This window comes from Paraburkholderia piptadeniae, from assembly GCF_900007165.1.
Classification (GTDB): Bacteria; Pseudomonadota; Gammaproteobacteria; order Burkholderiales; family Burkholderiaceae; genus Paraburkholderia; species Paraburkholderia piptadeniae.
Genome location: NZ_CYGY02000053.1, coordinates 1 through 54,878, shown reverse-complemented (window position 1 = coordinate 54,878; position 54,878 = coordinate 1). Strand labels below are relative to the sequence as shown.

The 54,878-nt window shown below is 61.6% G+C and carries 60 protein-coding genes and 1 pseudogene (1 of these 61 running past the window's edge); 29 read left to right on the top strand and 32 right to left on the bottom strand.

Annotated elements, in window-relative coordinates; translation table 11 throughout:
* On the top strand, positions 1-58 hold the final stretch of the coding sequence (gene ehuA / locus BN2476_RS27365) for an ectoine/hydroxyectoine ABC transporter ATP-binding protein EhuA (protein ID WP_328590400.1). The gene continues 830 nt to the left of window position 1, outside the view; only the last 58 of its 888 coding nucleotides appear in the window; its start codon lies beyond the left edge, outside the window; its stop codon occupies positions 56-58.
* 57 nt (positions 59-115) lie between these two features.
* Here the strand turns inward: ehuA and BN2476_RS27360 are convergent, their stop codons facing one another.
* From BN2476_RS27360 to BN2476_RS27340, 5 genes are all read right to left on the bottom strand, one after another.
* Positions 116-1,564: an MFS transporter gene (locus tag BN2476_RS27360; RefSeq protein ID WP_268957955.1), complete on the bottom strand. Its 1,449-nt coding sequence runs from the start codon at positions 1,562-1,564 to the stop codon at positions 116-118.
* A gap of 107 nt (positions 1,565-1,671) precedes the next feature.
* Complete coding sequence (locus tag BN2476_RS27355) at positions 1,672-2,436, bottom strand: phosphocholine cytidylyltransferase family protein (protein WP_087737342.1); 765 nt, start codon at positions 2,434-2,436, stop codon at positions 1,672-1,674.
* 21 nt (positions 2,437-2,457) lie between these two features.
* On the bottom strand, positions 2,458-3,462 hold the full coding sequence (locus tag BN2476_RS27350) for a flippase-like domain-containing protein (protein ID WP_087737341.1): 1,005 nt from the start codon (positions 3,460-3,462) through the stop codon (positions 2,458-2,460).
* A complete protein-coding gene (locus BN2476_RS27345) occupies positions 3,459-4,316 on the bottom strand; it encodes a HalD/BesD family halogenase (RefSeq protein WP_087737340.1) in 858 nt (285 codons plus the stop codon). Before BN2476_RS27345 ends, BN2476_RS27350 begins: the two co-directional genes overlap by 4 nt.
* On the bottom strand, positions 4,313-5,002 hold the full coding sequence (locus BN2476_RS27340) for a CDP-alcohol phosphatidyltransferase family protein (RefSeq protein WP_087737339.1): 690 nt from the start codon (positions 5,000-5,002) through the stop codon (positions 4,313-4,315). The genes BN2476_RS27345 and BN2476_RS27340 overlap by 4 nt, the downstream gene beginning before the upstream one ends.
* A gap of 309 nt (positions 5,003-5,311) precedes the next feature.
* On the opposite strand from BN2476_RS27340, the gene BN2476_RS27335 reads away from it, so the two are divergent.
* A complete protein-coding gene (locus BN2476_RS27335) occupies positions 5,312-5,749 on the top strand; it encodes a hypothetical protein (protein ID WP_087737358.1) in 438 nt (145 codons plus the stop codon).
* A 448-nt stretch (positions 5,750-6,197) separates the two neighbouring features.
* Here the strand turns inward: BN2476_RS27335 and BN2476_RS27330 are convergent, their stop codons facing one another.
* From BN2476_RS27330 to BN2476_RS45740, 6 genes and pseudogenes are all read right to left on the bottom strand, one after another.
* Positions 6,198-6,689, bottom strand: a complete 492-nt coding sequence (locus tag BN2476_RS27330) for an OmpA family protein (RefSeq protein ID WP_087737338.1) — start codon at positions 6,687-6,689, stop codon at positions 6,198-6,200.
* Positions 6,686-7,375, bottom strand: a complete 690-nt coding sequence (locus BN2476_RS27325; protein WP_087737337.1) for a M35 family metalloendopeptidase — start codon at positions 7,373-7,375, stop codon at positions 6,686-6,688. Before BN2476_RS27325 ends, BN2476_RS27330 begins: the two co-directional genes overlap by 4 nt.
* Positions 7,376-7,891, bottom strand: a complete 516-nt coding sequence (locus tag BN2476_RS27320; protein ID WP_087737336.1) for a PAAR domain-containing protein — start codon at positions 7,889-7,891, stop codon at positions 7,376-7,378.
* Between the two features lie 10 nt (positions 7,892-7,901).
* The gene (locus BN2476_RS48515; RefSeq protein WP_235850985.1) at positions 7,902-8,204 is read right to left on the bottom strand and encodes a hypothetical protein; all 303 of its coding nucleotides are present in this window, start codon (positions 8,202-8,204) and stop codon (positions 7,902-7,904) included.
* 41 nt (positions 8,205-8,245) lie between these two features.
* Positions 8,246-8,341, bottom strand: a pseudogene (locus BN2476_RS48510) (PAAR domain-containing protein); the annotation flags it as partial.
* Positions 8,342-8,429: 88 nt separating this feature from the next.
* Entirely contained in the window at positions 8,430-8,831 is a 402-nt protein-coding gene (locus tag BN2476_RS45740) for a hypothetical protein (RefSeq protein WP_143811054.1), read from the bottom strand.
* Between the two features lie 614 nt (positions 8,832-9,445).
* Between BN2476_RS45740 and BN2476_RS27305 the strand changes: the two genes are divergently transcribed.
* Positions 9,446-9,880: an HIT family protein gene (locus tag BN2476_RS27305; protein ID WP_087737333.1), complete on the top strand. Its 435-nt coding sequence runs from the start codon at positions 9,446-9,448 to the stop codon at positions 9,878-9,880.
* A gap of 27 nt (positions 9,881-9,907) precedes the next feature.
* Here BN2476_RS27305 and BN2476_RS27300 read toward each other — a convergent pair whose 3' ends face one another.
* Positions 9,908-10,411: a hypothetical protein gene (locus tag BN2476_RS27300; protein WP_087737332.1), complete on the bottom strand. Its 504-nt coding sequence runs from the start codon at positions 10,409-10,411 to the stop codon at positions 9,908-9,910.
* Between the two features lie 685 nt (positions 10,412-11,096).
* Between BN2476_RS27300 and BN2476_RS27295 the strand changes: the two genes are divergently transcribed.
* The 4 genes from BN2476_RS27295 to BN2476_RS27280 all read left to right on the top strand — a co-directional run bounded on the left by BN2476_RS27295 (position 11,097) and on the right by BN2476_RS27280 (position 14,140).
* Positions 11,097-12,251, top strand: a complete 1,155-nt coding sequence (locus tag BN2476_RS27295; protein WP_087737331.1) for a porin — start codon at positions 11,097-11,099, stop codon at positions 12,249-12,251.
* A 265-nt stretch (positions 12,252-12,516) separates the two neighbouring features.
* Positions 12,517-12,939, top strand: coding sequence for a YfiM family lipoprotein (locus BN2476_RS27290; protein WP_087737330.1), 423 nt, complete (start codon positions 12,517-12,519; stop codon positions 12,937-12,939).
* A gap of 224 nt (positions 12,940-13,163) precedes the next feature.
* The gene (locus tag BN2476_RS27285; RefSeq protein WP_087737357.1) at positions 13,164-13,502 is read left to right on the top strand and encodes a sugar ABC transporter ATPase; all 339 of its coding nucleotides are present in this window, start codon (positions 13,164-13,166) and stop codon (positions 13,500-13,502) included.
* 128 nt (positions 13,503-13,630) lie between these two features.
* The gene (locus tag BN2476_RS27280; protein ID WP_087737356.1) at positions 13,631-14,140 is read left to right on the top strand and encodes a metal-dependent hydrolase; all 510 of its coding nucleotides are present in this window, start codon (positions 13,631-13,633) and stop codon (positions 14,138-14,140) included.
* Positions 14,141-14,183: 43 nt separating this feature from the next.
* Here BN2476_RS27280 and BN2476_RS27275 read toward each other — a convergent pair whose 3' ends face one another.
* Positions 14,184-15,356: an NAD(P)/FAD-dependent oxidoreductase gene (locus BN2476_RS27275; RefSeq protein ID WP_087737355.1), complete on the bottom strand. Its 1,173-nt coding sequence runs from the start codon at positions 15,354-15,356 to the stop codon at positions 14,184-14,186.
* 131 nt (positions 15,357-15,487) lie between these two features.
* Complete coding sequence (gene amaB / locus BN2476_RS27270; protein ID WP_087737329.1) at positions 15,488-16,987, bottom strand: L-piperidine-6-carboxylate dehydrogenase; 1,500 nt, start codon at positions 16,985-16,987, stop codon at positions 15,488-15,490.
* A gap of 336 nt (positions 16,988-17,323) precedes the next feature.
* Here amaB and BN2476_RS27265 point away from each other — a divergent pair, with 336 nt between their 5' ends.
* Complete coding sequence (locus BN2476_RS27265; RefSeq protein ID WP_087737328.1) at positions 17,324-17,956, top strand: helix-turn-helix domain-containing protein; 633 nt, start codon at positions 17,324-17,326, stop codon at positions 17,954-17,956.
* Between the two features lie 29 nt (positions 17,957-17,985).
* Here BN2476_RS27265 and BN2476_RS27260 read toward each other — a convergent pair whose 3' ends face one another.
* Both BN2476_RS27260 and pcaQ read right to left on the bottom strand, forming a co-directional pair.
* Entirely contained in the window at positions 17,986-19,113 is a 1,128-nt protein-coding gene (locus BN2476_RS27260; protein WP_087737354.1) for a 4-hydroxyphenylpyruvate dioxygenase family protein, read from the bottom strand.
* Positions 19,114-19,244: 131 nt separating this feature from the next.
* On the bottom strand, positions 19,245-20,303 hold the full coding sequence (gene pcaQ / locus BN2476_RS27255; protein WP_087737327.1) for a pca operon transcription factor PcaQ: 1,059 nt from the start codon (positions 20,301-20,303) through the stop codon (positions 19,245-19,247).
* A 108-nt stretch (positions 20,304-20,411) separates the two neighbouring features.
* Between pcaQ and pcaH the strand changes: the two genes are divergently transcribed.
* Complete coding sequence (gene pcaH, locus BN2476_RS27250) at positions 20,412-21,116, top strand: protocatechuate 3,4-dioxygenase subunit beta (protein WP_087737326.1); 705 nt, start codon at positions 20,412-20,414, stop codon at positions 21,114-21,116.
* A gap of 3 nt (positions 21,117-21,119) precedes the next feature.
* Positions 21,120-21,710, top strand: coding sequence for a protocatechuate 3,4-dioxygenase subunit alpha (pcaG, locus tag BN2476_RS27245; RefSeq protein ID WP_087737325.1), 591 nt, complete (start codon positions 21,120-21,122; stop codon positions 21,708-21,710).
* Between the two features lie 208 nt (positions 21,711-21,918).
* Here the strand turns inward: pcaG and BN2476_RS27240 are convergent, their stop codons facing one another.
* The 3 genes from BN2476_RS27240 to BN2476_RS27230 form a co-directional block, all read right to left on the bottom strand.
* Positions 21,919-22,173 (bottom strand): H-NS family nucleoid-associated regulatory protein, encoded by a 255-nt coding sequence (locus BN2476_RS27240; RefSeq protein ID WP_087737324.1) that lies wholly within the window; start codon positions 22,171-22,173, stop codon positions 21,919-21,921.
* Positions 22,174-22,513: 340 nt separating this feature from the next.
* A complete protein-coding gene (locus BN2476_RS27235; RefSeq protein WP_087737323.1) occupies positions 22,514-24,166 on the bottom strand; it encodes an acyl-CoA synthetase in 1,653 nt (550 codons plus the stop codon).
* A gap of 334 nt (positions 24,167-24,500) precedes the next feature.
* Positions 24,501-24,809: a hypothetical protein gene (locus BN2476_RS27230; protein WP_087737353.1), complete on the bottom strand. Its 309-nt coding sequence runs from the start codon at positions 24,807-24,809 to the stop codon at positions 24,501-24,503.
* A gap of 427 nt (positions 24,810-25,236) precedes the next feature.
* Here BN2476_RS27230 and BN2476_RS27225 point away from each other — a divergent pair, with 427 nt between their 5' ends.
* From BN2476_RS27225 to BN2476_RS27215, 3 genes are all read left to right on the top strand, one after another.
* Positions 25,237-26,136 carry a DUF72 domain-containing protein gene (locus tag BN2476_RS27225; protein ID WP_087737352.1) on the top strand — a complete coding sequence of 300 codons (900 nt, stop codon included), beginning with the start codon at positions 25,237-25,239 and terminating at the stop codon, positions 26,134-26,136.
* Positions 26,137-26,324: 188 nt separating this feature from the next.
* Positions 26,325-27,788 carry a metallophosphoesterase family protein gene (locus BN2476_RS27220; protein ID WP_087737322.1) on the top strand — a complete coding sequence of 488 codons (1,464 nt, stop codon included), beginning with the start codon at positions 26,325-26,327 and terminating at the stop codon, positions 27,786-27,788.
* 19 nt (positions 27,789-27,807) lie between these two features.
* A complete protein-coding gene (locus tag BN2476_RS27215) occupies positions 27,808-28,629 on the top strand; it encodes a hypothetical protein (protein WP_087737321.1) in 822 nt (273 codons plus the stop codon).
* An 8-nt stretch (positions 28,630-28,637) separates the two neighbouring features.
* Here the strand turns inward: BN2476_RS27215 and BN2476_RS27210 are convergent, their stop codons facing one another.
* From BN2476_RS27210 to BN2476_RS27195, 4 genes are all read right to left on the bottom strand, one after another.
* Positions 28,638-31,121 carry a penicillin-binding protein 1A gene (locus tag BN2476_RS27210; RefSeq protein WP_438942904.1) on the bottom strand — a complete coding sequence of 828 codons (2,484 nt, stop codon included), beginning with the start codon at positions 31,119-31,121 and terminating at the stop codon, positions 28,638-28,640.
* Between the two features lie 166 nt (positions 31,122-31,287).
* The gene (mctP, locus tag BN2476_RS27205; protein ID WP_087737319.1) at positions 31,288-32,763 is read right to left on the bottom strand and encodes a monocarboxylate uptake permease MctP; all 1,476 of its coding nucleotides are present in this window, start codon (positions 32,761-32,763) and stop codon (positions 31,288-31,290) included.
* The gene (locus tag BN2476_RS27200; protein ID WP_087737318.1) at positions 32,760-32,957 is read right to left on the bottom strand and encodes a DUF3311 domain-containing protein; all 198 of its coding nucleotides are present in this window, start codon (positions 32,955-32,957) and stop codon (positions 32,760-32,762) included. Before BN2476_RS27200 ends, mctP begins: the two co-directional genes overlap by 4 nt.
* A gap of 201 nt (positions 32,958-33,158) precedes the next feature.
* Complete coding sequence (locus tag BN2476_RS27195; RefSeq protein WP_087737317.1) at positions 33,159-34,049, bottom strand: LysR family transcriptional regulator; 891 nt, start codon at positions 34,047-34,049, stop codon at positions 33,159-33,161.
* Between the two features lie 156 nt (positions 34,050-34,205).
* Here BN2476_RS27195 and BN2476_RS27190 point away from each other — a divergent pair, with 156 nt between their 5' ends.
* The 8 genes from BN2476_RS27190 to BN2476_RS27155 all read left to right on the top strand — a co-directional run bounded on the left by BN2476_RS27190 (position 34,206) and on the right by BN2476_RS27155 (position 40,886).
* Positions 34,206-34,931, top strand: coding sequence for a pirin family protein (locus BN2476_RS27190; protein WP_087737316.1), 726 nt, complete (start codon positions 34,206-34,208; stop codon positions 34,929-34,931).
* A 45-nt stretch (positions 34,932-34,976) separates the two neighbouring features.
* Positions 34,977-35,387, top strand: coding sequence for a DoxX family protein (locus BN2476_RS27185; protein WP_087737315.1), 411 nt, complete (start codon positions 34,977-34,979; stop codon positions 35,385-35,387).
* A gap of 324 nt (positions 35,388-35,711) precedes the next feature.
* Positions 35,712-36,848 carry a porin gene (locus BN2476_RS27180; RefSeq protein ID WP_087737314.1) on the top strand — a complete coding sequence of 379 codons (1,137 nt, stop codon included), beginning with the start codon at positions 35,712-35,714 and terminating at the stop codon, positions 36,846-36,848.
* A 177-nt stretch (positions 36,849-37,025) separates the two neighbouring features.
* Positions 37,026-37,160, top strand: coding sequence for a hypothetical protein (locus BN2476_RS49365; RefSeq protein WP_087737313.1), 135 nt, complete (start codon positions 37,026-37,028; stop codon positions 37,158-37,160).
* A gap of 207 nt (positions 37,161-37,367) precedes the next feature.
* Complete coding sequence (locus BN2476_RS27170) at positions 37,368-38,399, top strand: fatty acid desaturase (protein WP_087737312.1); 1,032 nt, start codon at positions 37,368-37,370, stop codon at positions 38,397-38,399.
* 32 nt (positions 38,400-38,431) lie between these two features.
* Positions 38,432-38,779: a MocE family 2Fe-2S type ferredoxin gene (locus tag BN2476_RS27165; protein WP_087737311.1), complete on the top strand. Its 348-nt coding sequence runs from the start codon at positions 38,432-38,434 to the stop codon at positions 38,777-38,779.
* A complete protein-coding gene (locus BN2476_RS27160) occupies positions 38,776-40,023 on the top strand; it encodes an NAD(P)/FAD-dependent oxidoreductase (protein WP_087737310.1) in 1,248 nt (415 codons plus the stop codon). Before BN2476_RS27165 ends, BN2476_RS27160 begins: the two co-directional genes overlap by 4 nt.
* On the top strand, positions 40,020-40,886 hold the full coding sequence (locus BN2476_RS27155; protein ID WP_087737309.1) for a sugar phosphate isomerase/epimerase family protein: 867 nt from the start codon (positions 40,020-40,022) through the stop codon (positions 40,884-40,886). Before BN2476_RS27160 ends, BN2476_RS27155 begins: the two co-directional genes overlap by 4 nt.
* On the opposite strand, the gene BN2476_RS27150 is transcribed toward BN2476_RS27155, so the two are convergent.
* Complete coding sequence (locus BN2476_RS27150) at positions 40,876-41,913, bottom strand: LacI family DNA-binding transcriptional regulator (RefSeq protein ID WP_087737351.1); 1,038 nt, start codon at positions 41,911-41,913, stop codon at positions 40,876-40,878. The genes BN2476_RS27155 and BN2476_RS27150 overlap by 11 nt on opposite strands.
* Positions 41,914-42,040: 127 nt before the next feature.
* Here BN2476_RS27150 and BN2476_RS27145 point away from each other — a divergent pair, with 127 nt between their 5' ends.
* On the top strand, positions 42,041-42,862 hold the full coding sequence (locus BN2476_RS27145; protein ID WP_087737308.1) for an SDR family oxidoreductase: 822 nt from the start codon (positions 42,041-42,043) through the stop codon (positions 42,860-42,862).
* Positions 42,863-42,926: 64 nt separating this feature from the next.
* On the opposite strand, the gene BN2476_RS27140 is transcribed toward BN2476_RS27145, so the two are convergent.
* Positions 42,927-43,844 (bottom strand): LysR family transcriptional regulator, encoded by a 918-nt coding sequence (locus tag BN2476_RS27140; protein ID WP_087737307.1) that lies wholly within the window; start codon positions 43,842-43,844, stop codon positions 42,927-42,929.
* Between the two features lie 795 nt (positions 43,845-44,639).
* Between BN2476_RS27140 and BN2476_RS27135 the strand changes: the two genes are divergently transcribed.
* The 3 genes from BN2476_RS27135 to BN2476_RS27125 all read left to right on the top strand — a co-directional run bounded on the left by BN2476_RS27135 (position 44,640) and on the right by BN2476_RS27125 (position 46,804).
* Positions 44,640-44,840 (top strand): hypothetical protein, encoded by a 201-nt coding sequence (locus BN2476_RS27135; RefSeq protein WP_087737350.1) that lies wholly within the window; start codon positions 44,640-44,642, stop codon positions 44,838-44,840.
* Positions 44,841-44,983: 143 nt separating this feature from the next.
* The gene (locus tag BN2476_RS27130; protein ID WP_235850984.1) at positions 44,984-45,496 is read left to right on the top strand and encodes a phasin family protein; all 513 of its coding nucleotides are present in this window, start codon (positions 44,984-44,986) and stop codon (positions 45,494-45,496) included.
* A gap of 240 nt (positions 45,497-45,736) precedes the next feature.
* Complete coding sequence (locus BN2476_RS27125; RefSeq protein WP_087737305.1) at positions 45,737-46,804, top strand: hypothetical protein; 1,068 nt, start codon at positions 45,737-45,739, stop codon at positions 46,802-46,804.
* A gap of 91 nt (positions 46,805-46,895) precedes the next feature.
* Here BN2476_RS27125 and BN2476_RS27120 read toward each other — a convergent pair whose 3' ends face one another.
* Positions 46,896-47,198, bottom strand: coding sequence for a DUF4148 domain-containing protein (locus BN2476_RS27120; RefSeq protein ID WP_087737349.1), 303 nt, complete (start codon positions 47,196-47,198; stop codon positions 46,896-46,898).
* Positions 47,199-47,301: 103 nt separating this feature from the next.
* The gene (locus BN2476_RS27115; RefSeq protein WP_087737304.1) at positions 47,302-47,994 is read right to left on the bottom strand and encodes a TetR/AcrR family transcriptional regulator; all 693 of its coding nucleotides are present in this window, start codon (positions 47,992-47,994) and stop codon (positions 47,302-47,304) included.
* A 71-nt stretch (positions 47,995-48,065) separates the two neighbouring features.
* Between BN2476_RS27115 and BN2476_RS27110 the strand changes: the two genes are divergently transcribed.
* On the top strand, positions 48,066-48,695 hold the full coding sequence (locus tag BN2476_RS27110) for a glutathione binding-like protein (protein WP_087737303.1): 630 nt from the start codon (positions 48,066-48,068) through the stop codon (positions 48,693-48,695).
* Positions 48,696-48,717: 22 nt separating this feature from the next.
* Positions 48,718-49,068 (top strand): VOC family protein, encoded by a 351-nt coding sequence (locus BN2476_RS27105; RefSeq protein WP_087737302.1) that lies wholly within the window; start codon positions 48,718-48,720, stop codon positions 49,066-49,068.
* A 51-nt stretch (positions 49,069-49,119) separates the two neighbouring features.
* Here the strand turns inward: BN2476_RS27105 and BN2476_RS27100 are convergent, their stop codons facing one another.
* Together BN2476_RS27100 and BN2476_RS27095 are read right to left on the bottom strand one after the other, a co-directional pair.
* Entirely contained in the window at positions 49,120-50,007 is an 888-nt protein-coding gene (locus BN2476_RS27100; RefSeq protein ID WP_087737301.1) for a ketopantoate reductase family protein, read from the bottom strand.
* A 94-nt stretch (positions 50,008-50,101) separates the two neighbouring features.
* Positions 50,102-50,992, bottom strand: a complete 891-nt coding sequence (locus tag BN2476_RS27095) for an alpha/beta fold hydrolase (protein ID WP_087737348.1) — start codon at positions 50,990-50,992, stop codon at positions 50,102-50,104.
* A gap of 254 nt (positions 50,993-51,246) precedes the next feature.
* Here BN2476_RS27095 and BN2476_RS27090 point away from each other — a divergent pair, with 254 nt between their 5' ends.
* Positions 51,247-52,605, top strand: a complete 1,359-nt coding sequence (locus tag BN2476_RS27090; RefSeq protein WP_087737300.1) for an MFS transporter — start codon at positions 51,247-51,249, stop codon at positions 52,603-52,605.
* On the opposite strand, the gene BN2476_RS27085 is transcribed toward BN2476_RS27090, so the two are convergent.
* From BN2476_RS27085 to BN2476_RS27075, 3 genes are all read right to left on the bottom strand, one after another.
* Positions 52,602-52,862: an H-NS family nucleoid-associated regulatory protein gene (locus BN2476_RS27085; RefSeq protein ID WP_087737299.1), complete on the bottom strand. Its 261-nt coding sequence runs from the start codon at positions 52,860-52,862 to the stop codon at positions 52,602-52,604. The two genes, BN2476_RS27090 and BN2476_RS27085, sit on opposite strands and share 4 nt — an antisense overlap.
* A gap of 69 nt (positions 52,863-52,931) precedes the next feature.
* Positions 52,932-53,162 (bottom strand): hypothetical protein, encoded by a 231-nt coding sequence (locus BN2476_RS27080; RefSeq protein WP_087737298.1) that lies wholly within the window; start codon positions 53,160-53,162, stop codon positions 52,932-52,934.
* A gap of 256 nt (positions 53,163-53,418) precedes the next feature.
* Positions 53,419-54,237 (bottom strand): hypothetical protein, encoded by an 819-nt coding sequence (locus tag BN2476_RS27075; RefSeq protein WP_087737297.1) that lies wholly within the window; start codon positions 54,235-54,237, stop codon positions 53,419-53,421.
* Positions 54,238-54,317: 80 nt separating this feature from the next.
* On the opposite strand from BN2476_RS27075, the gene BN2476_RS27070 reads away from it, so the two are divergent.
* Positions 54,318-54,659, top strand: coding sequence for a helix-turn-helix domain-containing protein (locus tag BN2476_RS27070; RefSeq protein ID WP_087737296.1), 342 nt, complete (start codon positions 54,318-54,320; stop codon positions 54,657-54,659).
* Positions 54,660-54,878 lie beyond the last annotated feature (219 nt).

Genomic DNA, 54,878 nt, shown 5'->3' with positions numbered 1-54,878 from the left:
GTCGCCGCAACATGAGCGCACGCAGCAGTTCCTGCGTGCAGTGCGCGAAGCGGTTTGATGTCTCGATCGTAGGTTTCGACGCGGCGTTCATGCAGGCTCAAGCCGAGCGCGCGCGTCAAGCCTGCCCTCTGCCGCCGCGCGCGAGCTCTTCGCCGCTGTTATGCGGCAGCTTCGCCGTCACGGGGATCGACGCCAGCGAGAACAGGCCGATCGAGAGAAACGCGGGCCAGAAGTCGGTCCATACGATGCGCGGATGGCCTTGCAGCTCGTGCGAAACCTGCAGCACGATCCCCGCAACCGTCACGCCGAGGCCCAGCGAGATCTGCTGGACGACGCTCGCGACACTCGTCGCGCGTCCAACGTCGCTGCTCGGAATGTCCGCATACGCAAGCGAGTTCAGCGACGTGAACTGCAGCGAAGGAAAGATGCCTCCGAACAGCACGACGCACCAGATCAGCGCGTGCGGCGTATCCGGCGTGAACAGTGCATAACTCGCAATCGCGCAGCCGGCGAGCAGCGCGTTGAACATCAGTACGCGTCGAAAGCCGAAGCGCGCGAGCACCGACGAAGCAATCGTCTTCATGAAGATCGAGCCGAACGCCGACGCGCACGTGATCGTCCCCGCAACGAACGGTGTCATGCCGAGTCCTTCCTGCAGCTTCAGCGGCAGCAGAAACGGCACGGCGCCAAGACCGATGCGAAAGAGCGAGCCGCCGATCACGCTTGCGTGAAAGCTCGGAATGCGAAGCAGCTTAAGATCGAGCACGGGCCGCTCGACGCGGCTCGCATAGCGCCAATAGATCAGCAGCAACGCGGCCCCGAGCACGCACATCGCCACTGAGACGCTGTTCGACACCAGTGCGCCGCCCACCAGCGACAGCCCCAGCATGAACAGCGACGCGCCGCTCGCCGACAACGAAAAGCCCGTCCAGTCGAGCGGCCCAGGATGTGCTTCGCGCATGTTCGCGATGTGCCGGTTCGTGAGCCAGATGCCGAACAGGCCGATCGGAATGTTGACGATGAAGATCAGGCGCCAGTGCAGATACGTCGTGATGAAGCCGCCGAGCGGCGGTCCGATCACGGGCCCGAGCAGCGCCGGCACGGTCAGATAGTTGACGGCGCGGATGAAGTCCGACTTCGGCACCGAACGGAAGATGATGATGCGCCCGACGGGCACCATCATCGCGCCGCCGATGCCTTGCACGAAACGCGCGGCGACGAAGAGCGGCAGGTTCGTCGAGGCGGCCGCCATCAGCGAGCCCGCCATGAAGATGCCGATTGCCGTGCGAAACACGGAACGCGGACCATAGCGGTCGGCGACCCAGCCGCATACGGGAATGAAGACGCCCAGGCCGATCACGTAGCTGGTGATCGCGAGCTTCAGTGTGATGGGATCGTGCCCGAGATCGCGGGCGAGAACCGGAAGGGATGTGACCAGTACCGTCGAGTCGACGTTTTCCATGAACATCGCGCACGCGACGATCAACGGAACGATGAATGCGCCTATTGCCAGGGGCATGGTCGAGGAGGCGACAGCGGGGAGACCGTCGGCGTAAAGCCGCAATTATTGCACCGGCTCAACAAACGATGTTGCGACGCTTGCAGCAAAAGAAAATCGCGTGCCGGTTGCCCGAGCACGCGATTTTTTACAGCGCTGTCTATGATGCCGGCTTAGCGCGCCGCGCCTACCAGCGGTTGCAGCATCGGCAGGATTTCCGCTGCTGCGCGCTCGACGTCGTTCTGGAAATCGATTTCGATCCACGGCGCGCCCGTCACGTCAGCCGTGTCGAACACATGACTGCGTTCCAGCAGCAGATCGCGCACGGCTTCTTCATGAGGCATGTTCGCGCGGCCGCTGTCGACGTAGCCCGCGACGATCTCGGCAAAACGCTTCGCCGTTTCTTCGCGCAGACGGAAGAAGCCGACCGATTCGCCGATCGTGTCGTAGTCGAGACCGACGGCCAGTTGCTTGCGCAGCTCGACGGGCACGCCGTTTTTCAGGCACAGCTTGACGGGCTCGTCGCCCGTTTCGAAATCGCGGTCGATGAGCAGGCGGTTCGCGTGCTGATCCGCCACCAGCGCGCTCAGGATGCGCTCGTCGTACAGCACGTCGGCGTCCATCAGCAGCACGTCGCCGCCGCGTGTCAGCGCGTCCGCGACCGTGTGCACGGTGAGCACGCTGCCAAGGTCGAAGCGCGGGTTCAGCTTGATCTCCACCTTGTGCGGCCATTCGATCCGCTTCAGTTCGGCTTCGACCAGTTCCGGCTGGAAGCCGAGCGCAAGCACGACCTCATCGACGCCCGCCGCATCGAGCATCTGCAGATGACGCTCGAGCAGGGTCACGCCGTCGAAACGCAGCAGGCATTTGGGAAACTGTTCTCCGGCGGGTTGCTGGAGACGCAGGCCAAGACCTGCAGCAAGAATGATGGCGCGCATTCGCGGTCCTTTCCAAAGATATCAATCGACAGCGGGCAGACGCGTTGCGCGCCGCCGCTGCCAGCTACGTTCGCTGAAATGCAGATACAGCAGGCCCGGCAAGCCGAGCAGCAACTCACGTGCGCGCTTCACCAGCGACAGCGCCAACGCCGCTTCGGGCGGCAGGCCGACGAGCGGCGCGAGCAGCAGATAGCCGCCTTCCTGGACGCCGAGCGAGCCGGGAATCGCGAAGGCCGCGCCGCGGATCGCCTGGCCGAGGCTTTCGAGCAGCAGCGCGTCGATCCAGCCAACGGGATGGCCGAGAAAGCGCAGCGCGAGCCACACTTCCACCGTACCGACGATCCAGCCCGCGAGGCTCAGCGCGAAGCTCGCGGCGACCTTGCCGCGCTGCGCGTAGAGTTCGCGCACGGCGACATCGACGGCATCGGCGCGCGTCGTCAACGACGACCAGTCGCGTTTGCCGAACACCTTCGACAGCACGCGCAGCGCCTTGCCGAACAGGCCGCGCCGCTGCGCCATATAGAAGCCGGCGATCAGCGCGCCAAGCACGCCTGTTGCGATCAACGCGGCTGTCTGCAGGTCGTGCATTGCGCCGTGCGCCGCCGATGCGCCGAACAGCAGCAAGCCGAGCATCGCGAAGACGATCTGCGCAAGCGCCTGCAATGTCGTGCTGACGGTAATCGCCGCCGCGGCGTCACGCATGCGCAGACCGCGCTGCGACAGTTGACGGACCATCATCACCGGCCCGCCGATCTGACCAGCGGGCAACAGGCTGTTCACCGATTCGCCGATCCAGCGCGCGAACACCGCGTCGCGCTCGGTGACATGCCGCGCTTTCCTGTCGAACATCACGGAGATCGCGCCCGCATCGAGCACGAGCGGCAGCAGATGGAACGCGGCGACGAGCGCGAGGCCCCAGCCCGCCGCCATCAGCGTCGACACGACGGGGCCGAAGCCCTGCCACGCGAGCAATGCGACGAACAGCGCCCCGCCGATCGTCAGCAGGATCATCGCTGCGCGCGTCACGCGCCTTCTCCCCTGGCGTTGCGGCGCGACAGCTGGCTGAACACCTGGCGAAAGCCGAAGTACGCGATCGCGTCCTTCAGATTCGAAATCACGCGGCGCCACGGGCGCATGTTCGGATCGGTCACGTATTCGAATGTGAGCGACACGCGCATTTCGTTGTCGAGCGCGGGCGTGATGCGATGACGCAGCTTGTCGCCGTCGAAGAACACGAGACCGCCCGGAGGAATCTGCACCGAACCGGGCGCATCGGCCTTGTCCGGGTTGCGCGTGTGCAACTCGTAGTCGAGACGGCATGACGATTCGTCGATCACGCCGAGCAGCAGCGTGTAACGGCGGCCGTCGTAGTACGACGTGTCGTAGTGCCAGCCGATATGGTCGCCCGGCTTCGTGTAGTAGTAGAGCGCGTACGCGTGCGGATCGTCGGGCGGCGACAGCAGCAGCTTGTCGCCCGTCAGATGCTCGAGCCAGCCGATCAGCTCCTTCGAGCGATAAAGCCGCGCGATGAACGGCGCGAGACTGTCGATCGTATGGCGGCTGACGCTGCCGCCCTGCTTGTGCCCCGGCAGATAGTTGCGGTTCACTTCGGGCAGGAGCGCGCGTGCCGCAGCGATCAGTTGCGCCGTCACTTCCGGCGCGAGGAAATCTTCGAGGTACAGAAACGCGCTCTGGTCGTCGAAATCCTTGCGTAGTTGCGCGTTATCGAAGGTGCGGATGCGGTCCGCGACGGCGCGATCCGCATCGGGCGCGGCATTCGCGGACGACGAAGCAGCCCCGGAAACAACAGAAGCCGGCGCGAGGCCGGCATTGTTCAACGAGTTGGATGTGGTCACGTGTTCTTGTGCGGGCGTGCTCATCGGCTCACCCATGCATGACTGGTTTCTTGCGCCGAGCGCGTTCGGTGCACGACGCGACGGTAGTCGATCACGACGTACACAGCAAAGAGCGGCGCGCCGATCGACGCGGCCACGAGAAACGGCGCGACGCCGCTCATCAGCGTGACGAGGGGCAGAAGATACAGAATGTCTTCCGTCTCGAAGCCGCCGACGGACGCCTGTCTGGTGCCCGCCTTGCCCGCCATCTCCTCGATGCGCATGCGCAGGAAGAAGATCAGCGCAACCGCGATGCCCGCGACGGTGCCGAGCAGCAACGGCGATACCGCGAGGCCGATCAGATCGCCGACTTGCGATGACGTCATCCCGTAGCCCATGCCCGCGAACAGCAGCACGGTGACGAGCGCATCGGAAGCGAGGTCGTAAAAATGACCGATGCGACTTGACTTGCCGCTGACGCGCGCAAGCTCGCCATCCGTGTGATCGACGAAGTTGGAGAGCACGATCAGAAACGCTCCGACGTTGGTCCACGCGAAACCGCCGCGCGCCAATGCAAGGCCGCCTGCGAAACCGATCAGCAGGCGTACGGTCGTCAGATGGTTGGGCGTAACGTGTGTATCGACGAGCGGCATGATGAGCCGCCGGGCAAGCCTGGCATCCCACATTTTGGGCAGCGGGACATTCCGGGGAGGATTGGATTGCGAAGTCATAACCCGGAAATATATACGGGATCGCGATTTCTTGCCTCGGTCACTCACAATTATGTTGCTTTTCAATGACCTACCCGTGGTTGACCCGACAGCACGAATTGTCGAACGCAGGTAGAGTGCGCGTCTGTCGCGCCTTTGTTACCGGTTTTATCGCGCTAATTCCTGCGTACTGCGCTTTTGCCGGCGCTTTCTCCGTTATGAACCCGTTGTTTTTGATTCGCCCGGCATGAATCGCCTTTGATTTTCCTCTTGCTCTTTCATTTGAAGTTATCCGCGCGCGAGCCGTCGCGGGGACGTTTTGTCGATACCATGAAACGCTTTTTTGTCCGCCCTGTTCTGCTTGCGCTGATGCTGTCGGCGCTGCCGTTTGTCGCGCGCGCCGCGTCGCTCGATGCCGCTCTCGCGTGCGAAGAATCGGCGCACAAGTTCATCGCCGATCTGGCCGCCCAGCAGTTGATCGATCCGAAGCCGATGCGCGTCGAGAGCAACTCGATCAACGCGTTTAGCCCCGTGCGCGGCGCGAACCTGAACGCGTATGGCTTCAGTGTGTTCGCCATCGTCGGATATGAACAGGACGATCCCATCTTTCGCGTCGGCAACGGCGAGCCGCTTGCGAAGTCGGCTTATGGCGCCGTCGTCTGGGGCAGCGACGAGAAGGTGCAAGCCGCCGTCACCGCAGCGGGCAGCACGGCGATCGTCCATCATGTCGCACCGCATGTGACGGCGATTTTCTGCAAGCGGAGTTAGAGCGGTTGCGGTTGGCTCTTTCCTCGCACATATGCAGGCTTGTGGGGAATCGACGAAGAGGTCCATGTGGCCGCTCTCCGTATTTTGTGGTGACGGGTCTGTTCGATGAACGTGGTTTGAGTCAGCACGGAACGAGAAGCCGACATTCTCACCACCAGCCAGCGCCATGTCCTGCGCCGTTTGAGCGCATCATCAAAACGCCGTCGAACACGCCAGACAGCGTGTCACCGAATTCGAAATGGTCACGACGATGGTCAGCGCGAAACGTGAAGTAGTTCTTGCGGTTGTTTCCATGCGCTCGATCGGAGAGCAGTGAGCCAGCTTTGCGGCGCCTCCGGGCGCGGCATTTTTCAAGTCACTGCCGAAGGCTCGGCAAAAGGGAGATTATTCCATGATGCACTGAATAATCAAAGGACCGTAAAGCCCCGCCGAGGCGGGACTACTGTTCCTATTTGATAGCTCTGCTATGCGGTGTTACTCGTGGATCGTCGCAAAGCCATGCGCAGCTACCTTTACATATCGGAGTCAGTTCGACCACGACTTGACGGATACAGAATGTTCCATCGGGACGCTTTACGACCATTTCATCCGTAAACGTTTTTTTATCGATCAAGATGTTTTCACTCTTGATTCCAAGTTGCTGCAAATACGCTTTCACGTTCTCGGCGCGGGCTTCTTTCAGCCGATCCACGTTCCGCTCACCGATGTAGGCTCCAGCAATCACAACCGCTTGAATCTGCACGTCGGGCCATCTTTTCGCCTCAATCACGATATCGGCAATCGCGAGCCTGTCGACATTCGAAAGCGTCGTTGTGTTGAATGGCAAATGTGCCTGCGCTTCTTCTCCGATAGTGCAAGCACTAGCCGAACCGTACAGGCAACCTGATATGGCAAGCGCTACTGCCACGACGCTAGACAGGAAATTACGCCTCTTGCTCATTTAATAATGATCCTATCAAACGTTGCAATATAACCAGTTATGCTGTCCGCGTTCCTGATCGCGCGCTCTGGATTTTGCAGAGCGAATATCTTCATGCCAACTTCTGTGTCGCCGTAAATGATGTCATCCGAATTGAAAGTGTCCGTATAGTGCGTGCATTCATGAATTAACACCTTGACCTTTGCAGCGTGAAATAACTCGCCAAGCGAATCATTGCAAAATTTCGAGTAGATCGCGATAACTCGCTTTTCTGAATCGGGCTTACACACTGCGGCGTGATTGGTTCCGTTATCGGGAACGACTGAACACGTAAGGTTCCTGCTCAGTTCACCATCCCAGCGCACGATTTTCTCTGGCACCAGTTCCTGCATTGCTGCAAGCAAGCGGGGAAGCCCTGTGGTTAACGTGCTTCGAATTTCGTCATCCGCTCGCCCGAAGTAAGTCTTTGCGCGCGCCTGCTCGTTTACATCCCATCGCGCAACGGCCGTAATGCGCTCCTTAATCAGGGAGACACCGGCATCCCGCGCCCTCATGACCGCTTCTTTAAACTCCTTGTTCGACATGTTTGAGCATATGCGCTCGGTATTTATTTTCACATGAACCATTGATCCGGGGTTTGTGTTCGTGACCGCTCCAGAATGAACCTCAATCCAATCACCGTCATCGTCCGTTTTGAAGTTATGCATTTATAGATTCTCCGTCACTTCCAGACTCAAACTTGCGGCCGTATCCGTGGCGACCCGCACTGTAGCTCCATTGCTATCGGTGACACCCGACGCCAGTACGGCTTCTGTCCTGCTCACGATCCGGTAAGCCACACCCTGTAAAGGCTCGCTCGTAATCGAATCGCGCAGCACGAACTGTTCGTCGCAGGCCGGAGCCGCAGCCGGGTTGGGCGTCGATACCGGCATAACAGACGCGTTGTGGCCCGTGCTGTAGAACATCGACATGCGACCCGATGCCAGTACACGATTCTTCCTGCATGGACATCCCACATGATCAAGGTCCAGCACCATCGACCTGCCTTCATCGAGCCAGGTGCGTGCTGTGCCGAAGATGGGGTACACACCCTTGCAGTTGCCGCAGGTTGCCATGTCGCCGTCGCAGCACAGCGCCTCGCCGTCTTCATACTGCGACGATGTTCCGCTCATCACCCGTCCGCCAGTTGTCGTTCTGTCTCCCGCTTTGACAAGTCGTTCCATACGTTCTCCCTTATGCTGTTTCTTCGATGTGAAACGTCAGATTTTCGGCACCGCTCGTGCTTACCCGCTGCGTGCGCCCCATCGAATTGGTCACGCCGCTAACGCTTCGCCCCGATGCTGTCCCGATCGTGTAGCGGACATTGGCAAGCGCTCGACCGGTCTGCCGGTCCCTAATCACAAACTGCTCGCCAAACTGCAGGGGATTGCCGAAGGCATCAAGCCCGACCGCTGCCAGTTCACCGCGCTGAACTCCGCCCAGTCGCAGTACTGCGACGCAATCAGCTTCGGATACGGCCTGCAGTTGCAGAGGCATTCATCGCCATCAAGGACCGTCTGTTTGCCCATCATCGTGTCGGGACGATAAGGCGGCACATTGCAGATCTCGCCCGTACTCTTACAGGCCGGGCACCAGACCTTCGCGCCGGGATAGGCCATCGGTACGCCATGCAGCGTGCAGGACGTTTCTCCTTCAATGACCTCGCTGCCCGCCGTTGTGCCATCACCTAACCTGATCTAGTAACGCGGCATGTACCTTCTCTCAGTCCAGGTCAACGAAATGCCAGTCACCTGTCTCGGGGTCATAGATCGCGCACTGGCTTATGTTCCGCTTCCCAAGCTGGTCGATACTGACCGTGGCGGGCAGGCGTCCGCGCGGTTCCTCGACCTCACGGGCCCGCTCGTCTTCCGTCCACTTCGCCATCGCGTCCACTGAGTCTCCGAAACATGGCAAACCGGCACGCGCATAGGCTTGCCGCGATTCGAGCACAAGCAAAAACAAGCAGATATCAGAAGAATTCGAAAATTGCCCGAACGGGCGAAAGATATGCGCTCCGCATCCGGAAGCGGTTAAAAAAGGCCCGCTCATGGCGGGCCCAAAGAAAGCGAGAAGAAGGTGCAAGCCGCCGTCACCGCAGCGGGCAGCACGGCGATCGTCCATCATGTCGCGCCCCATGTGACTGCGATTTTCTGCAAGCGCAGTTAGAGCGGTTGCGGTTGCATCTTTCCTCGCGCATGAGGAGCGCGCCGGTTATCAACACTTTTCGTGGGTAAGGCTGTGAGTATCCTGCGTATGAATGCGGCAAGTCGTTGATGCGGCTCGGAATGTGTGGACTGCATGCATTGCGCTTTCGTCATGTATCGACGGTCCGGCGAAGCGTGCATCGGCAGTGAGGTTGTCCACACTTTCTGTTCAAAAGGCTGTGAGTAACCTGGGCAAGACCCAGGCAAGTCATTGATGCGACTCGAATTGCGCTCGATGCACGCGCCACCACGTCGTTGATGAACCCTCGCTCGTGCCGAGCCGTATCACCGGCTTTGTCCACAGAATCCGTGGGTAACGATGTGGACAACCTGAGCACACGCCACGCAAGTACCGGCCGCGAAAGAGAAATCGATGCGCGTTGCGGATCGATGCAACGGTCGATGCAACGCGTCGAAGCATTGAGTCGATGCGCCAGGGAATGCGATACGCACGATCTCGTCGGCTAAAATCTCCGGATCATTCATGCACGGCCTTCGACACACAGCCGATGCGCCCGACCACCGGAGCCTCTCATGCCCTACGATCAGCAGAACCCGTTTGCCCGCATCCTGCGCGATGAACTGCCGTCGATCCGCATCTACGAAGACGAGCACACCGTCGCGTTGATGGACATCATGCCGCAAGCCGAAGGTCACGTACTGGTTCTGCCGAAAGAGCCCGCCGCCGAGCTCTTCGAACTGTCCGAGGACGCGACGGCCGCCGCGATCCGCACGACGCGCAAGGTAGCCATTGCCGTGAAGGCCGCGCTCAATCCGCCCGGCATGATGATCGCGCAACTGAACGGCGCCGCTTCCGGACAAACCGTGCCTCACGTGCACTTCCACGTAATTCCGCGCCATGACGGCATCCCGCTCAAGATTCACGCGGCCGAACGCGCCGACCTCGATGAATTGCGCGCGCTGGCCGAGCGCATCAGGACGGAGCTGGGCAAGAGCGCGTCCGCCTAAGCGCAACTCGCAACGACTAAAGCGGCGTCAGCCCGGCCGACGAAACCCGTTCTCGACCCACGACGCCGCGCCCGCCCTGCTGAGCTTGAAGTTCGGCGCGACTTTCACCTGCGCCAGTTGCTCGCCGAGTGCGTCGAACGCCGTGAGCAGCGCGTAGGGGTCGTCCTCGTCGGGGACGATGTCGAGCGTGACCTCGACGCTCCCGTCACCCGATTCCACCGTCAGCCGCTTGTGCAACTGCGCGTGCAGTTGCTGCTCATGCCGGCGCAGCACTTCCGATGCCGTCTTCACCAGCGTATTGAAAGCGCCGATGTCGAGCGGCTTGGGATTCTTCTTGTCGCGGCCCATCGTCCATGGGCCCACCAGCGCAGGCTCTGCCTCGCCGTCCTTGATCATCTCGACGGCCCAGCCGTCGTCGTCCTCGTTCTTGATGACGCGCGCGGTCCAGCCGTTGTCGCACCACAGGCGGTCTTCGTGCACGGCATCGGATGTGTTGCCAGCGTCGGATTCGGGAAGAAGCGTATCGGTCATTGTGGTGATGCTCGCGTTTCGTCGGGCGCCATCGAGGGATTTCGGCGCGAAGGCACGCATTCTACCCGCGCATGCCGTGGCAAACCCGGCCAAGGGCCATGCCTATAACGACAGGACAAGAAAACGACGGCAATTTGCGCGCAAATAAAAAGTTCGATCGGATTTGCTATCGATTTACGAAATAGTCTATTCCGACTTATTCAAATGACCTGGCTCGCATTTGAATCGCGCAAAAAAAGCGGCCCGAAGGCCGCGTAAAAAAACAGATGAAAAAGACAACCCTTGGTCAAGGGGTATACGGATTCTATAAGCTACGCCTGCCCGGTTCGAGTCCATTGCTTGGAACAGTACCTTTCCAGAAATCGCATGAATCGACGCTTGCAGATGCGGCTGAAAACGGCTTACAGCGGGTTAACCCGAGCGGTTCCGACCCTCGGCGTCGCACTGGCGCAACAATCGATTGATTGACAGTACCCCGCCCGATACGCATCGAATTCAAAAAATCCTTTAAAGAAGAACACTTAGCGGCGTTAATCCATCTATTCCCGATTCTGGAAAGTATTGTTGCATCAGATGGAAATAAGCGAATGCATATCGGTAATACACTTCGCTCCGGATCGACAGCACGCATCGCAGCACGTGTTCTGTATTGCGATCTCCACGCAAAGTCTCGGAGTAATAAAGCATGAAAAAAACCCTTATCGTCGCGGGCATTCTCGGTGCATTCGCAGCAACGGCCAACGCGCAAAGCAGCGTGACGCTGTACGGCACGCTGGATGCGGGCCTCGTCTACACGAACAACCAGGCTGGTCACAGCAACTGGCAGCAAGGCAGCGGCACGGTCTCGGACACGTACTTCGGCCTGCGCGGCAGCGAAGACCTGGGTAACGGCCTGCATGCAATCTTCACGTTGGAAAACGGCTTCGACCTGAACAACGGCGGCCTGAAGGAAAACAACACGCTGTTCAACCGTCAGGCTTACGTCGGGCTGCAGAGCAACCAGTTCGGTACGCTGACCCTCGGCCGCCAGTACGACTCGATGGTCGACTACCTGGCGCCGCTGTCGGCAGCAGGTTCGGGCTTCGGCAACAACCTGGCCGGCCACCCGTTCGACAACGACAACCTCGACAACTCGTTCTCGATCAAGAACGCAGTCAAGTACACGAGCGCGAACTACGCCGGCCTGCAATTCGGCGGCCTGTATGGCTTCTCGAACGAAGCTAACGGCTTCGCGGACAACCGGGCATGGAGCGCGGGCGCTTCGTACAAGAACGGCCCGTTGAACATCGCGGCGGCTTACCTGCAACTGAACAACGCGGGCAGCAACAACACCAACGGCGCGATCTCGACAGGCCAGGGCGGCGCAGCGCAACTGGCGGCACAGACGCAGCGCTCGTATGGCGTCGGCGCGAACTATACGTATGGTCCGGCAACCGTCGGCCTGCTGTGGACGCACACGCAACTGGACAACCTGCAGAGCGCGAATGTGGGCGGCACGTTCATCAACGGTCTGGCGGGCACGAACCTGCACATGGACAACTACGAAGTGAACGGCCGCTACGAACTGACGCCGGCTCTCGCGCTCGCCGCCGCGTACACGTTCACGGACGGCAAGGTGTCGGGTTCGAACGGCTCGGGTTCGCCGAAGTGGCACACGGTTTCGCTGCAAGGCGACTACTCGCTGAGCAAGCGCACTGACGTGTACCTGGAAGGCGTCTACCAGCACGCTTCGGGCAAGCTCGGCAACTTCGGCGAGAACGTCGCAGCGATCAACACGCTGACGCCGTCGTCGACGCAAAACCAGACCGCCGTGGCAGTGGGTCTGCGTCACCGCTTCTAAGCAGTTATCCAAGCAGGTATTCGCGAAGACGGGGCGCAAAGATCAGCCGGCTCCGTCCTCGACGGCAAACGCGCGCGTACAGTCGGACGCGCGCGTTTTTATCTTTCACGCGGCGGCTTTCGCCCGGTCTCGCCGTCGTCTGACACATTGTTTAACGTATTTCCTTCGGTTTGCTAATAAATTCTCTTCGTTTGTCGTTAAATGCGTACGAGCGCAGGAAGTCTCTGACAGAAGACGCGCGACTCAAAACAACATCGGAGAGCATATGACGACGACATTGAAGCGAGCGACCGCGCTCGCCCTGATGCTGGCCGCCAGTTCGGCGGCCAAGGCGGGTTTCGATTGCAATGGCTCACGCGGCGGCTGGCGTTTGCAAACATCGGATAGCTGGACAGGTTCGGACAAACTCACGCACTTCGCGGTATCGGCGCCGTTTGGCGCACTGGGCGCGTACCTCGCGCGCGACACGCAACACCCGGTTGTCTACGGAACGTCGATCGGCACGGTGCCGGGCTTGCTGAAAGAAATCGTCGACGGCACGTGCCGCACCTCCGGCTTTTCATACAAGGACCTGACGGCGGATGCACTGGGCGCATTGACGGGCGCGCTGCTGGGCAACTGGGCGATCACCTACAGCCGCAACGCGGGCGGCACGATGGTTGGCGTTGCGTACTTCAATCGCTTCTAGACGGCGGGCGACGTTGCGCTTCGATTCAATTTCTAACACGATGTGGCAATTGCACGCGACTCGCGTGGCTATACTTCGATGTGGGCCGTTTGCAATCGTCGACGGATCATTCGATGAATGGAAGTTGAATGAACGTCGCCGCGACGCAAGCGGTCGTGTCGCGACGCATTGCATTCCGCTCGCGCCCTACGATCCCGCCGCATGGAGACGCCGACGACATCATCATGAAACGACTCATCCTTCTCGCCCCCCTGGCCGTTCTCGCTGCATGCGGATCGTCGCGCGGCCCTGAATCCGGCGCTTCAGCCGAACCGATGGTCTATGCATCGTCGGCGCGTCCCGCATCCGAAATCGCACGCTGCCTCAACAGCCGGCTGTCGCGCGTGCACGTTTCGAAGAACAATGGCGTGACCGATCTGACGATCGGCTCTTCGTCGAACAGTTCGTATTTCATTTCACTGACGCCTTCGGGCAACGGCTCCGTCATCAAGGTCGTACGCGGCACGGGCGACGATCCGCCTGAAGAAGAACTGCGCTTTGCCATCGCGCGCTGCACGACATGATGTGTAAGTCTTCGTAACAGCAGGCCCCACGCATGAGCCCGCGAAAGTTGCGGGCTATTTTTTTGCGCATGCTTCTGCGAAGATGGCCGCCCGTGTTTTTCCGCGTCGTGCATCGGCGCGAGACATCAATGGCATCGAGCAACGCACATCACGCGACAGGTTGGGCAGCCGGAGCGATCTCCGCGGCACTGGCTGCGCGCTACGGATACCGCGGCCATTTTCACGTGTGGATCTGGCTGGCGTTTGCAGCGGGGCTCGCCGGCGCGACGGCGCCCGACTGGCTCGAAGTGGCGTGGTGGTCACGCAAGCGGCGTCTCTGGATCACGCATCGTACGGCCACGCATTGGGGCGTCGGCTGGATCGCGATGCTGTTCTTTTCGTGGCATGCGATGGGACATCATCCGGCTGCTGCCGTCGCGTTTGGATTTGCTTGCGGCGGCGTGATGCATCTGCTCGCCGACTGGCCCAATCCTTTGGGCGTGCCCTGGATACTAGGTCGTCATTCGCTGAACCTGTGGAATAGCGGACATTGCGATCTGATCGTTGTCGCCGCGTCCTGGGCGGGCGCCTGGTTCGTGGTGTCTCGTGTGTGGGTGCAAGGTGGTGGGCCGTTGGGCTTGCTGAAGCATCTGTTCTAGCCTGCCGCCGCAGACACCACCACCATCATCATCAAGACCACCGTCAAACGACATTCTTCTCCACGATCGGCCGGTTCTCCAGCACACGATCAAAGCCGAGCGCCGACAGATCGAGCGTCAAATAGCGCCCGCGCAAAATGAGTTCGCTGACGCCGCGTCCCGTAGCAGGCCCCTGCTGCAATCCATGCCCACTGAACCCATTGGCGAAGATGCAGTTGTCGACTTCGGGATGATGTCCGATGATCGCGTTCTGATCGAACACGTTGTACTCGTAGTACCCGGACCAGCAATGCTCGACACGCAGCGCCTCGAACTGCGGCACACGATGCGCGAGCGTCGGCCAGATCACGTCGTCGAATAGCGCGTGATCGACTTCATCGAGCGGCAGATCATCAGGGTCGTTGTCCGGCGAAGGCGAAGTCCCGCAAATGAACGTCGCGCCCTCGGGACGGAAGTACACGCCCGTCGGGTCGATCAACAGCGGACAGCGTTCGAGCTTCGCCGGCGAACTCACGTTGAAGATGCTGCGGCGGCGCGCGAACACAGGAATGTCGATGCCCGCCAACGATGCCACACGCCGCGCCCACGGGCCCGCCGCGTTCACGATGACATCGCACGCATACGTCTCGCCGCGTGAAGTCACGACGCCCGTGATGCAGCGGCCTTCGCGATTCAACGCGGTCACGTCGTCGGCGATATAGCGCGCGCCGAGCGCTTGTGCCTTCTTGCGCAGCGCCTGAACGAGCCCATAGCCGTCGAACCAGCCCTCGCCCGTTTCGCCGAGTGCACCCGCGCTCAGATCGTCCGTGTTGAGCCAAGGAAAGCGCGCGCCGAGCGAAGGCTTGTCGAGCAGCGTGATATCGGCGCCAAGGCTCGTTTGCAACGCATGGTTCTCGCGCAACGTCGCCTCGCCGGAAGGCGTCGCGAGAAACAGATAGCCGCCTTCGTACAGATCGATCGCGGGCTTCGCGCCGTCGACCTCCAGCCGCTCGCCGATCGATCGCAAGAACTCGATTCCGTACAGCGACATCTGGATCGACAGCGGCGTCGAGAACTGCTGCCGGATCGACGCCGCCGACAGTGCCGACGACGACCGCGTATAAGCCGGATCGCGCTCGATCACCGTGACGCTGACCGTCGGGTCCGACAGCCGCAAAAAATACGCGATCGAACTGCCGATCACGCCTCCACCGACAATGACGACTTTCGAACTCACGTGCCACTCCAGACGAAGCGGTTCAGCGGACATCGAATGCGCAAGTCCGCGACAGGTTGAAGAATGCGAGGCAGCGGTTTAGGTACGAGAAAGCGGCGCGCAGTGTGAAAAATGCGCGCCGCCCTTCACGATCAGCCGAGATTAAAGTCGATGCCTTGAGCAAGCGGCAGTGCCGACGAATAATTGACGGTGTTCGTCGCGCGTCGCATGTAGGCCTTCCACGCATCCGAGCCGGATTCGCGTCCGCCGCCCGTTTCCTTCTCGCCGCCGAACGCGCCGCCGATTTCCGCGCCGCTCGGTCCGATGTTGACGTTCGCGATGCCGCAATCGCTGCCCGAGTCCGACGTGAAGCGCTCGGCTTCGCGCAGGTCGGTCGTGAACACACACGACGACAGGCCGTGATGCGCCGCGTTGTTGCCCGCGATCGCATCGTCGAAGTCCTTGTAGCGCAGCACGTAGAGAATGGGCGCAAACGTCTCCTTCAACACGACGGCCGTTTGCGACGGCATTTCGACGAGCGCGGGACGCACGTAATAGCCGCCCTCATAGCCCTTCACTTCGACGCGCTCGCCGCCGAACACCTTGCCGCCCTCGACCGCCGCCTGTTGCAGCGCTTCCTGCATGCGCGCAAACGACTGCTTGTCGATCAGCGGCCCCATCAGCGTGCCCTTTTCGAGCGGATTGCCGATCGGCACCTTCGCATAGAGCTGCTTCAGCCGCTCGACGGTCTGCTCGTACACGCTCTCGTGCACGAACAGGCGTCGCAACGACGTGCAACGCTGCCCCGCCGTGCCGACCGCCGAGAACAGGATGCCGCGTAGCGCGAGCTCCTGATCCGCCGTCTGCGCGACGATGCCCGCGTTGTTGCCGCCGAGTTCGAGCAGCGAGCGGCCGAAGCGCTTCGCCACTTCGACGCCGACCGTGCGGCCCATTTCCGTGCTGCCCGTCGCGCTGACGATCGACGCACGCGGGTCCGCAACCAGCTTTGCGCCGACATCGCGCCCGCCAATGACGACGGTCGTGAGGCCCGCGGGCGCATCGCCGAATTCCTTCAGCGCTTCGTCGAGGATGTGGTTCACGGCGAGCGCCGTCAGCGGCGTTTTCTCCGACGGCTTCCAGACCACGGCATTGCCGCAAACGAGCGCGAGCGCCGCATTCCACGACCACACGGCCGCCGGGAAATTGAACGCCGAGATGACGACGCAGGTGCCCATTGGATGCCACGTTTCGGCCATCCGGTGGCCGGGGCGCTCCGATGCGATCGTGAGGCCGTATAGCTGGCGCGACAGACCGACAGCGAAATCGCAGATGTCGATCATCTCCTGCACTTCGCCGAGGCCTTCCTGAAGGATCTTGCCCGTCTCCAGCGTGATGATGCTGCCGAGCGCCTGTTTCTTCTCGCGCAGCTTCTGGCCGAGGATGCGCACGAGTTCGCCGCGGCGAGGCGCGGGAACATTGCGCCACTGCTCGAATGCCTGCTTCGCGTTGGCCAGCACGGTATCGACTTCCGCCGCGGTGCGGCTCGCCACCCGGCCGATGAGTTCGCCCGTGATGGGGGAATGGACGGCGATATCGCCTGCTTGTGCGGCGTTCGTAATGCCGAGTTCGGCAAGGATGCTCGATGCGTTCATCTGGATTCCTTTGATTTCCGATACGAAACAAAAGTAAGTTCGGAAACTATACACGCCGTGATTTCTGGCGACAAGCGGCGCTGCGACACGTTCTTGCGCGATTCCGCGGATTCATAAAACAAGGGAAATATGAGGGTTTTCCCGAGTTTTCGTGTCGAGCGCTTTTCAGCGTGAATGGCGCTCGTGCACACTGTCCGGGTTCGTTTCAGATCGGAAATTCGCCGGCACGGCGGTACTTGCCGCACGCCGCGCAAGGGTGCGCGGACACGCGGATGTTATGATCGGAAACCGCCCCGAAATGCCCGAAAGCGCCACGCCGCATTGTCATTCACGCTCATGGACACCTCACTCACCAAGTCGCCTGAAACCTCGACGTCGGACCTCGGCCGGCGCGTGCGTGCCGCGCGGCTCGCACACGACCTGACGCTCGAAACGGCCAGCCGTTTGTGCGGCGTGTCGCGCTCCACGTTGTCGAAAATCGAAAACGGCCTGATGTCGCCGACATTCGACGTGCTGCAAAAAATCGTCGTGGGCCTGAAGATCGATCTCGGCGAACTGTTCGGCTCGACGCCGAAGGTCAACGCGAGCGGCCGGCGCGCGCTCACGCGCAAGGACGCGGGCCAGCGGCACGCGTATCGCGGCTATCAGATGGAACTGCTGGCGACGGACCTCGCGCACAAGGCGATGCTGCCGTTTCGCATCCGCATCACGGCGCACACGCTCGACGCCTTCGACGACTGGGGCCGCCACGAAGGCGAAGAGTTTCTGTACGTGATCAGCGGCAGCGTGTGCCTGTATTCGGAACTGTATGCGCCGACGCATCTGAACGCGGGCGACAGCCTCTATTTCGACAGCCGCACGGGTCATGCGGCCGTCTCGACGAGCGAAGAAGACGCCGAAGTGCTGTGGATGGCGACGAACGCCGATCTGCCTCATGCGGGCAAGGGCAACAATACGTCGAAGAAGTAAAGCGCGGCAATCGCCCGAAACAGGGCCGCTTATGTAGCGGCGCGCGCCTGCGCAAGCGCGCTGAGATTGCCCTCGCCGAAACCGTGATGGCCTTTGCGCTGTACGATTTCGAAGAAGATTTCCCCTTCGCGCCGCAGCACGAAAGTCTGGAAGAACAGTTGCGGCACGCCATCGGCGCCGATCTCGCCATCGACGAGAATTCGCCCGCGCTTGAGCCGCTCGATATCGAGTCCATGCCCCGGCAAGCGCGCATCGATCTGATCGTAGTAGCGCGGCGGCGGCTCCACGAGTTCGATGCCGTTCGCGAGCAGCCGGTCGACGCACGCGAAGATATCGTCGGTGGCGAGCGCGATGTGCTGCACGCCTTCGCCCGGATGATCGGGCAGATACTCGTGCATCAGGCTCGTGCGCGGCGTGCCTTCCTCGTAGAGCGGAATGCGGATCGCGCCGCACGGCGACACCATCACGCGCGATTCCGCCGACACGTGCCAGTTCGCATGCAACTCGTGAATCTCGCGGAAGTTGAGCAGATCGCGATAGAAGTCGAGCCATTCCTGCATGCGGCCCGCGCCGACTGTTTGCGTCAGATGATCGACGGCGACGAGCCCCGTGCCCGCGTGGCTCAGATCGGCCTGCGCGGTGCTGACCTCGATCGGACGGAAGTCGATGTCGAAGATGGAGATGTCGCCGAGACCGCCCTTCTGCCCTCCGCGTCCGCGCCAGCGGTCGACGAAATAAATGTGCGAATCGCCGATGCCCTGAATGGCCGGGATCACCAGTTCGCCCTTGCCGACGCGCTCGCCTTCGAATGCCCACGCGCCCAGTTCGATCGCGCGGTCGTAAGCGCGCTGCGCATCGGCGACGCGAATGCCGATCGCGCAAATGCCCGCGCCGTATTCCTCCGCATAACGCTCGGCGAACGAATCCGGCTCGGCGTTCAGCAGGAAATTCATGTCGGCCTGGCGGAACAGCGTTACGTCCTTGCTGATGTGACGCGCGATCGGCTTGAAGCCGAGCTTCACGAGGGTATCGGCCAGCACCTGCGGATGGCGCGCGGCGAATTCGACGAACTCGATACCGGCCGTGCCGAGCGGATTGTGCTCCGGGTCCGCGACGGCCTTGAGCGCGTCGGTGGGGGTCGGCAGGTCGCTGGGCATGTGCGTCTCCATGGCTCTTGCTGGTTCAACTCGACAGACAAACGGATCAGGTTGCCGCGCCCCGTGTTTTACACCGCGCGCCGCCCCTCCCGCAACCTCGATTTTGTACTAATTGGTTCAAAGATGCACCTCTAGCGCGGCGCTTGTGCGTTTTTTGCGCTGCGTCGCGGCTTCGCGCTCTTCCTCGCCGCTGTCTTGCCGCGCCGCTCCTGCGAGCGCGCAGTGGCCGCAGTGCCCGCGGTGCCCGTGGTGCCATTGCGCGCGAGACGCTCACGCGCGACCTTGCGCACCGCGTCGATCAGCGCGCGGCCTACGGGCGTGGGCTGCGTGTCCGAGCGCAGGATCAGCCCGACTGGCTCCTCCGTGCCCGCAACGGGCAACGGCAACGGAACGAGCAAGCCATGCGCCAGTTCGTATTCGATCGCGCTGCGAGGCACGAACCACACGGCATCGTTCTCGAGCGCGAGCGCGCGGCCAACCGACACCGACAGCACCTCGACGAACGACGACAGCGGCGGCACGGCCCACGCGCGCAGCAGGCTCTCCGCCGACTGCCGGATCAGCGTCCCGTACGGCGGCACGACGACGGGAAAGCGATGCAATTGCGTCGTCGGCGATGCGGCGCCCGATGCCATCGCATGCCCGGCGCGCACGACGGCCACGAGAGGCTCGCTAAACAGCTGTTCGAACGTGAGGCCCACCATCCGCTCGGGATCGGCGAGCCTGCCGACAGCGAACTCGATCGTGCCCGCCTTCAGACGTTCTAGCAGCTCGGTGTTCGAAGCCGTCTTGAGTCGCACGATCGCATTGGGCCACTGCTCCGCGAAAAGCCGCAGCACAGGCGGCACGAGCGACGTGGCCACGGTCGGCAGCACGCCGATATCGAGCGTCGCGGCCGCCTCGCCTTCCGCGCGCGCGAGCAGATCGACGCCCTGGCGCAGCGCGCTCACACACGCGCTCGCGTGCGGCATGAAAAGCAGCCCTTCGCGCGTCGGCACGGCGCCGTGGCGGCCGCGCTCGAAAAGGCGCACGCCGAGGATGTCTTCGAGTTCGGCGACCGTCTTCGATACGGCGGGCTGCGTGATCGACAGACTCTCGGCCGCCTTCTGCACGCCGCCGAACTGCGCGACGGCCAGAAAGCACTGCAGATGACGGAACTTGACGCGGCTGTCGGCGAGGCTGCGTTGCATAACAGTTCGTTATACGAGACGGGAAAAAACGTCATTTTGCATAACTTCCTGGCTTCTATAAAGTCACGTCATCCACTACCCATAATCGAATCCCCAAGGAGACATCTGATGGACGATTCCAGTCTGAGTCCGCGCGACTTCGCTTCGCATCCCGCCTATGTCCATTCGCCGTATGGTTCGTCCGTCAAGCGCGGCCCGACGCGTCCGCTGATTCCGCTGAAGGAGCGGCTGCGCGACCAGCGCGTGCCCGTCTACGGCGCGGAAGATCTCGGCGCGCTCGATCATGACCTCACGCGCAATGCGGCGAAAAACGGCGAGCCGCTCGGCGAGCGCATCATCGTGACGGGACGCGTGCTCGACGAAGGCGGCCGCCCGGTGCGCAATACGCTCGTCGAAGTGTGGCAGGCGAATGCCGCTGGCCGCTACGTGCACAAGAACGACCAGCACGATGCGCCGCTCGATCCGAACTTTCTCGGCGCGGGCCGCTGCCTGACCGATAACGAAGGCCGCTACCGCTTCATGACGATCAAGCCCGGCGCGTATCCGTGGGGCAATCACCCGAACGCATGGCGCCCGAATCACATCCACTTCTCGCTGTTCGGCGACTACTTCGGCTCGCGACTCGTCACGCAGATGTACTTCCCCGGCGATCCGCTCCTGCAATACGACCCGATCTTCCTGGGCACGCCGGAACAGGCCCGCGACCGGCTGATCTCGCGCTTCACGCTCGACGTGACGCAGGAAGGCTTCGCGCTCGGCTACGAATTCGACATCGTGCTGCGCGGCCCGAACGAAACCCCGATGGAGCGCTAAATCATGACGACGCTTAAAGAAACCCCTTCGCAAACGGTCGGACCGTACTTCGCATACGGCCTGTGCCCGCAGCAATACGATTTCGATCTGAAGAGCCTGTTCACGGGAACGTTGGCCGAGCGCGAAGCAGCGGGCGAGCACGTCACGCTCGTCGGCCAGGTATTCGACGGCAACGGCGAAGCGATCGGCGATGCGATGCTCGAAGTGTCGCAAGTGGACAGCGAAGGACGCTATCCGCAATCGCGCGAGGACGTGGCAAAGACGGGCTTTCGCGGCTTTGCGCGCTTCGGCACGGGCACGGACCCGCACAAGCGCTTCATCATCGAGACGGTGAAGCCAGGGCGCGCATCGCCCGAAGAAGCGCCGCATCTGAACGTGATTCTCACGATGCGCGGCATGCTGCTGCACACGTTCACGCGCGTCTATTTCGACGACGAAGCTGCGGCAAACGACAAGGACCCGGTGCTCGCGAGCGTTCCCGCGGAGCGCCGCGCGACGCTGATCGCAAAGCGCGAGGAGCGCGGCGGCAAGGTCGTGTACCGCTTCGACATTCACATGCAAGGCCCGAACGAAACGGTGTTCTTCGACCTGTGACCTGTAATGCGGCGCACGCTGAATCGACAACACGAGAGCCTTGCATGCATTCCATGCAAGGTTCATCGCGTATTCACAAATGATCGTTAGGATGCGTTGCGCGAGTCAAATCGCGCAACGAAACTCCGAGCAGTATTTTCGAAGCCCGCCACATTGCGGGCCTTTTTTCGTTTGAACCCGTTTCGACTCGACGACGTGAGAGTCACTCTCAGACGCGGAAGTGCTCGATGTCCTGACCGGCGTTGATCGCGCGCGTGAGCCAGTCGGGGCGCTCGCCCGTGCCGTCCCATTCGTGTCCAAAAGCATCGCGGTATCTGGGTATGGCGGCATCGGCGATTAGTGCCGCTTCGAGTGCTTCGAGCGTAATGCCGAACTCCTCCATGCGGCGCCGAATCCACAAGATCAGCCGCTCACGCGCTTGACCGTCGAGGTCGAGCGTCCGATGTTCCTCTCGCTCTTTCATAACGTGCCGATAACGTTTAGAACAACGCGGCCAATAAGCTCGCGTCAAATAGATTAAAGGCCTCGCGCTTGCTGCGAAGCCTTAATACGACTCTGCCAATATTTGCGGCCCGCAGATAATCGGCCCCGGCTAACTGATTTCCGGCCGATTGAATGGTCGTGAAAACCCGCACGGTGAGTACTGGATCTCATCAACGGACCTTGAAGAGCCAAGGCCGGTTCCCTGAATTGAACCCGATTCTAGCATTCATTCCCGCGTTCGCGCCGCATTCCTCCATGATACGCGCGCCGCGAAAAGCGGCGCGGGCTCTCGCTTTCCACAGGACGCGCGGATTTGCGTGCTAGGCATCGCCGCGCGTCTGGTCGATTGCACTCGACGATTTCACGCGCGCGCGCAATTCGAACTTTTGAATCTTGCCTGTAGAGGTTTTCGGCAATTCGCCAAACACCACGGCTTTGGGCAATTTGAACCCGGCAAGGAATTGCCGGCAGTGCGCGATGATTTCTTCGGCGCTCGCGTCCATGCCCTCCTTCAGTTCGACGAATGCGCACGGTACTTCGCCCCATTTCGGGTCCGGCATCGCGACGACGGCGGCAACCGATACGGCGGGATGCCGGTACAGAACATCTTCGATCTCGATGCTGGAGATGTTCTCGCCGCCCGAAATGATGATGTCCTTGCTGCGATCCTTGATGCGCACGTAGCCGTCTTCCGTGATCACGCCGAGATCGCCCGTATGGAACCAGCCGCCGCGAAATGCGGCATCGGTGGCGTGCTCGTTCTTCAGATAGCCCTTCATGCAGATATTGCCGCGAAACATCAGCTCGCCGATCGTCTCGCCATCGCGCGGCACGGGTTCGAGCGTATCGGGATCGCACACGTCGATCGCCGCCTGCAGGTGATAACGCACGCCCTGGCGCGCGTTGAGCCGCGCGCGTTCGTCGTCGGCGAGCGCTTCCCACGCGTCCTGCTTCGCGCACACGGAGGCCGGCCCGTACACTTCCGTGAGCCCATATACGTGCGTCAGATCGAAACCGATTGCCTTCATTCGCGCGATCACGGCAGGCGACGGCGCCGCGCCCGCGACCATCGTCGATACGCGATGCGCGATGCCCTCGCGCCATTCGGCGGGCGCATTCGCGAGCGCGCTTTGCACGATGGGCGCGCCGCAATAGTGCGTGACGCCTTCGCGCCGGATCAGCTCGAACACGAGCTTCGGATCGAACTTGCGCAGACAGACGTTGACGCCCGCGCGCGCCGCGACCGTCCACGGAAAACACCAGCCGTTGCAGTGAAAAAGCGGCAGCGTCCATAGATACACCGCGTGCTTCGGCATGTCCCATTCGAGGATGTTGCTGAGCGCGTTCAGATACGCGCCGCGATGGTGATAGACGACGCCCTTCGGCTCGCCCGTCGTGCCCGACGTGTAGTTGAGCGCGATGGCGTCCCATTCGTCGGTGGGCGGCGTCCATGCGAATAGTGGATCGCCGTCTTGCAGGAACGCTTCGTAGTCGGTCGCGCCCGCGAAGTGTTGCGCACGCGCGGGCATCGCATCGCTCACGCTGACGATGCGCAATTGCGGGCATTCCTGCGCCGCGCGCTGCGCAAGCTCGCCGAATTCCGTATCGACGATCAGCACTTTCGCTTCGCCATGACGCAGCATGTAAAGGATCGACGGAATATCGAGTCGCGTGTTGAGCGTGTTCAGCACGGCCCCCGCCATCGGCACGCCGAAGTGCGCTTCGATCATCGGCGGGATATTGGGCAGCAGCGCCGCGACGGTATCGCCACGGCCGACGCCCGCGCGTTGCAGCGCGCTCGCGAGTCGCCGCGCGCGCTCGTACGTCTCGCGCCACGTGCGGCGCATGTGGCCATGCACGATGGCGAGACGGTCGCCATAGACGTCGGCGGCTCGCGCGATGAAATCGATCGGCGTCAACGGAACATAGTTGGCCTCGCGGCGCCCGAGGCCCGCGTCGAACATGTGCGTCATGGCTGTGTCTCCTGCGGAGCGTGCGGCTCCGTCAATCATGTGAAGTCGTTATGCGAAGCGTGGCGGCGGCGCCCGGTGCGTGCAACTGAAAGCGGCACGTCGAATCGATATGCCACCGCGCGTGCGTAATGGCCAGAACTGGAATGGCCAGCGCTGATTATCGAGCGCAAGCGCCGCAAAAGAATCCGGTGCCGGAACGTTGCTGATCGTGCGAAGCGGCAACGCGTGAAGCCGGCGCGCGGCGTGCGCATCAAACGCGCCGCACGCGAGAAATGGAATACCGCGTAAATGCGTTTTATAAAATCACCGGCTGAAACGCGGGCTAAACGCGCAATCAGACACGTGGCAGATCGTCGATGAACTTTTCGATGTGGCCGTCAGGGACGTCGGTGTCGATCCCGTCGATGCCATCGGCGTGCGAGACCGTTTTGATCTTGGGACCCAGCAGGTTCATGCCGCCGAGCGTGAAGAGGGACCAGACGGCATTGCCGGAATGAATCGCCGTCACGACGTCCGACACTTCGACGATTTCGTGCGGCGAGAGCCATTCGTTCGTTTTTGGATTGACGAGGGCCCACCGGACGTGGGTGACGCGATCCGTCATAGGGTTAATGCGTACGGCATCGATAGCATAGGTTGCCATTTCCACCTCCATCGTCGTCTGAAGGCATCGTAGCACTTATGTCTGGTTAGACGAAGCGAACCGGCGTGATCGGTACTTTTGGGGCGGGGCAGAGGCAACGCGAACGCATCAGGCGCGATGCGCGGCGGGAGAGAATAAGACGGACGCGGCCCGCGGGCCGCATACCGATGGACCCATTCGGACGCAGGCGCTTCCCTGCACGGCCGTTGCCCGGATGTACTCTGCGGCGCCGACCGCCGCGTAACAGCCGCTGTGCACGGAATTGACTGCAACTTCGAATGGCTTCCAATTTGTATAACGGTCGTGCGCAAATCGAATTGAACCCGGGTTTGCCCCAATACCGGATGTGGCGCATGCAGATCGTCGCGGTATGCATCGACGTAACATGCAGTACGATGGCCGCACTGACCCGCACACGAGGCCCGCCATGTCGATCGAAGTCGGGACGGCGTCGTGGACCGACGCCACGCTGATCAAATCCGGCCGCTTCTATCCGAAGGGCTGCACGAGCGCGGAAGCGCGCCTGCGTTTCTATTCGAGCCAGTTTCCGATGGTCGAAGTCGACGCGTCGTACTACGCGATGCCCAGCGTGGAGAACTGCGCGCAGTGGGCCGAGCGCACGCCCGAGCACTTCACGTTCAACGTCAAGGCATTCCGGCTTTTCACGGGACACCAGACTGAGCGCAAGTTCTTTCCGCCGGACATCCAGCCGCTGCTGCCGCAGAACGACAAGCGGAACCTCTATTACCGCGACGTGCCGCCCGACATCATCGACGAGATGTGGCGTCGTTTCTTCGAGGCGCTCGAACCCTTGCGCACAGCAGGCAAGCTCGGCGCGATCCTGTTCCAGTTCGCACCGTGGATCTCCACCGCGCCGCGCGACAAGGCGCACGTCACGCACTGCGCGGACCGGATGGAACCGTATCTGACGGCCTTCGAGTTTCGCAACGCGAGCTGGCTCGATGAGCGGCACCGCGAATCGACGCTCGCATTCGAGCGCGAGCGCGGCCTCGTGCATGTGGTAATGGATGCACCCGAGGGCGTCGCGAACCGCGCGCATACCGTATGGGAAGCGACGTCGCCGGAACTGGTGATCGTGCGCATGCATGGCCGCAATGCGGAAACATGGAGCGGCAGCGCGACGGCGTCGGGCCGCTTCAATTACGACTACTCGGAGCGCGAACTCGAAGAGATCGCGATGCCCGTACGCGAGATCGCCAAACGCGCGGGGCGCACGCATGTCGTTTTCAACAACTGCTTTGAGGACTCCGCGCAGCGCAACGCGCATTCGATGATTCGCATCCTTCAACAAGAGCGGTTCGCTTAACCAATTGCATCACCACTCAATAGCCTTTGGCGAGCCGCGCATTCGCGCGCGTCATTCGTTGCGCTACTTTCCCGGTTGCAATTCAGTCTGCATCGACTAGCCTCGTTTTATTCAAAGCAATTACAAAACGCTTTCATAAGACAAATAAGGCAAGCGACGCTCATGAATAACGACGCCAGGGTGTATCGATGCTATTGACCGGCTATGTGCAGGCCAGCGAGCCGGGCGTGCTGCAACTATGGATCGGCATATTCGGCGTGGCCGCGCCGCCCGCGCCACAGGTTTTCATCGACCGGCAAGCGGCCCTTCCACTCGCGCCTGCGCAGTTCTTTCCGATCCGCGATTTCAGTACCGACGACGCCGGCCAGCCGATCAATCACCAATGCGTGATGCGCTTCAAGGTATCCGACGAATCGAGACCGCGTCAGATCCGGATCGACGCCGATGGCGAATCGTTTGAATTCGCGAGTACTTCGTTGCCTCAAGAAGTGCCGACGCTGATGAACGGCAGCTTCAATATCCTGCTGTCGTCGTGCTATTCGCAGCCAGAAGATCTCGATGGACTGCTCGGCACGATCGTCTCGCAGATCAAGGTGCAACCGCATCTGACGGTGCTCGCGGGCGATCAGGTGTACCTCGATCTTCCGCTCACGCAGCATGTGCCCGACCGGAACCCGGACCGCGCGCATCTGCTTGCCAACAAGTACTACCTCAACTGGCTCTCCGGCGCACTGCGCGTGCCGGGACTGCAATCGGTGCTGGAGCGTGCGCCCGTCGTGTGCATTCCCGACGATCACGAGTTCTGGAACAACTACCCGTTCGCGCAAAAGCAGTTGCCCGACACGTGGACGGATGCATCGCGCCAATTGCTCGGCGATACGGCGCGCGCGCTATACGAGGACTATCAGATCGGCGGGCCGCCCGGCAGCGCGGGTGGTGCAATACGGCTCGACGTCGAGCCGCTGAAGATGCTCTTCGTCGATATGCGCTGCGATCGCGACAGTACGCTCACGTCGTTGATGGGCCCCAAGGCTGTCGCCGCAATGCATGCGTGGGAAAAAGATCTGATCGATGCGCATGCAGCGGGTAAGCCCGCCGTCGGCCTGCTCGCGTCGGGCCAGGCGCTCTTTATCGATCCGCCGCAAAGCGACTGGAGCAAGAAAACCTTCGATGCGGAAATGCCGAATTACCAGCAGTTCAGCGTATTGCAATCGACGCTCGGCCGGCTTGCGGATAACGGCATTCCCGTCGTCTACATGACGGGCGACGTGCATTGGGGACGCGTCGCATCGGGTCACGATCTGCCGACGAACACCGCGCTTTATGAAGTGATTGCATCGCCGTCGCGGCTCATTCGTGTGCCGTTTCTCGACACGGCGAAAGAAGCGACCAATTCGATCAAAGGCATCTTCGGCGCAAAAGCCCCGTGGCCGCGCCATTCCGACCCGGAGCCGGTGCCTGATCGCTTCGGCCTCAATCATCGCTTCGCGCTCAAGCAGGAATATGGGCAGCGCGGCGACCAGGTGGCGATCGTATCGTTCACGCGCGTCGGCAGCGGCGTCGATATGCAGGTCATGTACTACGGCATTTCCAGCGACAAAGCGATTTCGCAATCGGTATCCACGACGCGCTTCGAACTGCGCGCACGCTAACAGGAAATGAGGCGAGGCCATGCTCAAGATCGTACGATCGACAACGACGCAATCGAATCCGCAATTCGTTTCATTCGACCGCGAGGACGGCGAGAGCAATACCGCCTGGGGCGAGCGCGCCGTGCTCGACATGAAAGCGGGCGGCCCCGATGAGTGGACCTATGTGGTGCTGCTCGGCGGCAGCGATACGCTGGCGTTTCGCGTGCGCGTCGCGCAATCGCATTTGCGGCACGACATGCTGCCGTCGTTCTGGTCCGAATCGATACTCGTCAAGCTCGCCGACGCGTCGCTCGTCAACGCTCAAGCGCTGCATGTGCCTTTGCATCAGCCCGAAGGCCCCGCGTTTGCGGCGCGCGTGAATGGCGTCGTCGCGCGTCCGCTCACGGATTTCGACGACACGAAGCGCTTTCCGAATATCGCCGTCATTGCATTGCCCGTCGAGCAAGAGAAAGTGGTCGGCAAGGTGCCGAGCTTTCAGCAGTCACGCGCGACGCTCGATGCGCTCGAACACGTGTTGCGCTGGCTCGCGTTTGCGTGGGGCGCGGCGCGCACGCCGAATCCGTTGCACGACAACTATGGCTTGCCGTCGACGTGCATGATCGAAACAGTTTGCGCAGCGGCCAATTTCGACTTGACGCCAGGGCTCGAATCGAGAGCGTCATGTCCCGAAGCGATCTGGGCCGCCGCTAACTACTGGCACGAGTACTTCGAGAAGTTCAACGGCAGAGAACCGATAGGCCGCTATTTCACGCCGCATACGTACCCGATCGTCGAGCCGTCCGCGCCCGATGCGCCTTCGCCTTCGTCGTCACCTGCGCCTAAGCACAAGGCGAAGCGATGAGCGCAAGATCAGGGTTGTGAAGTGGGCGCGCTGTCGGACGGCAAAGCAGGCGTCGGCGCGAGCACGGGCGGCTGTGATTCGCTAGTGCCCGCAGCAGGCGCGCTCGCCGCTGCCGTCGCGCTCGCCTGGCCAGGCGTTGGGAGAATCGGCGGCTGCGATGCGGCGGGCGAGATGATCTGCGGCGGCTCGGCATCCGTCGGCGCGGACGCTTCTGAAGCAGGCGGCGCGTTCTCCACGACGGGCGCCGCGGGCGCAGAACGCGGCTTCGCGCGCGGAGCAGGCGCAGGCGTTTCGCTCTTGCCCGACGACGGGAACAGATGCGCCATCCACGCGCGCAGCTTCTCGCGGAACGTCTCGAACATACCCGGCGGCGGCTCTTGTTCAAACTTCACGTGCGAATCGACAAGACGCGAGCGCAGCGCCCGCTGGAAGAAGTCGCCGACAATCGGCAATGCGCTATGCGCGCCCTGCCCCCAGTAATCGCTGCGCAACGTGACGCGGCTGTCGTTGAAGCCGACCCAAGCGCCCGCGACCAGTTGCGGATGCATCAGGATGAACCAGCCGTCCGCGTTGTCCTGCGTCGTTCCCGTCTTGCCCGCGACATCGGCGCGAATGCCGAAGCGCGTGCGAATCGCCGAGCCCGTTCCCTTGTTGACGACCGAGCGCATCGTATCGATCAACGTCAATGCGCTCGCGACAGGCATCACCTGATCGGCGCGCGACGGCTGAAATTCGGCGAGCACTTCGCCCTTGCGGTCTTCAATGCGCGTGACGATCATCGGTGCGAGCCACGCGCCTTCATTCGCGATCGTGCTGTACGACGACACCATCTCCTTCAGCGTCACAGGGCTCGTGCCGAGAGCCAGCGACGGCACCGCTTCGAGCGGGCTTTCACGCACGCCCATCGAGCGCGCAAGCCGCGCGACCTTTGCCGGGCCGACCGTCTCCATCAGTTGCGCGGTGATGCGATTGCGCGAATATGCGAGGCCGTCGCGCAACGTGATCGGACGGCCGCTCGGCGCGTCTTCGTCGCTCGGGCGCCAGACCTCGCCGCCTGCGAGCGGAATTTCGACGGCCTGATCGGGGAACGTATCGTCCGGTTTCGCGCCCTGCTCGAATGCCGCGCCGTACACGAAGGGCTTGAACGTCGAACCCGGCTGACGCCGCGCCTGCGATACGTGATCGTACTGATCCTGCGTGAAGTCGCGGCTGCCCACCCAAGCCTTGATCTGCCCGTCACGCGGGTCCATTGCGATGAACGCGGCCTGCACGCGCGTCTTGCTCTCGCACAGCGACTTCATGAATGCGCGATCCGCCGACAGATGCTTGAGCGCATCTTCATCGCTGATGCCCGAGTCTTTGGCGCTGCGGTATTCGGGCGTCTCGCGAATGAACGCGTCGAATAGATCCTTATGGCCGGAGCATGCGCCGCGTGCATTCCACGCAGCATTGGCAATCGATTGCAGCTGATTGCCCTGCCACGTCAGCGCCTGCGTGGCCATCGTCTGAAGACGCGCGTCGATCGTCGTGCGCACGACGAGGCCATCCGAATAGATGTTGTAATCGTTCGCATCGGCCCATGCGATCAGCCATTTTTTCAACTGTTGCGCGAAATGCGGCGCGGGACCAGGCGGCTCGGTTTGCCGTTCGAAATCGACACGCAGCGGCCTGCCCTTGAGCGAATTGAATTGCACCACCGAAAGACGGCTGTACTTCACCATCTGTCCGAGCACGATATTGCGCCTGTCCAGCGCGCGCTCGGGATTGATCACCGGGTTGTAGTAGCTATTGCCCTTCAGCATGCCGATCAGCGTCGCACTTTCGAGCACGGTGAGATCACTGGCGGACTTGTCGAAATAGGTGCGCGCCGCCATTTCGATGCCGTAGGCGTTGTAGAGAAACGGCACCGTGTTCAGGTAGGTTTCGAGAATCTCGCTCTTCGTATAGACGGCTTCGATCTTGAATGCCGTGATCGCTTCCTTGATCTTGCGCGTGAGCGTCGGCGCGCGGCCGATGTCGTCGGGATAGAGATTGCGCGCGAGCTGCTGCGTGATCGTCGATCCGCCCTGGCGGTCGCCTGAGAACGTGTGCAGCGCGGCGCCCGCCGTGCGGCGAAAGTCGATGCCGTGATGTTCGTAGAAGCGGTGATCTTCCGTCGAGATCAATGCGTCGATGACGTGCGGAGAAATATCGGAGAGCTTCACCCACACGCGGTTGGTCGGCTTGAATTCGGCGAGCAGCTTGCCGTCGGCCGAATAGATTTGCGCGGGCTGCTCGATCTTCGCCTTGCGAATGTCCCCAATGCCGGGCGTAAATGGAATCAGGATCAGCACGTAAAGCAGCACGAGCGCAGGAATGGCCGCAATCGACAACGCGACGCCACGCCATGTCGGGTGGCGCAAACGTTGCACCGCGCTCATTGCGTACGGCTTCAGACAGGCCCACGCCCTGAAGAAGATTTCCCGGAGAAACGACAGTATCGACCGTCCCACGCTAACGCACCATCGGCAGAAAAGCGTGCATCCTACCAAAAGAGCGGGAACCTACAGGCGTTTTGCAAGAATCGCCGACCCGCCGACGCAATGCCCTAAAAGACAACGGCCGAACCCGCGCTGCTTGCGCAGACGGGTTCGGCCGAAGCGTGGTGCTAAAGCGTTATCAGGCGTGCGCGCGCTTTGGCGTGATCATCGAAACGACGAACGTCACGACGATATTCACGACGAGCGCGATCAGACCGATATAGATCGGCCACGTCGAACCGCCGATATGCAGCGCGAACACGGGCTTGAGGCCTTGCGAGATAGCGAGCCCCGTGCCGACGACAATGCCGACCAGCCAGCCGAGGAACAGCCCCGGCGTATTCAGGCGGCGCGTGTAGAGCGTGAACACGATGGCCGGGAAGATTTGCAGAATCCACACGCCGCCGAGCAGTTGCAGGTCGATTGCGTATTGCGTCGGCAGGAACACGATGAAGAGCAGCGCGCCGAACTTCACGACGAGCGACACGATCTTCGCGGTGGAGGCTTCCTGAGCCGCCCCCATGTTCGGCGACACGATAGGACGCCACAGGTTGCGCGTGAACAGATTCGCCGCGCCGATCGACATGATCGCGGCGGGCACTAGCGCGCTGATCGCAATCGCCGCCGCCGCGAAGCCCACGAACCACGACGGGAACAGCGTGCCGAAGAGCATCGGCACGACGTCGGACGCCGATTTCACGTGCACGCCGGCCGCGATCGCCATATAGCCGAGCAGCGCGATCAGGCCGAGCAGCAGCGTGTACGCAGGCAGGAAGATCGCGTTCTTGCGCACCGTCTGCATCGACGAGGACGACAGCACAGCCGTCATCGTATGCGGATACATGAAAGCCGCGAGCGCCGAGCCGAGCGCCAGCGATGCAAACGCGGTGAATTGCGAAGGCTTCAGGGTGATGCCCGTCGCGCCGCCCTTCGCCTGGAAGTACTGGTCAGCAGCGTCGAACACATGACCATAGCCGCCGAGCTTCACGGGGATCAGCCACACCGCCGCGATCACGACGATATAGATCATGATGTCCTTGACGAACGCGATCATCGCCGGTGCGCGCAGGCCGCTCGTGTACGTATAGAGCGCGAGGATCACGAACGCGATGACGAGAGGCGCCTCGCCCGTCACGCCGAGCCCCTTGATCACGACCTGCATGCCGACCAGTTGCAGCGCGATGTACGGCATCGTCGCGACGATGCCCGTCAGCGCGACGGCAGCGGGGAACCATTTGCCGCCGTACTCGCCGTGCACGTAGTCGGCAGCCGTGATGTGGTTCTTCGCGTGCGCGATCTTCCACAGTTTCGGCATCACGGCAAACACGAACGGATAGACGATGATCGTATAAGGCAGCGCGAAGAAACCATACGCGCCGACCGAATAGACCAGCGCGGGCACGGCGATCACCGTATAGGCCGTATAGAAATCGCCGCCGACGAGGAACCACGAAATGATCGTACCGAACTGGCGTCCGCCGAGGCCCCACTCGTGCAATTGAGTGAGGTCGCCTGCTTTCCATCGCGCGGCAATGAAGCCGAGTACCGTGACGAGCAGAAAGAATGCGATGAATACGGCCATCGCGACCGGGTTCACGGGGTTGAGTTCGCTCATTTAATACCCCGGTAAACGATATAGATCAGCAGCGACGTGAGCGGAACCCACAGGAACTGATACCAGTAGAAGAAAGGAAAGCCCGCGAACGAAGGGCGCGTGTCGTTGTAAAACGGCAGCCACAACAACGCGATATAGGGGATCAGCAAGATGAGCCATAGCCACGAGCGGCCGGCCGGTTCGGTAGGTTCCACGATTGTCCCTCTTTGGTCTATCTGATTGATTCGGCCTTGCTTTGGCGCCGCGTCAATATGCGCGCGTTTGCATATTTCGGTGGGCACCCGCAAAGGTACGCGCATTATCTGCGAAAACCTTCAAAAGTGCTGGCAGGGCACCCGGTCCTTAGGGTCTACCGGCAGATCCATCGGACCCAATACGTGCAAACACGTTGCAGGTTATTTGCGTAACGCCTTCGCAAAACGGCCGCGCAGAAACTGCGTGAACGCGCGGATTGTCACGGACGCCTGCCTGTGCTGCGGATACACGGCATAAAGCGTCAACGGCGGCGAAACGAACGTATCGAGCACTTCGACGAGCTTGCCGCTCGTCAGCGCATCGGCCACGATGAATTCCGGCAGGCGAGCAATACCCAGACCTGCGATGGCGGCGTCGCGGATCACTTCGCCATTGTTCACGCGCAGCGGACCGTGCACTTCGATCGTCTTGCTCGCGCCATCGACGATGTACTCCCAGCCGGTGCGCCCTTCCTGCCCGTACAGCAGGCAGGCATGGCGCGCGAGATCGTCGGGCGTCGCGGGCGGGCGCCGCGCCTTGCGATAAGCGGGACTGCAACACGACACCATGCGCATTTCCGCGAGCTTCTGCGCGATCAGCGTCGAGTCAGCCAGCGTGCCGATGCGCAGCGCCATGTCGAAGCCCTCACCCACCACGTCGACGACCCGGTCGCTCAGATCCATGTCGATGCGCACATCGGGGTTCGCGCGCAGGAATGCGGCGACGAGCGGCGACAGGTGAATCATGCCGAACGACATCGGCGCGCTGACCCGCAGCAGCCCGCGCGGGTCCGAGCGCCCCGACGACATCGCCTGCTCGGCGTCTTCCACGTCCGCGAGGATGCGCGTCGCGCGCTGGTAGAACTCATAGCCGAGGTCGGTTACGGCGAGCTTGCGCGTGTTGCGCACGAGCAGGCGCACGCCGAGGCTCGCTTCGAGTGCCATCACGCGCCGGCTGACGAACTGCTTCGACAGTTGCAGGCGGTTCGCGGCCGCCGTGAAATTGCGCGCGTCGACGGTGGCGACGAAGATTTTCAGGTCGTCTAGCTGCATCGGGTTCCGCCTCTATTGTCTACTCAAATGCGACAGTGATTCCCATTTTACGTCGATTATAGTCACTCCGATTGACCTACACTTCTCTCACTGCTTCAGACAACGACACCGTCGCTGTCATGAGAAGCAAAGGCAATCGATAAACGGAGATGGGAAATGATCGACATCAGACACGCGAATGAACGCGGGCGCGCCGAACACGGCTGGCTCAGCTCGCGCCATACCTTCTCGTTCGCGAACTACTACGACCCGAAGCAGATCGGCTTCTCCGACCTGCTCGTGATCAACGACGACCGCGTAGTCCCGGCCCGCGGTTTCGGCAAGCACCCGCATCGCGACATGGAAATCTTCTCGTACGTGCTGGAAGGCGCGCTCGAGCACAAGGACTCGATGGGCACGGGCTCCGTGATCGTCCCCGGCGACGTGCAGTTGATGAGCGCGGGCACGGGTGTCGCGCATAGCGAGTTCAACCATTCGGCACACGAGCCGGTGCACTTCCTGCAGATCTGGATCGCGCCGTCGGTGAAGGGCGCGACGCCGCGTTATCAGCAGCAGAACTTTTCTGCGCAGGACAAGCGCGGCACGCTGCGCCTCGTGCTGTCGCCCGATGGCGCGAACGGGTCGCTCGAATTGCGCCAGGACACGCGCGTGTATGCCGGTCTTATCGACGGCAACGAAACGGCAGGCGTCGAGCTGGCCGCTGACCGCTACGCATATGTGCATGTTGCGCGCGGCAGCGTGAAGGTGAACGGCGTCGAGCTGAAAGAAGGCGACGGCGCGCGCATTCGCAACGAACGCCGACTCGAATTGACGGATGGGCGGGACGCGGAAGTTCTCGTATTCGACCTGCGCAATAACGAAGTATCGGAACTGTGGTCGTAAGCGGCAGACGCTGACAGCGCAACTACATTGAAAGAGGCATTGAACATGAACGCTTTTATCGAACAACGCAAGGACGCACTGCTGCTCGTCGGACGTGTGCTTTTGGTCGTGCTTTTCGTGCTGTTTGGCTGGAGCAAGCTCACCGGCTTCTCCGGCACCGAGCAGTACATGGCGGCAACGGGCGCGCCAGCGCCCGCCGTGTCGGCGATCATTGCAATCGTGATGGAACTGGCCGTCGGCATCGTGATCGCCATCGGCTTCAAGACGCGCCCGCTCGCGCTGCTGCTTGCCGTCTATACGCTCGCCACCGCGTTTATCGGCCATCACTTCTGGACGCAAACGGGCATGGAGCATTTCGTCAATATGATCAACTTCTACAAGAACATCAGCATCATCGGCGGATTGCTGCTCTTGTTCGTGACGGGTCCGGGCAAGTACTCGATCGATCGCGTCTAAGCAGGCTTTGGAAGTTGTCAAGCAGGGCGGCCACTGGCCGCCCTTTTTCGTTGTTGAAATCGCAATTGGGCGCAAATCGCTGCAATTGAGGCATCGGCGCAACACTATTGTCACGTTCGCAGCGTAGCCGAAATCGATGTGATAAAAGTCCGCGTGCCTGCATCGAGCCAGGCGCGCACGAGCCAGGAGACTCCACAAATCGGCCTGACGGTTTGCAACGCGTCATTTGCACACACGCATTGGCGTCGCAAATGCAGATCGGCTCGCTCGTCGCGCGTAAAACAAAATGCTCACGCAGGGTTCTCAACAGATGAAAAGACAACCATGACAAAACAACTCAAACGAACGGCCGCGGCATTGGGCGCATCGGCGATCGCCCTCGCCTGCCAGGCCGCATTCGCGCAAAGCTCGGTCACGCTGTATGGCGTCGCGGACGTCGGCATTCGCTATCTGACGCACTCCAACGCGAACAACGACGGGCGCCTCTTCATGACCAACGGCGCAATTACAAACAGCCGTTTCGGCCTGAAGGGTTCCGAAGATCTGGGCAATGGCCTGAAGGCGATCTTCCAGCTGGAAAGCGGCATCGATCTGCAAAGCGGCGCGCAGTCGGATAGCAAGCGCCTCTTCAATCGCGCGGCCTATGTCGGCCTGTCGAGCAACTACGGCACGCTGACGCTGGGCCGTCAAAAGACGCCGCTGTTCGATCTGCTCGGCGATACGTACGATCCTCTCACCGTCGGCAACTACTTCGAAAACGCGTGGCTGCCCGTTGCATTGGGCGCAGGACTCTACGCGGACAACGCTGTGAAGTACGACGGCAAATTCGGCGGCCTGAACGTCAAGGCGATGTATTCGTTCGGCACGGACTCGACGTCGACGGGCGCAAATGGCTTCTCCGGCCAGATTCCGGGCCACCTCGGCGCGGGCAACATGTACGGTTTCACGGCGTCGTATACGCTCGGCTCGCTGAGCGTCGCAGCAGGCGTGCAGCAGAACAGCGACAACTCGAATCACAAGCAGACGATCTTCAACGCGAATGCCGTCTACGCGTTCAGCAACGCGAAGATCTATGTCGGCTATCTGCATTCGAAGGACGACACGGGCTTCGTCGACAGCACGCTCTCGCAGCGCGATCTGACGCTCGGCGTCGACATCCTGAAGGGCTCCGGCCGCAAGGACGATGGTCCGTTTGCGGGCGTGACGTGGCAAGCGACACCGGCACTGCTGCTGACGGGCGCGTTCTACTACGACCACATGAAGAACGCGGCAATCGGCGGCGGCGCGCTCGGCAGCGGCAACCGCTACACGGGCGTGGCCTTGGCGGAATACGCGCTGTCCAGGCGCACGGAAGTGTATGGCACCGTCGACTTCAACAAGGTCACGGGCGCAGCGACGGTCGAGCTCCCCGGCACGTCGAACCAGACGGGCGTCTCGGTCGGCATCCGCAACATCTTCTGATGATGGCCGCCACACGCGTTCGGTAACGCGCGTGCGTGCGTCAAGGCGGGCGTCATGGTCTTTGAAAGGCCATGTCGCCCGCTTTTCATTTCAGCCGCTCAAAACACCTGCCGGGAAGAACTATGATATACAGGGAAAACCCTTGATTCGCAGTCGCTCTGTTCGAGCAGTACCCGCATGAAACGCATTGCCGCCTTTTGCCTGACGACGTGGTCCGCCGCTGCAGTCCTTTATTTCGGCCAACACTCGGTTTCACTCATCGTATTGAGCGGTGTGATCGTGTTCGGCGGATTCGATCTTCTGCGCCCCTGATCCAGCCAAGCCCCGCTTGACTGCGCCACCCGCACGCCGTTCGCGCGGCATGATGGAAATCCATCATTTTTCGACGTGAGACCTAGCTCTCCTTCCACTATCTTTGTGCAAACGGAATAAGTCCTGAAGCGCTCCGCTGAAGGAAATCCCGCAAACGCAAAGCATGCAACAACAACTTTGCATGGGACCAGAGTAAGGAGACAACTCATGTCCTCGACTTCGGCCGTCGATGGTCGCGCATCAGCGCCCCAGGCAGACGACTCGTCCTTAGACGCGCGCATCGCGCAGCAGTGGTATCAGCCGCGCATTCCGCGCGCGGTGCTCAAGGAACTGATGAAGCGCGACGATGCCGCGGGTCTGCGCAATTTCATTCCGTGGCTCGTGCTGCTCGTCGCGTCCGGCGCAATGGCGGCCTTCGCGTGGGGCACGTGGTGGGCCGTGCCTGCGTTTTTCGTCTACGGCACGATCTATTCGTCGAGCGACGCGCGCTGGCATGAGCTGTCACACGGCACACCGCTCAAGACGCGCTGGATCAACGACGCGCTCTATCACCTGTCGTCGTTCATGACGATCCGCGAAGGCTACTGGTGGCGCTGGAGTCATGCGCGCCACCACACGCATACGTACTTTCAGACGCGCGACCCGGAAATTCAGGTCACGCGCCCGACGAAGGTACTGCCCATCATCCTCGATTTCGTCGGACTGGTCGGCAGCTCGCTCGAAATCAAGAAGATCGTGCGCCACGCATTTGGCCGCGTCGATGCGGCCACCGACGCCTTTCTGCCCGCAAGCGAAAAGCCCAAGATGATCTGGTCGTGCCGCATCTATCTGGCCATCGTGATCGGCACGATCGCGCTGGCGATTGCCATGCGCAGCTTTCTCCCGCTGATGTTCGTGTGGACGCCGCGCTTCTATGGCGGCTGGCTGCATCAACTGCTCGGCCTCGCGCAGCATGCGGGGCTTGCCGTCAACGTGAAAGACCATCGGCTGAATACGCGCACCGTACATACCAACTTCGTGTTCCGCTTTCTTTATCTGAATATGAACTATCACCTCGAGCATCATTTGCTGCCGATGGTGCCGTTCCATGCACTGCCGCGTCTTCACGAAGCGATCAAGGACCAGTTGCCGCCCGCGTATCCGAGTGTGTATGCGGCGTACCGCGAAATGGTGCCCGCGTTGTGGAAGCAGCGCACGGACCCCACGCATGTGATCGAACGAAACCTTCCCACGGCCTGACGTAGAAGAACACTGGAGAAGAGGAAAGCATCATGAGCGTCGAAACGAATGCAAAGATCCACTGGATTGCGGCGTGCGCGCCCAATGATATCGACGAAGAAGACGTCATGCGCTTCGATCACGAAGGCGCGAGCTACGCGGTCTATCGGATCGCGGATGGCTACTATGCGTCCGACGGCTGGTGCACGCATGAGCAGGCGCATCTCGCCGATGGCTTCGTCGTGAATCGCGAAATCGAATGTCCGCTGCACCAGGGACGTTTCGACATTCCCAGCGGCAAGGCAATGAGCGCGCCTGTGTGCGTGCATCTGAAGACGTACCCCGTGCGTGTCGAAAACGGCGAAGTACTGCTTGGCCTTCCCGTGCAGGAGGCGTCATGAGCACACATCCCGCGATGGTGATCATCGGCGCAGGCCAATGCGGCGCGCGCACCGCGCATGCGCTGCGCGAAAACGGCTGGGACGGAGAGATCACGCTGCTCGGCAACGAATGCACGGCCCCTTACGACCGGCCGCCGCTGTCGAAAGCCGTGCTGCTCGGCGAGCGAAGCACGGCGCAGTGCGCGTTCTATGACGAAGCGTTCTATCGCGACCGGCGCATCGATCTGCGTGTCGATGCGTGCGTGCAGAAGATCGATCGCGGCGCGCGCAAGGTCATCCTGAAGGACGGACGCAGCATCGACTATCAGCGTCTGCTGATCGCGACGGGCGCCGAACCCAGGCGTCTCGACGTACCGGGTGCGAATCTCGAAGGCGTGTATCTGCTGCGTACGGCAGACGACGCCAATGCGCTAGCCGAAGCGTTGCAGCCTTCGCGGCGCATCGCGATTGTCGGCGCGGGCTTCATCGGCCTCGAGGTCGCGGCGTCGGCCGTTGCGCGCGGCTGCGAAGTGGTCGTCATCGAAGCGGGCGCGCGTGCGTTGATGCGCGCGGTGCCGGAAATCGTCGCGGGCTATCTGATCGACAGGCATCGCGAGATGGGCGTGAAGATTCATTTCGCCGCGCAGATCGAACGGCTGCTGGGCACGACGCACGTGACGGGCGTCAAGCTCAAGGACGGCACGCAGATCGCGTGCGATTGCGTGGTCGTCGGCATTGGCGTGAAGCCGCGCACGGAATTGGCGGAAGCCGCGGGCATCGATGTCGCAGACGGCATCGCCGTCGACGATACGTTGCGCACGAACGACCCGCACATTTTCGCAGCAGGCGACGTGTGTTCGTTTCCGCATCGCCTGTTCAGGCGGCGCATGCGGCTCGAGTGCTGGAAAAACGCCGAGGACCACGCGCGCATCGTCGCGCGCAACATGCTGGAGCGTGGCGAAACGTATTCGGAAGTGCCGTGGTTCTGGTCGAATCAATACGACATGACGATCCAGATCGCCGGCATGCCAGCATTCGGCGTGCAGACCGTCGTGCGCGAAACGGGCGCGACGTCACGCATTTTCTTCGCGCTCGATCGCGATGGCGTGCTGGTCGGCGCAAGCGGCGTCGGCAAGCTCGCCGAGATCGCGCGCGATGTGCGCGTCGCTCAGGCGCTGATCGCGCAACGCGCATGCATCGAGCCTGCAAAGCTCGAAGATCCCGCCGTCAAGCTGAAAAGTCTCGTCGCCGCGGAGGCGGCATGACGCAACGGCTTGCCGTCTATCAGTCGCTGTGGGCCATGGAGCGCCGTCATACGGATGGCTTCGAGCGCTCGCTCGAAGAAAACGTCGCGATGATCGCGCAAGCGGGTTTCGAAGGCGTGAGCGCGTCGTATGGATCGCGCGACGATGTGCGGCGCCTCACGCAAGTTCTCGCGCCACACGGTCTGCAAGCGGAAGCGCAATGCTTTCCGCGCACGGTCGACGATCTCTGCCCGATCCTCGAGCATGCCGTTGAGTTCGGCGCGCATCATATCGACCTCCAGCCGGATGTGAGGCCGCGCCGTCTCGCCGATGCGCTCGCGCTGATCGACGGCTGGCAGCGGCTCGCGGAACAGGTGGACATGCCCGTCTACATCGAAACGCATCGCGACCGCATGACGACCGATCTGCATTTCACGCTCGATCTGCTCGATGAAAGGCCGGATCTGCGTCTGCTCGGCGATCTTTCGCATTACCTCGTCGGCCGCGAGTTCGCGTGGCCCGTGAACGAGGAAAACGAAGCCGCGATGCAGGGGATCATCGATCATTCGTGGGCATTTCATGGGCGCGTCGCGAGCCGCGAACAGGTGCAGATCGAGATTTCATTCGAGCCTCACCGTATGTGGGTCGATCTGTTCCTGCGCTGGTGGCGCGATGGTTTCGTTTCATGGCGCAAGCGCGCGGGCCCCGACGACACGCTCGTATTCACGTGCGAGCTAGGACCGAAGCCCTACGCGATCATCGGGCGCGACGGCAACGATACGACGGACCGCTGGGCCGAATCGCTGCTGATGCGCGACTGGATACGCGATCTTTGGAATGACGTGACGCGGGACGAAGCGCCCGCGCTCGAGATCAATCGGTAAGCGGCAGGTTCTCGCGCAACAGCACCGACACGGGAATCTGCTGCGCCATCGTCACGCCCGGATCGCGATGATAGTGACGCAGAATGATTTCGATCGAATGCAGCGCTTCTCCAATCGGGTTTTGATCGAGCACGGCATCGAGCACGCCTTCGATCAGAAGGCGTCGCGATGTGTCGTTCAGCTCGTGTCCGATCAGCACGGTCCTGTGCACGCGGTCCATTGCGCGCAGCGCGTTGCCGATGCCTTCGTCGCCGACCGAGATGTTGTAGATGCCGCGCAGGTCCGGATAGCGGCGAAACGCGTCGCGCGTCAGGCTTTCGGTGATCGACGTCTGTTCGCGGCTTTCGACTGTCTCGACGATATCGCAAGCCGGAAAGCGCCGCCGCAGCACGGAACGAAATCCGCTTTCGCGTTCTTCATGGCCGAGAAAATCATGCATGCCCGTCATTACGAGCACCTTGCCGCCGGCATCGCCGAGAAAGCGGCCCATCAATTCGCCGGCGACGCGCCCCGCGCAGCGATTGTCGATGCCCACATAGGCGAGCCGCCCCGTGCCCGGCAGATCGCTTGCAAGCGTGACGACGGGCATTCTGTGGCTCACATGGCGCAGCGCCGCGGTGATATCCGGATGCTCGTACGCGACGATCACGAGCGCATCGGCCTTGCGCGTCGCCCGCTCGATCGCTTCGACGACGGCATGCGGCTCGAGGCTGTCGAAGTACGTGACCGCGCAAATCACTCGCTGCGTTTCGAACGTCTTTTGCGCCAGTTCGAAACCCTGCTTCAGATGCACGTAGTACTGCGCGACGGGCTGCTGCAACAGGACCGCGATACGCAGCCAGCGCACCGACACGGACTCCAGCGCGCGATCGATTTTCAGCTTGCGCGCCCATTCGAGCACGCGAGTTTCCTTGTCGCGCGATACGCCGCCGCGCCCGTTCAATACCCGATCGACTGTCGCCTCGCTGACGCCCGCCGCGCGCGCGATGTCGCTCATGCTCGTCTTGCGGCGGCGGGACTCGGTCATGATCGGATTCGTTGTGATCGGAATAGCACAATGATCGCATCGACGCCGCACGCGCAGCAAGCCGCGTGATCCGCTATTCATAGCAGTACCTTGTTCTCACCATTGAACGAATGACAGGAGACAACGCATGGGCCAATTCGATTCGAAGATCGCTATTGTCACTGGCGGATCGCAAGGGCTAGGCGCCGCAATTGCCGCGCTATTCGTCGAGCGCGGCGCACACGGCATCGTCATTTGCGGCCGCGCGAAAGAGAAAGGCGAAGCGAAAGCACGCGAGCTGAGCCAGCTTGGTGAAACGCTTGGCGCAAAGATCGTGTTCGTGCAGGCGGACCTCGCCAATGTCGATGACTGCCGTAACGTCGTCGCCACTGCCGAGCAGCAATTCGGGCGCATCGACATACTGGTGAATGCGGCGGCACTGACCGATCGCGGCACAATCCTCGATACCGATCCCGCGCTTTTCGATCGCATCTTCGTGACCAATGTGCGCGCACCGTACTTTCTGATGCAGGAGACAATTCGCGTGATGCTGCGCGAGCGTATCGAAGGGACGATCGTGAATATCGGCTCGATGTCCGCGAAGGCGGGGCAACCGTTCATTTCCGCGTATTGCGCATCCAAAGGCGCGCTCGCGACGCTCACGCAGAACACCGCGTATGCGCTATTGCGCAATCGCATTCGCGTGAACGGGCTGAACCTGGGCTGGATGGCTTCAGCCGGCGAAGACCGCATTCAACGCGAGTTTCATGGCGCCACCGACGGCTGGCTGCAACAGGCGGCCGCCGCGCAGCCGTTCGGCAGGCTGATCGATCCAGCGGAGGCCGCGCGCGCCGTCGCATTTCTGGCAAGCGATGAATCGGGCTTGATGACGGGCTCGATCGTCAACTTCGATCAGACGGTGTGGGGCGCATATGAAAATGCGCCCCATCCCGCCGAGCCCTTGAAGTAAATCTGAGCGGTGTTGCCTGCTGAGTAGCCTTAAAGTTGCGTTGTGCAGCAGGCAAGCGCGAGCGTCACTCTTGCGTGATGCGCAGGTCGGGGTTCTTCTGCGCGATTTCCGATACCCAATCGACGAACGCGCGCAGCCGCGAACTGAGATTGCGGCGATGCGGATAGACGACCGAAAGCGGCGTCGATGGAATGTTGTATTCGCTCAGGATTTCCCGCAGCGCGCCCTGCTTGATGAGATCGGCGACCATGAAGCGCGACGGCTGGATGATGCCGTGCCCCAACGCGCCCGCATTGATATAGACCGAACCGTCATTGACGGCCAGCACGCTCTTCATCTGCACCCTCACCACTTCTCCGCCGACGCTGTACTCGAATGGAAAAGTTCTTCCCGAGCGGGCCGACACGTAATTCACCGCCTGATGATGACTGAGTTCTTCGAGCGTTTTCGGCGTGCCGTGCCGTTCCAGATAAGCAGGCGACGCGCAAGTGACGATGCGCGCATTGCCGATGCGCTTTGCAACGAGACTCGACTCTTCGAGCATGCCCATTCGGATCACGCAATCCACGCCGTCCTGAATGAGATCGATATTGCGGTCCGCGAGGCCCAGGCGCACGTCGATTTGCGGATAGCGTTGATAGAAATCTTCCAGCGAAGGCAATAGCAACGCGCGCGCAAGCGTGCCCGACGTATCGACGCGCACCGTGCCCGTCGGACTCTCGCGCTTGTTCGACAACGACGATTCGGCGTCCGCCACTTCGGCGAGAATGCGCACACATCGCTCGTAAAACAGCGCGCCGTCTTCGGTGACGCTAACCTGACGCGTCGAACGATTCAGCAGACGCACGCCGACGTGCTCTTCCAGCGCCTGAATCGTTCTGCTCACCTTTGCGCGTGGCAAATCGAGCATTTCAGATACCTTTGAAAAGCTGTTCGCATCTACCACGCGAGTGAAGATCTCCATTGCCTCGAAGCGGTCCATTTCCTGTGCCCTGTCATTGTTTGGCGGCGAACACATCCAACGTGGCGAGTTCTGCCATGTCGGACGGTTCGACGTGCCGTCGGTCCGGCTGCCTGTCTGCCTCTTGTGCGCAGCGTGGCTGACGCAAAAATAACACGGAGAAAATCGCCACGTGCGAGAAGGGGCGCGAACAGCGGGGCTTTATTTGCGAGCGACGGATCGTTCACAGGCGGTTTTAAAATGCCTTACGAATACCGTCGATTTAATGATCCCGCGCACCTGACTAGAGTCCGATTATGACTAATATTATTTCCTTACCAGGGGAAAGTGGATATTCACTGTTAAAGCGACGCTTCATCTATGATCCAGATTCAGCGCTGCCAGTTTTAAGTAAACCCGCAAAAATGATCGCGCTTAAATGCCCGCGAACGCAGACGTTTGGATTGCGTACCGACGATCCTAAAAAGTGTGACTATCTGATGTCATATTCCACATAATGCCTGAGAGGCACACCGGCCACAGGCCGCGAAACGCCGGCAAACGATTGCCAGTTAGCCGAAAGCACGCCGGTATATTTTTCTCTTAATCGTGTTTTGCACTGGCAATAATTGCTGCACGCTCCGCCGACAAAACCGCTTGCAGATTTACTGTTAATTCCGATTGAAATTTAACAATCGTCGCATTAGTATGGGTTCCCCGTCGATGCCGCACGCTTCTTCAGACGGAAAAACCTCGAACCATATTTACCGTTCGCAAATGCACTCGAAGGTCATTTACGCATGCGAACGGGCGCGATGCGCCCTTCAGGAGACAAACGTGCTGAGCCCACACGAATTTGCGACGCTCATGCTTATCAAGGACGCGAGACATCAGTCGGACTTCGATCAGGCGGACCTGATCGCGCTGGCCGACCGCGATCTGATCACCATCGGCCTGCCGGACGCAGCCCGCATCGCTCCGTGCGTCACAGACCGCGGACATGCGCTGCTCGCCCGACTCGGCGCTGCACAGCCATGACGTCACCCGGCGCGACTACGCGCCGTCGCCGTACGGATAAACGAGTTACGGCAAATCCCAAGCAACCGGTTGGCGCCGATCGTCCAGCGATCGATGCCAGTCATTCTTTCGCGCATTCAACCTTGCGAGGCCCTGCGATGTTCATGTCCATCGACGAAGTGACTGCCGCACAGAAAGCCCGGGTTCAGACGTTCTACGACATCGCGAACGAAGCGGTGAGTGGCTTTGAGAAGCTCGTTCATTTGAATTTCCAGGTATTGCGCGACGGCACGCAACGCGCGATGAATGCACTGGCGAACGGCGAGATGCCCGGCGCCAGTGCATTCAAAGCCGGCGATCTGTCGATCGTCGAGCGCTCCGCGCTCTACAACCAGCAGGTATACGACATCATCGCGAGTACGCAGGCGGCCATCATGAAACATGCGACCGCGCAGTACGAATCGCAGATCGGCGCGGTCAAGGCCGACCTGGACGACGCCGCGCAGCGCGCGCCGGCGGGCGCCGAGGTCGCTGTGAAGGCGATGAACACCGCCATTGCGGCGGCGAACGAGTTTTACGAGAGCATCTGGAAGACGGCGCGGCAGGCAGTCGAAACCGCGGAGAGCAATCTGAACGTAGTGGCACGCAGCGCGAAAAACGTCTCGCACGTGGCCTGAACAGAGAGGCTCGCGGCAAAGAGGAGTAGGAAACCGGACGCGATTCCCCGCGTCGGGCGCATTTTGCAGCCCGCTTTCGAGCGGGCTTTTTTTCGTCCCGCAGTCGTACGTCTCCCGCTGTACTTCCCCGTTCGTTCATCGCATGTCGAGAGCGAGGCACGCGACGTGCTACCTCGCCACGGACGTCTTTACCGGCACATGCCGTCCGCCCATGCCACCCACGCAAATATTTCTACATCGATGAAAAGACTTCCAGGTCTACTCGTCTGCTGCGCAACCAGTCTGCTCGCGGCATGCAGCAGCGTCGGCCCGACGCGGCTAAAGGCCGATCAGGTCGACTATTCGCGCGCACTCGGCGAAGCAAAGAAAAGGGAAATACTCGCGGCCATCATCGCTTTGCGCTTCGCCGACGCGCCGTCGTTTCTGACCGTCAGCCAGATCATCGCGGCCTATAACGTCGACGCGTCCGCTTCGTCCACGCTCAATGCCGGCTCCGGCACCATGCCGAACTATGCGTCCGTGACGGGAACGGTGTCGTACTCGAACCACCCGACATTCACGTTCACGCCGACGACAGGCGAAGCCTATGCGCAAGCGTATATCCGCCCGCTCGCGCCGACGCTCGTCCTTCCGCTCGCCGAAGGCGGCATACCGATCGATCTGTTGCTGCGCATTTCGGCGCAATCGATCGGCGGTCTGCCAAACGGCACTGCGCTCGGCGGAGAAAACAGTGCGGGGTCGCCGCAGTTCTTTCAACTGATCCAGGCATTGCGCCGCCTGCAAATGGCGGGCGAACTGAATGTCGAATCGCGTACCGTGAAGAACGAGCAGCACGTCTATCTGATACTGGGCACGGCAACGACGTCGGACGCCCAAAAAGCCGCACCCGATTTGCAGCTGGTACGCAAGCTCCTGCATCTCAATGCGAAAACGGGCGACTATGAAATCGTCTACGGTCAGTCGTCGCGTGGCGGCAATCAGATCGCAATGTTGACGCGCTCGGTGCTCGGCATCCTGACCGATCTCGGCGCGCAGGTGCACGTGCCCGATCGGAAGATAGAGGATGGTTCGACGAAGCCCACTGTCACGCTAGTCGGCGGCGAAACGCGGCCGACGATCATCGTGCGGACAGGCGACAAGCCGCCCGCCGACGCATACGCCGCCGTGCGCTATGGCCCGTCGACGTATTGGGTCGACCGCTCGGATTTTGATTCGAAGTACGCGTTCACGGTCGTCCAGAATCTGATGGCGCTCGCTGAAGCGGAAACGAGCAGCAAGGCGCCCATTGTGACGATTCCCGCGAACTGATGCACACGCCAATGCGGGAACAACAGAAGAACAGGGCCGCGTTTTCACGCGGCCCGTCCTTGCTGATGCGCTCGCGTACACGGCAATTCAATCAATGGCGTTTCTCTGGTCGCGGCGCCATGCCCGACGCCGTCGTGCCATTCGTCACGCCGCCATAGCCTTCCATCTGGCCATGATGTTTCGACAGACGGCGTTCGGCTGCCTGCACGTTCTGCGGATAATCGGTGCGGTCGCCATCGCCTGGACGATAGCCTTCGCTTTCGACGTTTCTCAGGTCCTGTTTCACTTCGCCGCGAGTAAGCGGCCGATTCTGCTGGACGGCTGTTTGCGCGTAAGCCGCGGCGGAAATACCTGTCACGGCTGCAAGAATGACGACATGCTTGACCAGTTTCATGACTTCCTCCATGAAATAGCTGATACAAGTGTTGTTGCGCAAACCCTGTACCAGTGGAACGCCATGAAAGGAGCATGAAAAGGCGCCAATCGATGCGCATCGCCTATTTCCTTGCAGGCTTTGCAGAGCGCGTAATAGATGCGCTTTTGGCAGACTTTGACGAGCTCTCATTGCACGCGCCACAAATCAACGCGACCCCTTCTGCCGCTGTCGCGCGCAGCGACGCCCGCGAATCGCCAGCGCGCGAACGCAGCGCGAGGCTATGCATGATCGCTGACGCGACGCGCGCCAAAACGACAGCATCCGCATTTGCCGAAAGTTCTCCGTCAGTCTGCGCGCGCCGCATACGCTTTTCGAATGCACGATCAAACGATTTGAGTCCTTGCGTCAATCGGGTGCGCACTTCTTCATCGACTTTCGATTCCACGACCGCCGTGCCAATCAGAAAGCAGCCACGCGGCGTGCCGCCCGCCGGCAAGTAAAGTGCGAGCGCTCCGTCATAGACGCGTTGTAACGCTTGCGCGAACGGAATATCGTCGCTCAATGCAAATTCCATTGCCTGCACACCCGCTTCGACATAACGGTCCAGCGTGCTCAGATAGAGCGCATGTTTGTCTCCGAACGCGCCATAGAGGCTCGGACGGTTCATGCCCGTCGCCTCGCTCAGCGCGTCGAGCGACGTGCCCGAGTAGCCGTTCACCCAGAACGCGTCAGTGGCATTGCTCAGCGCTTCGTCCGCTTCGTAAGCACGTGGCCGGCCGCGCGCACGTTTTTCGTTTTTTGTACCGTCTCGCATAGAAATATTTGACACCGTCGATTTTTGTTCACTATAGTACAAAAACAATCCAACGATCGGGAGACATCGCCATGGATCTCTATTTTTCTCCGCTCGCGTGCTCGATGGCTACGCGCATCGTGTTTTACGAAGCCGGCGCGCCCGTCGGGTTCATTCAGGTCGACACGAAAAAGAAGAAGCTGCGCGACGGTTCCGATTTCTATGCGATCAACGCACTCGGTCAGGTGCCCGTATTGCGCACCGACGAAGGCTGGCTGTTGACGGAAAACACGGCTATCCTGCCCTACGTCGCCGACCGGTTTCCCGCCGCAGGGCTCGCGCCCTCACCCGGCACACGCGAGCGCGCGCAACTTCAGCAATGGCTCGGCTTTATCAGCACGGAGTTGCACAAGGGTGTCTTCGTGCCGGTGCTCGATCCCACCGCGCCGCCTGAAGCAGCGGAATACGCGCGGCAAAAGCTGGCGCGGCGGTTCGATCTGTTGCAGACGCATCTCGCGGCACACGAGTACCTGGTCGATCGTTTCAGCGTCGCCGATGCATATCTGACAACTGTCCTGAACTGGGCGAAGTATTGCGGCGTCGATCTCGCGCAATGGCCTGCTGTCGATGCGTATTTCCAGCACATCGTCGCGCGGCCGCAAGTGGCGAGAGCGCTGTCCGAGGAAATGGCGCTGTTTCGTGAAGAACAGGCCCAGCAATAGCGGGCCACGTAAGGCCTGAGCGATGAAAGTCAACCGGATCGTCTCGAACGTCGAGGTCAAGGACGCGGCGCAAGCGCAGCGCTTCTATCAGGAGATTCTGGGCCTCGATCTGCTGATGGATCTCGGCTGGATTCGCACGTACGGTTCGGACCAGTCGATGACCGTGCAAATCAGCTTCGCGCAGGAAGGCGGTTCGGGCACGCCGGTGCCCGATATCTCAATCGAAGTCGACGACGTGGACGCCGCATTCGACGCGATGAACGCAGCCGGTTTCGCGGTCGAATACGGTCCCGTCGACGAGCCGTGGGGCGTGCGGCGCTTTTATGTGCGCGATCCGTTCGGCAAGCTCGTGAACATCCTCGCGCATCGCTAACGCACAAAACGCCTTCACACGTACAAGCACGCGTAAAGGCTGAAGGCCGGGCTACTTGCTCTCGATCAGCTTGACGAGGGTATGCAACAGCCGGTTCGACGGCGTGGCCACGCCGAGCGCTTCGCCGCGCCGCACGACCAGCCCGTTCAGATGGTCGATCTCGCTGCGCTTGCCGCGCGACAGGTCCTGCGCCGTCGACGAATATTGCCCCGGCATCGTCTCCGCGATCATGCGCACCGCTGCGTCGACATCGCCGGGAACGGTGACGCCGTCCGTCTTCGCGACGGCAAGGCATTCGTCGACGATATCGCGCATCACGGCCTTCACGCCCTCGCCCTGCACGAGTTGGCCATAAGGCAACTGCGTAATCGCCGACAGCGCGTTGTACGCGCAATTCAGAATCAGCTTCGCCCATAGCGCGCCGCGCACGTTGTCGGAGATTTCGGTCGGCACGCCCGCCGCGATCAGCGCCTGCGCGACTTCCGCGCTTGCCTTCGACGGCTCGATCACCAGCTCGCCGCGTCCATGATGGCGGACGTGTCCCGGTCCCGCCATTTCGGTTGCAACATAGACGACGGCCGCGGCCACTTCCTGCGGCACGACGTTGCGCACTTCGTCGGCATTCTCGACGCCGTTCTGCAGCGAGAGCACCAGCGTATCGGGTGCGAGAAAAGGCTTGATTTCGAGCGCGGCGCTGCTGGTGTCGGTGGACTTCACGCAGAACAGCACGAGCTTCGCGCCCTGCACGGCACTCGCGTTCGTGCTGGCGGCGAGATCGATGTGCTCGTCGAATGCCTGCGTTTCGAGCCGAAGGCCGCGACGCGCGATCGCGTCGACATGCGGAGGCCGTCCGATCAATACCACTTCATGTCCCGCGCGCGCCAGCATCCCGCCGTAATAGCAGCCCACCGCGCCCGCGCCCATCACCGCAACTTTCATAAACAACGCTCTTTTTGAATGGATTTGAACCGCTAAAAGTTACCACATGGCGTGCAAGGATGAATCGTCGGCGAACGTGCGAAGCGGTGCGCCGTCAGGCGCGCGTGCGCACGGCGAGCAGCGCGTCGGCGAATGCGGCGGGCGCTTCCTGCGGCAGGTTGTGTCCGGCATTCGCGATCACACGATACTCGTAAGGCCCCGTGAAATGCGACGCATGATGCGCGGTGCCGCCGACGGGCATCACGCCGTCGACGCTGCCGTCGAGTGAAATCGACGGCACGCCGATGGGCGGTTGCGCCGCGAGACGCCGCTCGATGTCGTCGTAACGCGGGTCGCCTTCGACGAGCGCATAGCGATGCCGGTACGAATGAATCACGACATCGACGAAATCGGTGTGATCGAACGATGCCGCCGTGCGTTCGTAGCACGCGTCGTCGAAACTCCATGTGGGCGACCAGAGCGTCCACAGCAGACGGCACAGCGCGCGGCGGTTTTCCGCGAGCCCCGCGCGGCCGCGCTCGCCGTGAAAGTAGTACTGATACCAGTGGCGCCGCTCGTTCTCCGGCGGCGCGGGCCTGCCCGACGCGGCGATGTCCTGGATGTTGTAGCCGTTGACGGTCACGAGCCCCTGCACGCGCTGCGGATACAGCGCCGCGACGATGCAGCCGGCGCGCCCGCCCCAGTCGTAGCCGCCGAGCAGCGCGCGCTCGATATGCAGCGCGTCGAGCAGCGCGAGCAGATCGGCGGCGAGCGCGGCCTGCTGGCCGGAGCGCGGCGTGTCGGCGGAAAGAAAGCGCGTGGGTCCGTAGCCTCGCTGATAAGGCACGATCACGCGCGCGCCCTGCGCAGCCAGCAGCGGCGCGACCTCGTCGTACGCGTGGATGTCATACGGGAAACCGTGCGACAGCACGACAGGCCAGCCTTGCGAATCGCCCGTTTCTTCATAGGCGATGTCAAGCAGTTCGGTGTTCACGTGCTTCAGCATGACCGGCGGCTCCGCATCAAGCGCTGACGGCGACAACGCAGCGAGCGTTCATGGTAGCGCCGCCGCGCGAAATGCGCTGACGGCCGCACGCATGCGCCTCGTGAAAGACCAGCGCAAAAGAGAAGTCGTTTTACCGCAAGCCGATGTCGGATTCGTGCCATGCCGTCGACGCATGCGCCCGCTACATTCGACGAGAGAAAGCCCGTAAAACGTCGCGATCCGGGTGCCGCGAAAGACGAACGAGACTGAGCACGATGAAACAGGCACACGAATCGGCGGCCCGCCAGCCGTGCGGCGCATTTTCTCTGTCGGATGCGCAGCCGCGCGCCGATTTCGTCGAAAGCGGTCCTTCGTCGAACGCGCGGGTTGCACCCGTTCATGAGTCCGCTTATGAGCCCGCGCCCATCCCCGCGCCGCGGCCTCCCGTCAGCAGCCTGCGCTCCACCGCGATCCTGCTGCTCGGCTACGCGATCCTGATTACAGGCAATGGCCTGCTCGGCACGCTGATCTCGCTGCGGCTCATCCAGCAACAGGCGCCGTCGATCGTCGTCGGCGTCGTGCAGTCCGCGTACTACGTCGGCTTCATGCTGGGCGCCGTGTATGGCGGCTCGCTGATCGGGCGCGTCGGCCATCATCGCGCGTTCGTCACGTTCGCCGCGGCATCGGCGTGCTGCGCGCTCGGCTATGCGGTGTGGAGCAGCGCGGCGACCTGGGCCGCGCTGCGCTTCATTACGGGCTTCTGTCTGGTCGGCATCTTCACGGTGATCGAGAGCTGGCTGCATCAGGTCGCGAGCAACGCGCAGCGCGGACGCGTGTTCTCTGCATATCTGATCACGAACTATCTCGGCGTCGGCACAGGCCAGTTTCTGATCGGTCTCGCCGACCCGGCGGGCTTCGAACTTTTCAGCGCCGTCAGCGCATTGTTTGCCGCATCGCTGATTCCCGTCGCGCTCGCGGGCACGGCGCCCGCGCCCGCCATCGCCCACGATGCTCACGGCGCGGCCTTCGGCTCGCGTCTCGCGCGCGGCCTGTCAGGGCTGCGGACGATCTATCGATGGGCGCCGCTCGGCGTGATCGCGTGTCTTGCGGCCGGGCTGCTGAACAGCGCGTTCTATACGATGCAGCCGGTGTTCATGCGGCGCGTCGGCTATTCGGTGCCGGACGTATCGCACTTCATGGGCTTTGCGCTGCTCGCGGCGCTCGTGCCGCAATGGCCCGTCGCGCGCGTCGCCGATCGGTTCGACCGGCGCAAGGTCCTGCTCAGTCTCGCCGTGAGCGCCGGAACGTTGAGCGTGCTGCTGTTCGTGCTGCGCGACGGCGTGCTGATCGAGGCGCTCGGTTATCTGTACGTTGCCGTCGCGTTTTCGATGTATGGCGTCGTCGCGTCGTATGTGAACGACTGCATTCCCGCCGACGAGCGGATCGCCGTGAGCGCTGCTCTGCTGTTGATCTTCTCGTTCGGCGCGAGCGGCGGTCCGACGCTCGCATCCGCGACGATGGCGATCGCGGGCCCCGCCGGCCTCTATCTGTTCACGTCCCTCGTGATGGGCGTGCTCGTTCTGCTGACGCTGCGCAGCCTGCGCGCGTCGGGATCAGTGAATCGTTCGGTCTAGCCCTGCTCGCAGCGGAAAAAGTCGATGCTTTGTCCCGACGCGACAGCGCGGCGCAGCCAGTCGGGCAACTCGCCGTGGCCGTCCCAGACGTGCCCGAGCGCATCCTGATAGCGTACCGCGCGCGCCGACTTTTGGTCTTCGGCAAGCGACCGTTCGATCGCGTCGACCGTGATGCCGAACTCGGTCATCTTGTGCCGTATCCACGCGATCAGGCGCTCCCTGGCCTGGCCGTCGAGTTTTGCGATTGAAGTAGACATTGCTCGTGCGAGTCGAAAGGTGATGGGTTCAACACTCCATTCGTACGGGCATAGCCATGCGTAACGAACTCAATTGCGCCGCCGCGCGTCGATGCGAACTGCCGAGTCGAACAGCGCCTGCGCACGCGCAAGCTCGTCGAGCGCGCGGTCCAGTTGCGCGACGGCGGCTGCATACTCGACGTTCGATGTGCCGTCTTCCGGATCGCCGCGTACGGCGCGAAACGCCAGATCGACATTTCGCGTCGCCTGGACAAAACGCTGCGCGGCCTGAGCCTGCCGCGAATGCGTAATCGCCGACATAGGCATTCCTCCATTTCGTTTCAGGTTCGTGTACTTCATTTGCGGAAGCTCACGGTGCAGCGATAGCTACCGGGTCGAGCCAGCGACCTGAACGGCTATCGGTTGCAATGCATTGCGCGACACGCCGATTTTCTCTCTGCTCGCGGCGGAGCGCCAGGGCGGGAATACAACAACACGCGCTTTTTTTAATGCGAGCATCGGAAAGTCAGTGTCCCCAGGTTCCATGCAATGGACACTCGCTGACCGTCCGCGTCTGTCATGTCGCGAAGCTCGGCTGCGCGTGTGCCGCATTGCTGAATGCAGCCATCGCTTCGACGGGCGGCATATCGAACAGGTCGCGCGTGAAGCCGCGCACCCGCTCTTGCGGCGGCCGGCTGCGCAAACGCCCGACCAGTTCGATGAATGTTGCGAGGTCGCCGTCGCGCGTGGCCTTGTTGACCTCCGCGAAATCGCGCGCCTTGAGCACGCCGGGTTGCGTGAGCCGCACGAAATACGGCGCTTCGAGTTCGACGGCCAGCGCGATCGGATAGCTCTTGCCGGTCTTTCCGCTCTCGCCATTCAGGTTGCCCGTGCGCGCGATGCAATCTACGACGGCCGTGCCGTGCGCGGCACCGAGCGCTTTGCCCGTGCTCACGCTGCGCAGATGTTCCGGGTACACGCGCAAGCGCGTGCCCATGCTCAGTTCCATCGGCGACGAGCACACCAGCGCGTAATGCTGTTCCCTGCGCTGCCCGGAAGGCAGCGTCGCGCGGCTGACGATGAACGCGTGAGACGGAAGCTGCCGCACCTGCCCCGTGCTGTCGATCCACGCGTTCCACAACAGCATGTCTTCATTTTTGCGGCAGGCGGGTCGGGGCTTGCTCGACGCCGGCGAAAAGAGCGCGAGCAGCGAGCCCGTGCGGTGCGCCGCGATTTGCGCGCTGTTGCCCAGCGACTGCCCGACGCCCCACAGAAAACGCCCGCCGCCCAGCCTGCGCTCCCATTCCTTTTGAAGGACGACGACAGGCAGATCTTCACTGGACTCGTGACCTGTCTTGGTCCAGCAGAACGTGGGCGGTAGGTGCTTCAGTGTCATTCACTTCCTCGGGAGGCGGCCATTCGTCAAAATTGATCGGCCAATTCAATAAGCGTTAATGTATAGATATAATGCGTCGAATGGAAGCCCCGAAGAGCGATTTTCCCGTGCAGGACCTGATGCGCCGCTTGCTGGCGGATACGCGTTCGTCCAGCGAAATTGCGAGGCTTTCTGGAGTCAGCCAGCCTACGGTGTCGCGGCTTCGGCTGTCGGATGGGCAGCGTGTGCGCAAGAGCGCGTCATTCAATAAGCTATGCAGTTTCTACGGCATGGAACCACGCCGTACGAGCGGCCGGGCGGCGGGCTACAACGAGCTGCTACGCAATGCGATCGTCGACGCATGGGACGGCTCGGAAGAGCACGGTCGCGCATTGCTCGTCGTGATCAAGGGGCTGAAGGGATTGAGCGGGAAGATGGGGTGAGCGGCGCGTGTAGGTACGCTCGACGGGCTATGCCGTCCGGGGATGAGTTGGGATGGGAAGCGATGGAAGGGCCGCGTGGCGGCTGCTGGGAGAGATGAAGCGAGCAGGTTGCTTGTCCGCATCGCTACGCATTGAGTGGGACATCACGGGCAGCGTTCGATGTCGCTGCCCGTTTCGATGAGGATTGTCAGCGGCCGTCCTCAGAACTGATCTTCCGAC

Excerpts from the sequence above, each read along its gene's own strand:
- BN2476_RS27235 (WP_087737323.1), bottom strand. The coding sequence starts at position 24,166 with ATGACGCACATGTTCGACGCGGGCCTCGGGCGCCGCGAGGCCAACTAT.
- BN2476_RS27110 (WP_087737303.1), top strand. The coding sequence starts at position 48,066 with ATGGATCTCTATTTTTCTCCGCTCGCGTGCTCGATGGCTACGCGCATC.
- BN2476_RS27345 (WP_087737340.1), bottom strand. The coding sequence starts at position 4,316 with ATGAGCACGCCCGCACAAGAACACGTGACCACATCCAACTCGTTGAAC.
- mctP (WP_087737319.1), bottom strand. The coding sequence starts at position 32,763 with ATGAGCGAACTCAACCCCGTGAACCCGGTCGCGATGGCCGTATTCATC.
- BN2476_RS27125 (WP_087737305.1), top strand. The coding sequence starts at position 45,737 with ATGAAAAGACTTCCAGGTCTACTCGTCTGCTGCGCAACCAGTCTGCTC.
- BN2476_RS27070 (WP_087737296.1), top strand. The coding sequence starts at position 54,318 with ATGGAAGCCCCGAAGAGCGATTTTCCCGTGCAGGACCTGATGCGCCGC.
- BN2476_RS27190 (WP_087737316.1), top strand. The coding sequence starts at position 34,206 with ATGATCGACATCAGACACGCGAATGAACGCGGGCGCGCCGAACACGGC.
- BN2476_RS27225 (WP_087737352.1), top strand. The coding sequence starts at position 25,237 with ATGTCGATCGAAGTCGGGACGGCGTCGTGGACCGACGCCACGCTGATC.
- BN2476_RS27185 (WP_087737315.1), top strand. The coding sequence starts at position 34,977 with ATGAACGCTTTTATCGAACAACGCAAGGACGCACTGCTGCTCGTCGGA.
- BN2476_RS27075 (WP_087737297.1), bottom strand. The coding sequence starts at position 54,237 with ATGACACTGAAGCACCTACCGCCCACGTTCTGCTGGACCAAGACAGGT.
- BN2476_RS27325 (WP_087737337.1), bottom strand. The coding sequence starts at position 7,375 with ATGCATAACTTCAAAACGGACGATGACGGTGATTGGATTGAGGTTCAT.
- BN2476_RS27335 (WP_087737358.1), top strand. The coding sequence starts at position 5,312 with ATGAAACGCTTTTTTGTCCGCCCTGTTCTGCTTGCGCTGATGCTGTCG.
- pcaQ (WP_087737327.1), bottom strand. The coding sequence starts at position 20,303 with ATGCAACGCAGCCTCGCCGACAGCCGCGTCAAGTTCCGTCATCTGCAG.
- BN2476_RS27145 (WP_087737308.1), top strand. The coding sequence starts at position 42,041 with ATGGGCCAATTCGATTCGAAGATCGCTATTGTCACTGGCGGATCGCAA.
- BN2476_RS27165 (WP_087737311.1), top strand. The coding sequence starts at position 38,432 with ATGAGCGTCGAAACGAATGCAAAGATCCACTGGATTGCGGCGTGCGCG.
- BN2476_RS27115 (WP_087737304.1), bottom strand. The coding sequence starts at position 47,994 with ATGCGAGACGGTACAAAAAACGAAAAACGTGCGCGCGGCCGGCCACGT.
- BN2476_RS49365 (WP_087737313.1), top strand. The coding sequence starts at position 37,026 with ATGAAACGCATTGCCGCCTTTTGCCTGACGACGTGGTCCGCCGCTGCA.
- BN2476_RS27285 (WP_087737357.1), top strand. The coding sequence starts at position 13,164 with ATGAAACGACTCATCCTTCTCGCCCCCCTGGCCGTTCTCGCTGCATGC.
- BN2476_RS27300 (WP_087737332.1), bottom strand. The coding sequence starts at position 10,411 with ATGACCGATACGCTTCTTCCCGAATCCGACGCTGGCAACACATCCGAT.
- BN2476_RS27215 (WP_087737321.1), top strand. The coding sequence starts at position 27,808 with ATGCTCAAGATCGTACGATCGACAACGACGCAATCGAATCCGCAATTC.
- BN2476_RS27160 (WP_087737310.1), top strand. The coding sequence starts at position 38,776 with ATGAGCACACATCCCGCGATGGTGATCATCGGCGCAGGCCAATGCGGC.
- BN2476_RS27130 (WP_235850984.1), top strand. The coding sequence starts at position 44,984 with ATGTCCATCGACGAAGTGACTGCCGCACAGAAAGCCCGGGTTCAGACG.
- BN2476_RS27090 (WP_087737300.1), top strand. The coding sequence starts at position 51,247 with ATGAAACAGGCACACGAATCGGCGGCCCGCCAGCCGTGCGGCGCATTT.
- BN2476_RS27340 (WP_087737339.1), bottom strand. The coding sequence starts at position 5,002 with ATGACTTCGCAATCCAATCCTCCCCGGAATGTCCCGCTGCCCAAAATG.
- BN2476_RS45740 (WP_143811054.1), bottom strand. The coding sequence starts at position 8,831 with ATGATGGACGATCGCCGTGCTGCCCGCTGCGGTGACGGCGGCTTGCAC.
- BN2476_RS27085 (WP_087737299.1), bottom strand. The coding sequence starts at position 52,862 with ATGTCTACTTCAATCGCAAAACTCGACGGCCAGGCCAGGGAGCGCCTG.
- BN2476_RS27265 (WP_087737328.1), top strand. The coding sequence starts at position 17,324 with ATGGACACCTCACTCACCAAGTCGCCTGAAACCTCGACGTCGGACCTC.
- BN2476_RS27240 (WP_087737324.1), bottom strand. The coding sequence starts at position 22,173 with ATGAAAGAGCGAGAGGAACATCGGACGCTCGACCTCGACGGTCAAGCG.
- BN2476_RS27100 (WP_087737301.1), bottom strand. The coding sequence starts at position 50,007 with ATGAAAGTTGCGGTGATGGGCGCGGGCGCGGTGGGCTGCTATTACGGC.
- pcaH (WP_087737326.1), top strand. The coding sequence starts at position 20,412 with ATGGACGATTCCAGTCTGAGTCCGCGCGACTTCGCTTCGCATCCCGCC.
- BN2476_RS27305 (WP_087737333.1), top strand. The coding sequence starts at position 9,446 with ATGCCCTACGATCAGCAGAACCCGTTTGCCCGCATCCTGCGCGATGAA.
- BN2476_RS27150 (WP_087737351.1), bottom strand. The coding sequence starts at position 41,913 with ATGACCGAGTCCCGCCGCCGCAAGACGAGCATGAGCGACATCGCGCGC.
- BN2476_RS27230 (WP_087737353.1), bottom strand. The coding sequence starts at position 24,809 with ATGGCAACCTATGCTATCGATGCCGTACGCATTAACCCTATGACGGAT.
- BN2476_RS27355 (WP_087737342.1), bottom strand. The coding sequence starts at position 2,436 with ATGCGCGCCATCATTCTTGCTGCAGGTCTTGGCCTGCGTCTCCAGCAA.
- BN2476_RS27320 (WP_087737336.1), bottom strand. The coding sequence starts at position 7,891 with ATGGAACGACTTGTCAAAGCGGGAGACAGAACGACAACTGGCGGACGG.
- BN2476_RS27280 (WP_087737356.1), top strand. The coding sequence starts at position 13,631 with ATGGCATCGAGCAACGCACATCACGCGACAGGTTGGGCAGCCGGAGCG.
- BN2476_RS27105 (WP_087737302.1), top strand. The coding sequence starts at position 48,718 with ATGAAAGTCAACCGGATCGTCTCGAACGTCGAGGTCAAGGACGCGGCG.
- BN2476_RS48515 (WP_235850985.1), bottom strand. The coding sequence starts at position 8,204 with ATGCCTCTGCAACTGCAGGCCGTATCCGAAGCTGATTGCGTCGCAGTA.
- BN2476_RS27080 (WP_087737298.1), bottom strand. The coding sequence starts at position 53,162 with ATGTCGGCGATTACGCATTCGCGGCAGGCTCAGGCCGCGCAGCGTTTT.
- BN2476_RS27120 (WP_087737349.1), bottom strand. The coding sequence starts at position 47,198 with ATGAAACTGGTCAAGCATGTCGTCATTCTTGCAGCCGTGACAGGTATT.
- BN2476_RS27180 (WP_087737314.1), top strand. The coding sequence starts at position 35,712 with ATGACAAAACAACTCAAACGAACGGCCGCGGCATTGGGCGCATCGGCG.
- BN2476_RS27095 (WP_087737348.1), bottom strand. The coding sequence starts at position 50,992 with ATGCTGAAGCACGTGAACACCGAACTGCTTGACATCGCCTATGAAGAA.
- BN2476_RS27260 (WP_087737354.1), bottom strand. The coding sequence starts at position 19,113 with ATGCCCAGCGACCTGCCGACCCCCACCGACGCGCTCAAGGCCGTCGCG.
- BN2476_RS27195 (WP_087737317.1), bottom strand. The coding sequence starts at position 34,049 with ATGCAGCTAGACGACCTGAAAATCTTCGTCGCCACCGTCGACGCGCGC.
- BN2476_RS27295 (WP_087737331.1), top strand. The coding sequence starts at position 11,097 with ATGAAAAAAACCCTTATCGTCGCGGGCATTCTCGGTGCATTCGCAGCA.
- BN2476_RS27170 (WP_087737312.1), top strand. The coding sequence starts at position 37,368 with ATGTCCTCGACTTCGGCCGTCGATGGTCGCGCATCAGCGCCCCAGGCA.
- BN2476_RS27330 (WP_087737338.1), bottom strand. The coding sequence starts at position 6,689 with ATGAGCAAGAGGCGTAATTTCCTGTCTAGCGTCGTGGCAGTAGCGCTT.
- BN2476_RS27140 (WP_087737307.1), bottom strand. The coding sequence starts at position 43,844 with ATGGACCGCTTCGAGGCAATGGAGATCTTCACTCGCGTGGTAGATGCG.
- pcaG (WP_087737325.1), top strand. The coding sequence starts at position 21,120 with ATGACGACGCTTAAAGAAACCCCTTCGCAAACGGTCGGACCGTACTTC.
- BN2476_RS27220 (WP_087737322.1), top strand. The coding sequence starts at position 26,325 with ATGCTATTGACCGGCTATGTGCAGGCCAGCGAGCCGGGCGTGCTGCAA.
- BN2476_RS27290 (WP_087737330.1), top strand. The coding sequence starts at position 12,517 with ATGACGACGACATTGAAGCGAGCGACCGCGCTCGCCCTGATGCTGGCC.
- amaB (WP_087737329.1), bottom strand. The coding sequence starts at position 16,987 with ATGAACGCATCGAGCATCCTTGCCGAACTCGGCATTACGAACGCCGCA.
- BN2476_RS27155 (WP_087737309.1), top strand. The coding sequence starts at position 40,020 with ATGACGCAACGGCTTGCCGTCTATCAGTCGCTGTGGGCCATGGAGCGC.